The 56,208-nt window shown below is 36.5% G+C and carries 63 protein-coding genes (2 of these 63 running past the window's edge); 51 read left to right on the plus strand and 12 right to left on the minus strand.

Translation table 11 applies throughout. The features are described 5' to 3' along the window. From ACWPWS_RS23875 to ACWPWS_RS23890, 4 genes are all read left to right on the plus strand, one after another. Positions 1–1,494 carry the 3' portion of a TonB-dependent siderophore receptor gene (locus ACWPWS_RS23875; RefSeq protein WP_454048147.1) on the plus strand. The gene continues 678 nt to the left of window position 1, outside the view, so the window shows 1,494 of its 2,172 coding nt (coding positions 679–2,172); the start codon falls outside the window, past its left edge; its stop codon occupies positions 1,492–1,494. A gap of 14 nt (positions 1,495–1,508) precedes the next feature. After that, positions 1,509–1,796 carry a hypothetical protein gene (locus ACWPWS_RS23880; protein WP_454048148.1) on the plus strand — a complete coding sequence of 96 codons (288 nt, stop codon included), beginning with the start codon at positions 1,509–1,511 and terminating at the stop codon, positions 1,794–1,796. Positions 1,797–1,932: 136 nt separating this feature from the next. Then, positions 1,933–2,427 carry a low affinity iron permease family protein gene (locus tag ACWPWS_RS23885; RefSeq protein ID WP_454048149.1) on the plus strand — a complete coding sequence of 165 codons (495 nt, stop codon included), beginning with the start codon at positions 1,933–1,935 and terminating at the stop codon, positions 2,425–2,427. Positions 2,428–2,574: 147 nt separating this feature from the next. Further along, positions 2,575–4,827 (plus strand): reprolysin-like metallopeptidase, encoded by a 2,253-nt coding sequence (locus ACWPWS_RS23890; protein WP_454048150.1) that lies wholly within the window; start codon positions 2,575–2,577, stop codon positions 4,825–4,827. A gap of 60 nt (positions 4,828–4,887) precedes the next feature. Here the strand turns inward: ACWPWS_RS23890 and ACWPWS_RS23895 are convergent, their stop codons facing one another. The 7 genes from ACWPWS_RS23895 to ACWPWS_RS23925 all read right to left on the minus strand — a co-directional run bounded on the left by ACWPWS_RS23895 (position 4,888) and on the right by ACWPWS_RS23925 (position 14,202). Next, positions 4,888–7,608, minus strand: a complete 2,721-nt coding sequence (locus ACWPWS_RS23895) for a hypothetical protein (protein ID WP_454048151.1) — start codon at positions 7,606–7,608, stop codon at positions 4,888–4,890. A gap of 76 nt (positions 7,609–7,684) precedes the next feature. Beyond that, positions 7,685–8,662 carry a hypothetical protein gene (locus ACWPWS_RS23900; protein WP_454048152.1) on the minus strand — a complete coding sequence of 326 codons (978 nt, stop codon included), beginning with the start codon at positions 8,660–8,662 and terminating at the stop codon, positions 7,685–7,687. Positions 8,663–8,903: 241 nt separating this feature from the next. Next, positions 8,904–9,326, minus strand: coding sequence for a hypothetical protein (locus tag ACWPWS_RS23905; protein ID WP_454048153.1), 423 nt, complete (start codon positions 9,324–9,326; stop codon positions 8,904–8,906). 196 nt (positions 9,327–9,522) lie between these two features. Continuing rightward, positions 9,523–10,335 carry a hypothetical protein gene (locus tag ACWPWS_RS23910; RefSeq protein ID WP_454048154.1) on the minus strand — a complete coding sequence of 271 codons (813 nt, stop codon included), beginning with the start codon at positions 10,333–10,335 and terminating at the stop codon, positions 9,523–9,525. A gap of 3 nt (positions 10,336–10,338) precedes the next feature. After that, on the minus strand, positions 10,339–11,091 hold the full coding sequence (locus ACWPWS_RS23915; protein WP_454048211.1) for an MIP/aquaporin family protein: 753 nt from the start codon (positions 11,089–11,091) through the stop codon (positions 10,339–10,341). A 5-nt stretch (positions 11,092–11,096) separates the two neighbouring features. After that, positions 11,097–12,593 carry a glycerol kinase GlpK gene (gene glpK / locus ACWPWS_RS23920; protein WP_454048155.1) on the minus strand — a complete coding sequence of 499 codons (1,497 nt, stop codon included), beginning with the start codon at positions 12,591–12,593 and terminating at the stop codon, positions 11,097–11,099. A 10-nt stretch (positions 12,594–12,603) separates the two neighbouring features. After that, entirely contained in the window at positions 12,604–14,202 is a 1,599-nt protein-coding gene (locus tag ACWPWS_RS23925; RefSeq protein ID WP_209786165.1) for a glycerol-3-phosphate dehydrogenase/oxidase, read from the minus strand. 116 nt (positions 14,203–14,318) lie between these two features. Between ACWPWS_RS23925 and ACWPWS_RS23930 the strand changes: the two genes are divergently transcribed. From ACWPWS_RS23930 to rplQ, 29 genes are all read left to right on the plus strand, one after another. Continuing rightward, positions 14,319–15,083, plus strand: a complete 765-nt coding sequence (locus tag ACWPWS_RS23930; RefSeq protein WP_209789207.1) for a DeoR/GlpR family DNA-binding transcription regulator — start codon at positions 14,319–14,321, stop codon at positions 15,081–15,083. Positions 15,084–15,332: 249 nt separating this feature from the next. Continuing rightward, on the plus strand, positions 15,333–15,956 hold the full coding sequence (gene rplC / locus ACWPWS_RS23935) for a 50S ribosomal protein L3 (RefSeq protein WP_105683331.1): 624 nt from the start codon (positions 15,333–15,335) through the stop codon (positions 15,954–15,956). Beyond that, entirely contained in the window at positions 15,947–16,576 is a 630-nt protein-coding gene (gene rplD, locus ACWPWS_RS23940; RefSeq protein WP_105683332.1) for a 50S ribosomal protein L4, read from the plus strand. Before rplC ends, rplD begins: the two co-directional genes overlap by 10 nt. Positions 16,577–16,579: 3 nt before the next feature. Continuing rightward, a complete protein-coding gene (gene rplW / locus ACWPWS_RS23945) occupies positions 16,580–16,870 on the plus strand; it encodes a 50S ribosomal protein L23 (RefSeq protein WP_105683333.1) in 291 nt (96 codons plus the stop codon). 22 nt (positions 16,871–16,892) lie between these two features. Further along, entirely contained in the window at positions 16,893–17,714 is an 822-nt protein-coding gene (rplB, locus tag ACWPWS_RS23950) for a 50S ribosomal protein L2 (RefSeq protein ID WP_105683334.1), read from the plus strand. A gap of 2 nt (positions 17,715–17,716) precedes the next feature. Beyond that, positions 17,717–17,995: a 30S ribosomal protein S19 gene (rpsS, locus tag ACWPWS_RS23955; RefSeq protein ID WP_034702850.1), complete on the plus strand. Its 279-nt coding sequence runs from the start codon at positions 17,717–17,719 to the stop codon at positions 17,993–17,995. A gap of 2 nt (positions 17,996–17,997) precedes the next feature. Further along, on the plus strand, positions 17,998–18,396 hold the full coding sequence (gene rplV, locus ACWPWS_RS23960; RefSeq protein ID WP_047096818.1) for a 50S ribosomal protein L22: 399 nt from the start codon (positions 17,998–18,000) through the stop codon (positions 18,394–18,396). Between the two features lie 7 nt (positions 18,397–18,403). Continuing rightward, positions 18,404–19,153: a 30S ribosomal protein S3 gene (rpsC, locus tag ACWPWS_RS23965; protein ID WP_034694675.1), complete on the plus strand. Its 750-nt coding sequence runs from the start codon at positions 18,404–18,406 to the stop codon at positions 19,151–19,153. Positions 19,154–19,251: 98 nt separating this feature from the next. Continuing rightward, positions 19,252–19,677: a 50S ribosomal protein L16 gene (rplP, locus tag ACWPWS_RS23970; RefSeq protein ID WP_029297776.1), complete on the plus strand. Its 426-nt coding sequence runs from the start codon at positions 19,252–19,254 to the stop codon at positions 19,675–19,677. 12 nt (positions 19,678–19,689) lie between these two features. Further along, a complete protein-coding gene (gene rpmC / locus ACWPWS_RS23975; protein WP_034694678.1) occupies positions 19,690–19,875 on the plus strand; it encodes a 50S ribosomal protein L29 in 186 nt (61 codons plus the stop codon). Positions 19,876–19,887: 12 nt separating this feature from the next. Further along, the gene (rpsQ, locus tag ACWPWS_RS23980; protein WP_027371715.1) at positions 19,888–20,142 is read left to right on the plus strand and encodes a 30S ribosomal protein S17; all 255 of its coding nucleotides are present in this window, start codon (positions 19,888–19,890) and stop codon (positions 20,140–20,142) included. A 2-nt stretch (positions 20,143–20,144) separates the two neighbouring features. Beyond that, complete coding sequence (gene rplN, locus ACWPWS_RS23985; RefSeq protein WP_002983226.1) at positions 20,145–20,513, plus strand: 50S ribosomal protein L14; 369 nt, start codon at positions 20,145–20,147, stop codon at positions 20,511–20,513. Between the two features lie 21 nt (positions 20,514–20,534). Next, positions 20,535–20,861: a 50S ribosomal protein L24 gene (gene rplX / locus ACWPWS_RS23990; protein ID WP_105683335.1), complete on the plus strand. Its 327-nt coding sequence runs from the start codon at positions 20,535–20,537 to the stop codon at positions 20,859–20,861. Between the two features lie 11 nt (positions 20,862–20,872). Then, positions 20,873–21,424 carry a 50S ribosomal protein L5 gene (gene rplE, locus ACWPWS_RS23995; protein WP_105683336.1) on the plus strand — a complete coding sequence of 184 codons (552 nt, stop codon included), beginning with the start codon at positions 20,873–20,875 and terminating at the stop codon, positions 21,422–21,424. Positions 21,425–21,427: 3 nt separating this feature from the next. Then, a complete protein-coding gene (rpsN, locus tag ACWPWS_RS24000) occupies positions 21,428–21,697 on the plus strand; it encodes a 30S ribosomal protein S14 (RefSeq protein ID WP_002983233.1) in 270 nt (89 codons plus the stop codon). Positions 21,698–21,842: 145 nt separating this feature from the next. Next, on the plus strand, positions 21,843–22,241 hold the full coding sequence (gene rpsH, locus ACWPWS_RS24005) for a 30S ribosomal protein S8 (protein ID WP_047376575.1): 399 nt from the start codon (positions 21,843–21,845) through the stop codon (positions 22,239–22,241). A 17-nt stretch (positions 22,242–22,258) separates the two neighbouring features. Next, positions 22,259–22,804 (plus strand): 50S ribosomal protein L6, encoded by a 546-nt coding sequence (rplF, locus tag ACWPWS_RS24010; RefSeq protein WP_105683337.1) that lies wholly within the window; start codon positions 22,259–22,261, stop codon positions 22,802–22,804. A gap of 15 nt (positions 22,805–22,819) precedes the next feature. Continuing rightward, positions 22,820–23,173 (plus strand): 50S ribosomal protein L18, encoded by a 354-nt coding sequence (rplR, locus tag ACWPWS_RS24015; protein WP_034694689.1) that lies wholly within the window; start codon positions 22,820–22,822, stop codon positions 23,171–23,173. A 19-nt stretch (positions 23,174–23,192) separates the two neighbouring features. Further along, entirely contained in the window at positions 23,193–23,714 is a 522-nt protein-coding gene (gene rpsE, locus ACWPWS_RS24020) for a 30S ribosomal protein S5 (protein ID WP_045491132.1), read from the plus strand. Between the two features lie 10 nt (positions 23,715–23,724). Next, positions 23,725–23,901 (plus strand): 50S ribosomal protein L30, encoded by a 177-nt coding sequence (rpmD, locus tag ACWPWS_RS24025; RefSeq protein ID WP_027371710.1) that lies wholly within the window; start codon positions 23,725–23,727, stop codon positions 23,899–23,901. 21 nt (positions 23,902–23,922) lie between these two features. Next, the gene (gene rplO, locus ACWPWS_RS24030) at positions 23,923–24,372 is read left to right on the plus strand and encodes a 50S ribosomal protein L15 (RefSeq protein ID WP_089734597.1); all 450 of its coding nucleotides are present in this window, start codon (positions 23,923–23,925) and stop codon (positions 24,370–24,372) included. 9 nt (positions 24,373–24,381) lie between these two features. After that, positions 24,382–25,761 (plus strand): preprotein translocase subunit SecY, encoded by a 1,380-nt coding sequence (gene secY / locus ACWPWS_RS24035; RefSeq protein WP_105683339.1) that lies wholly within the window; start codon positions 24,382–24,384, stop codon positions 25,759–25,761. 3 nt (positions 25,762–25,764) lie between these two features. Then, complete coding sequence (infA, locus tag ACWPWS_RS24040) at positions 25,765–25,980, plus strand: translation initiation factor IF-1 (RefSeq protein ID WP_034684855.1); 216 nt, start codon at positions 25,765–25,767, stop codon at positions 25,978–25,980. 63 nt (positions 25,981–26,043) lie between these two features. Beyond that, positions 26,044–26,160 carry a 50S ribosomal protein L36 gene (gene rpmJ, locus ACWPWS_RS24045; protein WP_007839480.1) on the plus strand — a complete coding sequence of 39 codons (117 nt, stop codon included), beginning with the start codon at positions 26,044–26,046 and terminating at the stop codon, positions 26,158–26,160. Positions 26,161–26,167: 7 nt separating this feature from the next. Beyond that, positions 26,168–26,545 carry a 30S ribosomal protein S13 gene (rpsM, locus tag ACWPWS_RS24050; protein WP_034694696.1) on the plus strand — a complete coding sequence of 126 codons (378 nt, stop codon included), beginning with the start codon at positions 26,168–26,170 and terminating at the stop codon, positions 26,543–26,545. Positions 26,546–26,557: 12 nt separating this feature from the next. Next, positions 26,558–26,947 (plus strand): 30S ribosomal protein S11, encoded by a 390-nt coding sequence (gene rpsK, locus ACWPWS_RS24055; protein WP_034694697.1) that lies wholly within the window; start codon positions 26,558–26,560, stop codon positions 26,945–26,947. A gap of 19 nt (positions 26,948–26,966) precedes the next feature. Next, a complete protein-coding gene (rpsD, locus tag ACWPWS_RS24060; protein ID WP_047096812.1) occupies positions 26,967–27,575 on the plus strand; it encodes a 30S ribosomal protein S4 in 609 nt (202 codons plus the stop codon). Positions 27,576–27,608: 33 nt separating this feature from the next. Continuing rightward, complete coding sequence (locus tag ACWPWS_RS24065; protein WP_089734595.1) at positions 27,609–28,604, plus strand: DNA-directed RNA polymerase subunit alpha; 996 nt, start codon at positions 27,609–27,611, stop codon at positions 28,602–28,604. A gap of 6 nt (positions 28,605–28,610) precedes the next feature. Continuing rightward, entirely contained in the window at positions 28,611–29,132 is a 522-nt protein-coding gene (gene rplQ, locus ACWPWS_RS24070; protein WP_047422412.1) for a 50S ribosomal protein L17, read from the plus strand. A gap of 77 nt (positions 29,133–29,209) precedes the next feature. Here the strand turns inward: rplQ and ACWPWS_RS24075 are convergent, their stop codons facing one another. Then, positions 29,210–29,644, minus strand: a complete 435-nt coding sequence (locus ACWPWS_RS24075) for a hypothetical protein (protein WP_209786164.1) — start codon at positions 29,642–29,644, stop codon at positions 29,210–29,212. A gap of 123 nt (positions 29,645–29,767) precedes the next feature. On the opposite strand from ACWPWS_RS24075, the gene ACWPWS_RS24080 reads away from it, so the two are divergent. The 7 genes from ACWPWS_RS24080 to ACWPWS_RS24110 all read left to right on the plus strand — a co-directional run bounded on the left by ACWPWS_RS24080 (position 29,768) and on the right by ACWPWS_RS24110 (position 37,926). After that, entirely contained in the window at positions 29,768–31,564 is a 1,797-nt protein-coding gene (locus ACWPWS_RS24080; RefSeq protein WP_454048156.1) for a glycoside hydrolase family 35 protein, read from the plus strand. A gap of 216 nt (positions 31,565–31,780) precedes the next feature. Further along, complete coding sequence (locus ACWPWS_RS24085) at positions 31,781–32,413, plus strand: response regulator transcription factor (RefSeq protein WP_105683341.1); 633 nt, start codon at positions 31,781–31,783, stop codon at positions 32,411–32,413. Positions 32,414–32,418: 5 nt separating this feature from the next. After that, on the plus strand, positions 32,419–33,243 hold the full coding sequence (locus tag ACWPWS_RS24090; RefSeq protein ID WP_454048157.1) for a hypothetical protein: 825 nt from the start codon (positions 32,419–32,421) through the stop codon (positions 33,241–33,243). Between the two features lie 618 nt (positions 33,244–33,861). Continuing rightward, entirely contained in the window at positions 33,862–34,650 is a 789-nt protein-coding gene (locus tag ACWPWS_RS24095; protein WP_454048158.1) for a sensor histidine kinase, read from the plus strand. Positions 34,651–34,721: 71 nt separating this feature from the next. Further along, positions 34,722–35,051, plus strand: a complete 330-nt coding sequence (locus ACWPWS_RS24100; RefSeq protein WP_105683345.1) for a hypothetical protein — start codon at positions 34,722–34,724, stop codon at positions 35,049–35,051. Positions 35,052–35,258: 207 nt separating this feature from the next. Continuing rightward, positions 35,259–36,551, plus strand: a complete 1,293-nt coding sequence (gene eno / locus ACWPWS_RS24105) for a phosphopyruvate hydratase (RefSeq protein WP_105683346.1) — start codon at positions 35,259–35,261, stop codon at positions 36,549–36,551. A gap of 88 nt (positions 36,552–36,639) precedes the next feature. Then, the gene (locus ACWPWS_RS24110) at positions 36,640–37,926 is read left to right on the plus strand and encodes a citrate synthase (protein WP_105683347.1); all 1,287 of its coding nucleotides are present in this window, start codon (positions 36,640–36,642) and stop codon (positions 37,924–37,926) included. Positions 37,927–38,042: 116 nt separating this feature from the next. Here ACWPWS_RS24110 and ACWPWS_RS24115 read toward each other — a convergent pair whose 3' ends face one another. After that, the gene (locus ACWPWS_RS24115; RefSeq protein WP_156121335.1) at positions 38,043–38,207 is read right to left on the minus strand and encodes a hypothetical protein; all 165 of its coding nucleotides are present in this window, start codon (positions 38,205–38,207) and stop codon (positions 38,043–38,045) included. A gap of 290 nt (positions 38,208–38,497) precedes the next feature. On the opposite strand from ACWPWS_RS24115, the gene ACWPWS_RS24120 reads away from it, so the two are divergent. The 10 genes from ACWPWS_RS24120 to ACWPWS_RS24165 all read left to right on the plus strand — a co-directional run bounded on the left by ACWPWS_RS24120 (position 38,498) and on the right by ACWPWS_RS24165 (position 48,578). Continuing rightward, entirely contained in the window at positions 38,498–39,412 is a 915-nt protein-coding gene (locus tag ACWPWS_RS24120) for a dimethylarginine dimethylaminohydrolase family protein (RefSeq protein WP_034694718.1), read from the plus strand. 85 nt (positions 39,413–39,497) lie between these two features. Further along, positions 39,498–40,421, plus strand: a complete 924-nt coding sequence (ctlX, locus tag ACWPWS_RS24125; RefSeq protein WP_454048159.1) for a citrulline utilization hydrolase CtlX — start codon at positions 39,498–39,500, stop codon at positions 40,419–40,421. Positions 40,422–40,441: 20 nt separating this feature from the next. Continuing rightward, positions 40,442–40,801, plus strand: coding sequence for an S-adenosylmethionine decarboxylase family protein (locus tag ACWPWS_RS24130; protein ID WP_105683354.1), 360 nt, complete (start codon positions 40,442–40,444; stop codon positions 40,799–40,801). A gap of 129 nt (positions 40,802–40,930) precedes the next feature. Beyond that, a complete protein-coding gene (locus tag ACWPWS_RS24135; protein WP_454048160.1) occupies positions 40,931–42,265 on the plus strand; it encodes a DUF4178 domain-containing protein in 1,335 nt (444 codons plus the stop codon). Next, a complete protein-coding gene (locus ACWPWS_RS24140) occupies positions 42,262–42,462 on the plus strand; it encodes a hypothetical protein (protein ID WP_454048161.1) in 201 nt (66 codons plus the stop codon). Before ACWPWS_RS24135 ends, ACWPWS_RS24140 begins: the two co-directional genes overlap by 4 nt. 12 nt (positions 42,463–42,474) lie before the next feature. After that, complete coding sequence (locus ACWPWS_RS24145) at positions 42,475–42,690, plus strand: DUF350 domain-containing protein (RefSeq protein WP_045491052.1); 216 nt, start codon at positions 42,475–42,477, stop codon at positions 42,688–42,690. After that, positions 42,683–44,197, plus strand: coding sequence for a polyamine aminopropyltransferase (locus tag ACWPWS_RS24150; protein WP_454048162.1), 1,515 nt, complete (start codon positions 42,683–42,685; stop codon positions 44,195–44,197). The genes ACWPWS_RS24145 and ACWPWS_RS24150 overlap by 8 nt, the downstream gene beginning before the upstream one ends. Positions 44,198–44,234: 37 nt before the next feature. After that, complete coding sequence (locus ACWPWS_RS24155) at positions 44,235–45,761, plus strand: NAD(P)-binding protein (RefSeq protein WP_454048163.1); 1,527 nt, start codon at positions 44,235–44,237, stop codon at positions 45,759–45,761. A 9-nt stretch (positions 45,762–45,770) separates the two neighbouring features. Continuing rightward, positions 45,771–46,796 carry a hypothetical protein gene (locus ACWPWS_RS24160; RefSeq protein WP_454048164.1) on the plus strand — a complete coding sequence of 342 codons (1,026 nt, stop codon included), beginning with the start codon at positions 45,771–45,773 and terminating at the stop codon, positions 46,794–46,796. A 27-nt stretch (positions 46,797–46,823) separates the two neighbouring features. Continuing rightward, positions 46,824–48,578, plus strand: coding sequence for a discoidin domain-containing protein (locus ACWPWS_RS24165; RefSeq protein WP_454048165.1), 1,755 nt, complete (start codon positions 46,824–46,826; stop codon positions 48,576–48,578). A 49-nt stretch (positions 48,579–48,627) separates the two neighbouring features. Here the strand turns inward: ACWPWS_RS24165 and ACWPWS_RS24170 are convergent, their stop codons facing one another. The 3 genes from ACWPWS_RS24170 to ACWPWS_RS24180 all read right to left on the minus strand — a co-directional run bounded on the left by ACWPWS_RS24170 (position 48,628) and on the right by ACWPWS_RS24180 (position 54,144). Continuing rightward, entirely contained in the window at positions 48,628–49,488 is an 861-nt protein-coding gene (locus ACWPWS_RS24170) for an alpha/beta hydrolase fold domain-containing protein (RefSeq protein ID WP_454048166.1), read from the minus strand. Between the two features lie 81 nt (positions 49,489–49,569). Next, complete coding sequence (locus ACWPWS_RS24175) at positions 49,570–51,837, minus strand: TonB-dependent receptor domain-containing protein (protein ID WP_454048167.1); 2,268 nt, start codon at positions 51,835–51,837, stop codon at positions 49,570–49,572. Between the two features lie 45 nt (positions 51,838–51,882). Next, positions 51,883–54,144, minus strand: coding sequence for a TonB-dependent receptor domain-containing protein (locus ACWPWS_RS24180; protein WP_454048168.1), 2,262 nt, complete (start codon positions 54,142–54,144; stop codon positions 51,883–51,885). Between the two features lie 321 nt (positions 54,145–54,465). Here ACWPWS_RS24180 and ACWPWS_RS24185 point away from each other — a divergent pair, with 321 nt between their 5' ends. Beyond that, on the plus strand, positions 54,466–56,208 hold the 5' portion of the coding sequence (locus ACWPWS_RS24185; RefSeq protein WP_454048169.1) for a carboxypeptidase-like regulatory domain-containing protein. Its footprint extends 39 nt past the window's final position; the window shows 1,743 of its 1,782 coding nt (coding positions 1–1,743); it begins with the start codon at positions 54,466–54,468; the stop codon falls past the right edge of the window.

The raw sequence follows: 56,208 nt of genomic DNA on the forward strand, positions 1-56,208 counted from the left end.
CGTATTTACGTAAATCCATCCATTGCCATCCGCCCGGACGATAAAACTGAGATTGTGGTAGAAATGGATTATATGCATAATAATACAACACCGGATAGAGGAACTGTAAACCTTGCCAAAGGAGATACTGAGGCAATATACAAAATGCCGGGAAGAAAATTCCTTGGATTTTCTACAGATAAGGCAAAGACCGAAACATTCAACTTCTCAACAACGGTTACACGAAAGCTGACTGAGAAATTGAAATTAAGGGCGGCTTATATGAGCTCATCTTATCAGACTGAAATTGTAGGTGCAGCGCTCGCTCCTTTAAAGAGAGATAATCCCACAGAGTTCCGTAACAGAACATTAACTCGATCTGATAGAGAGGATTTAAATAAAGTATTTCAGTTCGATTTTATTGGAGCCGATGTCATGACAGGATTCATGAAACATACTTTTCAGGTAGGTTTTGACTGGAAAGAATCTAATGTTACAACCACTTCGTATAAAGCTAAAGATGTTGACCAGATCAATGTCCTGAATGAAATCAACAATATTCTTCCTGCAGGAGTTAATATAGACTTATCAACAGCTAATGCTATTAATACAGTAGCACCTACAATGGGGTTAATGGCACAGGATGTCATTACTTTTAATAAGTATATTAAAGCTCATTTAGGAGTTCGTTACAGCAGACTCATTGGCTCGGATAAAGAAAAAGACTACGCCTGGAATCCTTCATTGGGGATTATGATTTCTCCGATTGAAAATATGAACATATTTGGTTCCTATACAAGCACTACCGCGTTGAGAAGTTCCAATAATGTATTGTTTAGCGGAGGGACTGTAGGAGCATCTACTACAAAACAATGGGAGGCTGGAATTAAATCAGACTGGCTGAATGAAAGATTAAGATTTAATGTAACTCTTTTTGATATCAAGACAGATAATTTATCATATGAACTTCTTGATGGTGGAAATCCTACCGGAAAATATGCCCTTGCCGGTAACTTAAAAAGACAGGGTGTTGAAGTTGAATTGATAGGTAAAATTCTTCCCAACCTACAAGTGATGACGGGATGGGCTTATGTGGACGCACAATATGAAGACAGCCCTTCATTTGTGAATGGTTCAGCACCTATTAATACCCCTAAGCATTCTGCTAATGCATGGCTGAACTATAAATTCGATACAGGGATGTTAACAAGCCTTGACGTAGGAGCCGGAATCTATTTTGTTGGACAAAGACCAGTGGATGACTATAAACAACAATATACCAATACAGAAAATGGCCATGTGAATGGAACTCAGCCAGGAGAAAAACCTTTCTTCATGCCGCAATATACTACGGTAGATGCCCAGATAGGATATTCCTTCAAAAATGGATTAGGATTAAGAGGATTCTTTAATAACATCTTTGATTCAGTAGGATATAATTCTTATTTCAGAGGAGGATACATTGATCAGATTCAGCCTAGAAACTTTGCTGTACAGGTAAACTATAAATTCTAAATCAAAAAAATATAATGAAAATTACCAGAATAGTATTCTTAGTATTGATTGCCACAGCTGGTTTAGCTTCATGTTCCGAAGAACATTTGTCTGAAGAAGAACTGAAAACAGCAAGAGAAAATATTGAAAAACATTATAAAGACCCTACAAGTATGTATTCTTGGGGTAACATTTCACCCTGGAAGGAGCATTGGAATACTACATATTATCCAAAAGTTTTTTCACCTCCTCACATCGGTAAAAGCATGATAGCAGAAGAAAAACAAAACCTTGAAAATCGTTTTTCAGGAAAAATCAAATAATATATTTCAAACATTCATATCAATTTTAATTAGAAAACATTAAGACAGTAGTATTGTCTTAATGTTTTTGTTTGTATTTATGATTCCTGATTCCTGTTAATTTTATACATTTAATCACTCATATAAAATGACAATCATGGAAAAAAAGAACCATAGTTTTTTTGAAAAATTTTCAAACTGGGCTGTAAAATTTACAGGAAGTCCATATGCTTTTATGGGCGCTTTTCTTATTGTAGTAGTATGGGCAGTTTCCGGACCTTTTTTCGATTATTCTGAAACCTGGCAGCTTGTCATCAATACCGGAACAACAATCATTACCTTCCTGATGGTATTTCTGATTCAGAAAGCTCAGAACAAAGATTCCAAAGCCATACAGATCAAACTGAATGAACTCATTGCCGCTCATGAAAAAGCAAGCAACCGTATTGTAGATATTGAAGACCTTACAGAAGCAGAACTTGATCAGCTCCACATCTATTATGAAAAACTGGGGCAGCTTGCCAAAAAAGATGCCGATATTCATACATCTCATTCCATAGATGCGGCACAAAGAAACCAGGATTACAAATATGAATTCTTCAAAAGAAAACATGAAGAATGGCTGCAAAAGCGGGAACAAAAAAAGAATTGATTAAAAATTTTCTTAATATTTTAAATATTGTGGTTTATTTTTAATTTTTTAATGGGTGTTATGGTGGTTTTCGGGCTTGTTTTTGATTTTTCATCTGATTTTTAGTATTTTTTTTGATAAATATCTACATTTATTGAAAAAAAATATATGAAAACAAAATTATTTTGCTTGCCGGTATTATTGTTCGCAATATCAGCAAATGCACAATGGAGCAGAGGGTTGCCTCAACAGAAAATAATAAAAAAGAGTGATCGTTCTGTTTACTACCAGCTTGATATTGACCAGATAAGAACGCAGTTACTAAGAGCTCCTAAAGTGGGTGAAGGTTCTCCCATCACTATCAGTATTCCTACTCTTAATGGAAAAATAGAAAAATTTACAGTCAACAGTTTTCCGGTTATGGATGAAGCTTTGGCAAATAAATACCAGTTGGGCTCTTATGTAGGGATTGGAACTGATGATCCAACCAAATACATCCGGTTCAGCGTTGCTCCCAATGATTTCCAGTCTATGATTATTGGTGCCGACGGGCAATATGAATTTATAGAACCTGCAACGTCTGATAAGTCTTATTATTCCGTTCATGGGAAGACTAATAAGAACGGACATGCATTTGTGTGTAATACAAAAGAAGATAAAGAAGCTGTTGCCAGAATGCAGAAGCTTATGAGCTCCGGATCTACAGCAAAATCAAATAATAAAACATTCCATACTCTTAGACTGGCAATGTCCGTAACAGGGGAATATACTGCTTTCTTTGGAGGGGCAGCAGGTGCTCTTACCCAAATAAATGCTACCTTATCAAGAGTGAATGGTGTACTTGAAAAAGAATTTAATGTACATGTTAATGCGATTAATGCTCCCAACCTGATATTTACGGATGCTGCCAATGATCCTTATAGCGAGTCCAGTCTTATGTGCAAATGGAATAATGAATTGATGAATACATTACATGGAGGAGCATACGGTGTTACAGATGCAGATTTTGATATAGGACATTTATTTGGAGCAACAGGTGGCGGTGGAAGTGCCGGTTGCATCGGTTGTATCGGAAGTAATGATACCTCTACAAGTATTGATCCTAATTGTCAAAACTCACCTTCTCCAGGCAATTATAAAGGAAGTGGATATACTTCCCCTGGAATAGATTATTACGCTGGTGGAACATGGAACCAAAACAGTACCGCTCAATTACCACCAAGTGGAGACGCTTTTGATATTGATTTTGTAGCGCATGAAATAGGACACCAATTGGGAGATTCCCATACATACAGTTTCTACGAAAATTTTCTGAATCAGGAAGTAGAACCAGGTTCAGGGTCTACGATCATGGGATATGCAGGGATTACAGGTCCAAATACAGATGTACAAAAGCATTCCGATGTATATTTTCATAATGTAAGTATTGAGCAGGTACAGACCAATCTTGCTTCTGTAACGGCAGATATTGAAACTCCGATTACCAATAACCCACCTGTGGTTACAGCAATGCCTGCTACTTATACCATTCCGAAATCTACAGCATTTGTGTTAACAGCATCAGCTGCAGATCCGGATGGAGATGCAATGACCTATTGCTGGGAACAGGTAAATCCAAGTAGTTTAGGCAATGGAGTAACCAAAAATAACATTGGAAATACAAGTTCAGGAGCAAATTTCAGATCCTGGGCACCTACTGTAAGTCCTACAAGATATTTTCCAAAACTGGCTACCGTGCTTGGTGGTGCGGTAAAAAATACAACAGATTTTGAAGCTGCCAGTACAGTAGCAAGAACAACAAACTTCCGGGTAACGGTAAGAGATAATAAACCGGGAGGACAGGCTCAGACTGCTTATGCTACACAGACTGTCGTTGTAGGGAATGCGGCTGCGTTTACCGTTAATACAACATCACTGACTCCTAATGCAAACTCTACTATTGCATGGACGGTTTCCGGAACTACGGCTTCTCCGTATAATGTAGCGAATGTTAAAATTGATTATACAGAAGATGGTGGAGTAACCTGGAGTGATCTGGCGGCATCAGTACCAAATAACGGATCGGCAAGTGTTTTCATTCCTGCATCTTTAGCCGGAAAAACAATTCACCTGAGAGTTTCTGCAATCGGAAATGTTTTCTACGCAGCGAAGCAGGCTACCGTATCCAGTCTATTGGCTGTTTCTGAAGCTGGAAGTACCAAATCTGTTAAGATTTATCCGAACCCGGTAGAAGATGTATTGAATGTCATGAATGTTTCTTCAAACGCTTCTTATGAAATTTTCAATGCTCCGGGACAGGTGATTGCAAAAGGAACCATAGGAGAGGGTAAAATTAATGTAAGAACACTGGTTAAAGGAATCTACTTTATTACAATCAATAATAAAGAAGAGAAGAGCACCACTAAATTTGTGAAAAAATAATACGGTAAAAATACCAAAATAAAAACCTCTGATCACTCAGAGGTTTTTTTATGGAAGATATTATCTCATGAAATAACTGAAATAACTACAGCTGCCCATAAGGCTCTTCGTTGTTTCAGTGTCAGAATACTGAGCTTTCAGTTGAGCAAAGTAGGTTCTGTATTTCTGGTTTTTAAGTTGGTCCATTTCCTTTTGGCGGGCGTCTTCTTTTTCAGACCATTTCGGATCTGAATAATCAAAATCTTTTGGAGCTTTCGCTTCATACTGGTAATATTTACCCTGTTCAGCACTTGCCATCTGGAATAGGATTCTTGCTTTTTCTTCTTTATTATTGGAAAGCTTAAGTGCTTTTTGATAATAATTGATAGACAGATCAAAATTGTCAGGTTCAATATAAGAGGTATCAAGGAAGTTTTTATAATAATACTTATAAGGATTCTTTCTGTCCGTATTCCAGAAGTCGTATTTACCTCCGTTGCTGTTATCAATATCCATAACAAACAATTGACGGTAATAGCCTAAAATGGAGGTGTTGTACAATAAGTTTCCGATAAGCTGGTTGGCTTTTGCTGCTTTTTCATCCGTTCCGTTTCCAATCTTTTTAAGTTGAATCAGTGCGTCTGCCAGTTCAAGTTTATCCATACTTGTTTTGATGAAAGGGAAATCTGTATAGTTTTCGGCTTTCATACTTTCAGCATCAGGACTTCCGAAACTCTCCCAAACATTATGTCCGAATACCAGATTTGAAATGTTTTTAAATCCGTCATACTCTGCAGGTGCATATTGTTTTGGAGTGATGGTCTGACCATTCTTTTCTGTCCATTCATAATTCTGTCTTGGAATACCTGCAAAGCTTTTTGCTTTTCCATAATAAGCTTTTGCCTTTTCAAAATCGGCAAGCCTCATGGCTCTGTCTCCATAAATGGTACTGAAGAAGGCATCAATATTGCCTACGCTGTCCATGTTTTTGGCAATGATCTGTTGTTCAAACTGAGTTTTATTGGGCTTTCTGTAAAACTCTTCCACACTTTTCACTAAGTTGGAATTTGGATTGTACTGGAGATCAGAGAGCTTATTGTTCATCAGGAAAGATTTTCCGTCTTCTCCCTGAAGGAAGTAACGGTTAGCAATAACATCTTTAAGGAAGTCTGCAGTAGAAGGCACTTCACCATAATAATCGAAATTATCTGTAGCAGCGGTGTCTTTTTTTACTTTTTTCTCTACGAAATATTCCGCATAATCTTTCATCAGGTGATCTTCATATTCTGCATCAATTTTAGGCTGGGAAACAATATCATTCAGGACTTTCATTCTTTTGATTTCCTCCAGATATTCAGGGTTAGCTGTTTTGATGTCGTCCAGAATTTCAGAGCTTCCTTTGTAATCTTTCTTTAAAAATTTGAGATAAGCATCGGCAATCTGCCAGTATTCATCTTTGGATTTTTCTTTTGTTTTACCAGTGAATTTCTCCAGATCATCAAGGAAATCCTGTGTTTTTTCATCGTAATAATAACCTGTTCTGTTATAGAATGGAATTCGGTCAGGATTACTGAATAACTCATCATCACTTTGATCAGCTTTAGCACTATCACCTGTTTTTTCAGATTTCGAACCACCGAAAAGATTTTTAAAGAACCTTACAATTTTCTGCCAGAAAGAAAGTTTTTCTTCCTTTACTTCAGGTTTCGTTTGAGTTGTAGAATTGTTTTTTGCAGCATTGTCCGCAGAATTTTCTTTTGCCGATACCTTTTGAGCCTCCGAAGTATAGTAATACGTAGGCAGATAGCTTCTTTCAAGCTCATTGATACTTCTGGCAGCCATTACTTTCAGGATTTCAGAATCAGGATTGATTTCATACATCTTTTCCATCATCGGAATGGGATTGTTGAAGTCTTCATATCCTAAAAGGAAATAAGCCATATTCTTTTCTTCATTCGTATTGGCTCTTTTCATGATATTGCTGAAAGATGCCGTATCAGAAAGCTTCATAGAAACAAATGCAGATTCCTTACGGTCTTTACTATTCATGAATACCTGAAAGAAGTTCCAGTTGGCATCACTGTTCATTTCCAATCCTCTTTGGGCTCCTGCCAGTTGATCCAGAGACATAAAGTAAACCGATCCTTTTAATTTTATGGGAGCCACATAAGTTTTGAAAGCCTGTACTGCAGAATCATAGTTTCTTGTATAATGATTCAGACGAACCAGCTGATACCCGTAACGTTGTTTGATTTCGGGATTTCTTGCCGCATTGTACAAAGAAGTTAAGGCGGCAATAGTTTTATGATAATCAAGAGCTGTTGCATTTTTTCTGCTGGCATCTCTGTCGTAATAAAATGAATTCTCACTTTCAACATAATTGATGCTCATAAAAGGCTCAAGATATTTGGCTTCAATTAAATAATCAATAGCCTCTTTATATTTTGAATAAAATCCTGTACCCAGCTTTTGTAAAAGAGGATTTGTGGGATTTCCGTTCTTTAAAGCATTCAGGTCGTTCATGCTGATCTTATACACCAGATTCTGGGTTTCAGAATAACTGAGCTGATTATTAAAAAACTTTTTCCATGTTTCCACATTGTCATCAGGGATCAATGATGAGTTGTAACCTCCATAAAACCTGCTTGAATAGTTGTGCAGAAAAGGAAGATACGCTTTGTCCTTGATAATGGTTTGCGTAAAAAGGTTGAAGTAATCATAATCAGGATCTGACCACGCGCAGGCATCAGATTGTGTATAGAAAAGTGATACAACCGCAAGTGAAAGAATATACTTTTTCATAGGGTGTGTAGTGTTTTTAGTTTTAATATTGTATGGTTTGGTTCTGGCCGTTGGCAGGTCTCTGTCTCAGGGAGATTTAAAATTTCCGATCTAACACAAATTTACTATCTAATTGATAATAAATAATAGTAAAGTGTGGAATTTTTTTCTCCAAAAACGAAACTACTTCTTCAAGCTGTTCTTTAGCTATTTCTTCTACCTTTATTTTGAAGCCTTTGTTTAAATAACTTCCAAAGTAGAATCCGTCTTTCAGAACCTCAATTTCAGAGTCGGATATCTTTTTGAAATTCGGATTTTCCAGATCTCTTTTGGATAAAGCATTGATGAGTTTATGTTTTTCCAAATGGTTGGTGACAATTCCCCATGAATAAATAGGAAGGGCGACTTCAATTTTTTTGATAGGATACTCTTCAATTTTTGAAAGATAGCTTTTTAAGATATTCACATCCAGAATAGAATTCTTATCAGACTTTTCCAATGGCGAAGAAGTAGAGTAGCACATCAGATATACTTTTTCCACAGGAGGAATCCCGGTTTGTTTCTTATCCTTCACCTGATGAAGACGAAGTGTGCAGGTAATTTCTTTTCCGGAAACTCTCTTCAGTTCCTTCAGAAATTTAAAATAATCGTTCCGTGTTCCGGCAGTCCAGTCACAGTCGATTTGAATTTCAGGATAAGTTTTCAGTTGATATTCTTCTGTTTTCTTTTGAACCAATAAATGAATGCTTTCTGCCAGGAATTTGATCTCTTCCGCAGAAATGCCCAGTAACGTCTGATTGGTAATGAAAACTGTAGGAACAATCTGCTTGTCTGTCTGAAAACTTTGGTCTTTGGTAATCACTGCCACCGGCTGAAATTTTCCGTTTACTTTATCTACATCAAAGAATCTGGTATATAAATAAGGAATTGAGGCTTTATCCAACGCTTTCTTTTCTGCATTGTCAAGCTTCAGTTTGGTTTTCCAGTAATAAAATGTGTAAGAATGATGCTCTTTCCTGTTGCATGATACAGTAAGAAAGAGAAGAAGTAGAAATAAAATTTTAAAATGTTTCATTGGTGTAAATCACCCTTCAAAATTAAAGATATTTTGGCAGAATATAAACCGTAAAATCCCGGTGATTAAAGGTAAGAAGCAAAAGAATATCGTATTTACGTACTATGACTTGTTCCAATGCAGTAGATTGTATAACTATTCCCCTCCTCCGGAGGGGTGGCAAATTTATAATTTGACGGGGTGGTTCCCAACAACAAGAAAACCATCCCAAATGGAATGGCTTTCTCTATATATTATTATACTACTTGAAAAATTCGCTTTCGCAGGTACAAGTTTCTTTTTTGATGCTATCAGAAGATGAGCAGCAGCCTTCAAGATTCTTAACATTTCCTTGTTCATCGGTAAGGTAAATTTTTTCTTTATCGAATTTCAAGAAAAATGTTTCCTCATATTTTTTAAAAACCACTTTCATTACCTTATTCGGAGCATATTTTCCTGCATTGATCTCCTCCGTTGTTTCTTCTCCGCTAGCCTGATTCACCTGGACATATCCAAAATGGACATCCCCATTATTTTTTACATCCAGATAATAGTGAGGAGTGCCAGTGCCACTATATCCCTTCATAATATCAAAAGCTCTGTATCCAATAAAAGGAACTTCTGTCTGCTGTGCCCATGTAAAAATACTGATGCACAGAATCATTACACTGAAAAACTTTTTCATAGATATTTTTTTTCAAAAGTAAAGATATTTAAGCAAAACATCGACCGTAAAAATACGGTTATTGTAAACTGTAAAAGATATACCGTACAGATTGGTTATTTTGAAGAGGCAAATCTAATCCGTTGATAGGGAGATTCTTTGAAAAATAAAACCACTCCTAAACGAAGTGGCTTTCTATAATTTAGTTAAAGTCAAATTAAAAAACGGTTGCTGCAAGCTGAATTCTTGCATACTTATTGGATGGATTCCACATAGCCATCATTGATACAGGAAGGCTGTAATGATCAGTGATCTTCACCACTTTTCCAGCCTTTAGACCTACATTTACAATGTCGAAACTGTTTTTACCATTGCCATACAGGAATGTTTTGTCGTTGAGAGCAAATCCTGCTCCTACAAATGCATCCAGATTTACTTTCTGCCCTTTAATAACAGGATAACTTGCCTGAATGTAAGTAGAATATCTGTTTTTCTTATAGCTTCCGTCGGCTTCAAGGATAACTTCTCCTGCATTAGCTCCTCCATAGAGCATAATATCAGCTTCAATATTAATCGGGAATGAAGGTCCGAAAGTGTAGTTTGTTCTTAAGTCAATGATATGAGCCGTTCTTCTCTGCGAATAACTGAAGATATCATCAGCGGCCACTGCGGTATTGATATTCCTGGAATTATAAAGATCCCATAATCCAATATAAAAACGTCCGTCAGAATATTGAACATAATAATTGATCTCTTTATAATGGGTATTGTCTTTATCATCCGCTAATGCAGAAGCTCCCCAGATTCCTACTTTCCATTTCTTTTCTGCGTCTAAGGCATAAGAAAGATTACCCATTACCACCGGTTTATCGGTAATAATAAGGCCTCTCCATAGGTGATTGTTCTGAATGTTGGCCGTAAAATCAAGCCTCCCTTCTTTGGTTTCCTTGATTTCGCCATTTTCCTGTGAAAATAACCTTCCTGTGCCTATAGCAAGAAGGAAGATTCCTTGTAAGACTTTTCTCATCATCTGTTACAATTTTAGAAATCCATATAAAAAGGCTGCGATAATAGCTCCTGTAACAGGACCTACTACAGGAATCCATGCATATCCCCAATCACTGCTTCCTTTTACAGGTAAAATGGCGTGCATGATTCTTGGAGCAAGATCTCTTGCCGGATTGATAGCATATCCTGTAGTGCCTCCCAGAGATAAACCGATGGCCCAAACTACAAACGTGACGGGAATGGCTCCGATAGAACCCAATCCTACTTTAGCAGTTGGATCTGCCTGTAAAGAAATGCTTGGATCTGCAAAATAAAAGACACAGAATACCAGTACAAATGTTCCGATAATTTCGCTGATAAGGTTAGACGATGTTTTTCTGATGGCTGGAGTGGTACTGAAACAAGCCAGTTTCGCGCCTTCATCTTCTGTAATAGCAAAGTGATCTTTATGAAACAGCCATACCAGAAAAGCTCCCAGCATTCCTCCAATCATTTGGGCTGCGATATAAGAAGGAACCAGATCCCATGAAAATTTCCCTGCAGCTGCAAGACCAATCGTTACAGCCGGATTCAGATGGGCCCCACTTATTGGCCCTGCAACGGTTACTCCCACAAATACGGCTAATGCCCATGCGGTAGTAATCACAATCCATCCGGAATTATTTCCTTTCGTATCTTTTAAGACAACATTGGCTACAACACCGTTGCCTAACAATATAAGAAGCATCGTACCGATAACTTCTGCAATAAATGGGGTCATATAAGTTTTTTTTGATATGTGAGTTAATCTTCTATCCAGCTTTGAGCGCTTTTTACCGCTTTCTTCCAGAAGTGGGTCATTTTATCCACTTTTTCTCTGTCTAATTGAGGGTGGAAGTCTTTGTCTACAATCCACTGTTCCTGGATTTCGTCTATACTTTTCCAGTATCCTACTGCAAGTCCGGCAAGATAGGCAGCTCCAAGTGCAGTGGTTTCCAATGTTTTTGGCCTTGTGATTTTAAATCCGAAAAGGTCAGACTGTATCTGCATTAGAAGATCGCTGGCAGAGGCGCCGCCATCTACTCTTAATTCAAGACTGGCTGTTCCGGAATCGGCTTCCATAGCTTTTACAATATCATAAACCTGAAATGCAATTCCTTCCAGTGTGGCTCTTGCAATATGTGCATCAGTGGTACCTCGGGTAATTCCTACAATTGTTCCACGGGCATACTGATCCCAGTAAGGAGCGCCGAGACCAGTCAGTGCAGGTACAAAATAAACTCCGCCATTATCTGGTACAGAAGCAGCCAGTTTGTTTACTTCCTCAGAAGAACGGATAAGCTTAAGACCGTCTCTTAGCCATTGAATAGCTGCACCTCCTACAAATACACTTCCTTCCAGTGCATAGTTGACTTCTCCATTGATTTTCCAGGCTACTGTTGTAAGAAGATTGTTTTTAGAAGAAACAGCTTCTGCTCCTGTGTTCATTAATAAGAAGCATCCTGTTCCATAGGTATTTTTTACCATTCCCGGAGTAGTGCACATCTGTCCGAATAAGGCAGCCTGCTGGTCTCCGGCAATTCCGGCAATAGGAATTTTGGTAGAGAATAGAGTAGTAGCAGTTTCTCCATATATTTCACTGCTTTGTTTTACTTCAGGAAGAATGTTTCTAGGAATGTCGAATAATTCTAATAAATCATTATCCCATTCTAGTGTATGAATGTTTAAAAGCATTGTTCTGCTGGCATTGGAAACATCCGTAATAAACATTTTTCCACGGGTAAGCTTCCATACAAGCCATGTGTCAACGGTTCCGAAACATAATTTGCCTTCTTCAGCTTTTTGTCTTGCTCCTTCTACATGATCAAGAATCCATTTTAATTTGGTTGCTGAAAAGTAGGCATCCAGAACAAGTCCTGTTTTTTCTTTGATCGTTTCTGCATGTCCCTGCTCTTTCAGTTCATCACAATATTTTGAAGTTCTGCGGTCCTGCCATACAATTGCATTGTAGATGGGCTCACCGGTTTCCTTATCCCAAACGATTGTTGTTTCACGTTGATTGGTAATTCCGATAGCTGCAACTTCAAGTCCGGAGATTCCTGCTTTCGCGATAATTTCTGCTGCTACGGAGATTTGTGAAGACCAAATTTCATTGGGATCGTGTTCTACCCAACCCGGAGTAGGAAATATTTGTCTGAAATCTTTTTGAGATACATATTCTATTTCTCCACTGTGATTGAAGAGAATCGCTCTGGAGGAAGTTGTTCCCTGGTCAAGAGCGAGAATTAGTTTTTCATTCATGTATATAATGCTAATTTAGGTTGATAACTTTAGGTGAGTAAGGAGTTAATAAATACCCTTTTGCTAATTCAATGAACTCATTTTCCTGCTGCTGTGCCCATTCTTCAGAATATCCTTTTTCTTCAGCAATGATTCTTGCTACATTATGAGCACTGTCTATTGCTGCTCTTGCATCCAGAAACAGTAAACGGACTCTTCTTGCCAGAATATCTTCGATGGTTTCTGCCATTTCAGCTCTTACGGCCCATACCACTTCCGCTACAGTAAAAGGATGATCAGGGTGGATTTTTTGAGCATAACGCGAATTGCTTTCCTGCAATGCTTTGATAGCCGGAATATCAGATCCGTAAACATAGAGATGATTCGTTCGGTCTACCTGTTCCGGTTTTACATTTCCATGAATAGACATGTGTTCTGTTTTAGAAGTACTATTACCAAGCTTGTGAACTTCCATTGCTTTATCAATGGTATCTTCAGCCATTTTACGGTAAGTAGTCCATTTTCCACCAATGATGGAAATTAATCCGGTGTCAGATGCAATAACCTTATGGCTTCGGGAAACTTCTTTTGTGCTTTTGCTTCCGTCTTTAGGAGCAGCAAGCGGACGAAGACCTGCGAAAACAGATTTTACATCTTCACGCGTTGGTTTTTTAGCCAGATATTGTCTTGCGGTATTTAAAACAAAGTTGATTTCTTCTTCCAGGGCACGCGGTTCAAAACTTTCATCTTTTAAAAGCGTATCTGTAGTTCCTACCAAAGCTCTGTCATGCCATGGAACAACAAATAAAACCCTGCCGTCTGATGTTTTCGGAATCATGATGGCATCATCACTTTTCAGGAAGGATTTATCCAATACAAGGTGAATTCCCTGGCTTGGTACTACCAGTTTACCATGTTTAGGATTATTCATATTAAGAATATCATTGGTAAATACCCCTGTAGCATTGATGACTACTTTACCATGAATCTGATATTGCTCTTTGGAAAACTGATCTTCTGCAACCACACCGATGACTTTATCAGAAGCATCTTTCAGAAGGTTAACTACTTTTACATAATTAACGGCACTTCCGCCTTTTTCAATAATAGTCTGGGTAAGATTGATCGCAAGTCGGGCATCATCAAATTGTCCATCCTGATAAACAACACCACTCATCAAATGGTTTTGTTCAATAGTAGGAAGCTTTTCAACAGTTTTTGATTTGCTGATGTATTTTGTTTTACCTAAACTCAGTTTTCCGGCAAGAAAATCATAAATTGATAATCCTATCTTATAATAGATTCCTCCCCACCATGTATAGTTGGGAATAATAAAAGACTGATTTTTTACAATATGTGCTGCATTTTTTGCCAAGAGTCCTCTTTCTTTCAATGCTTCTTTTACCAATCCGACATCTCCCTGGGCAAGATATCTAACTCCACCGTGTACCAATTTGGTACTTCTGCTGGATGTTGCTTTTGCAAAGTCATGAGATTCAAGCAATAATGTTTTGAATCCTCTGCTTACAGCATCTAATGCTGAACCTAAACCACTGGCTCCTCCTCCTATGACAATAAAGTCCCATTCTTTTACATGGGTTAACTTACTAAGTTCTTCGTTTCGTTTCATAAATGTTTCGTTTATGTTTCGTTTTCAAATATATAAATTAAAAATGAAAGCAAAAAGAAAATAAATGAAATTTTAAGATGTCGAAAAAAAACGGTATTTTTGATGAAACGAATAAAATGGAAAAGCTATTACCAAGGCAGGATCAAATACTTAAGGAGCTGGATGAGAAAGGGCATGTACTTGTGCAGGATTTGTGTGAAAAGCTCAATGTATCTTCAGTTACGATCCGAAAGGATTTGAACTATCTCGAAAGTCTGGGGCTTCTTTTCAGAAATCATGGAGGAGCGAGTAAGCAGGTAAGATATGCTTATGAAAAAAATGTTGGGGAAAAAGAAAATATCAATGTAGAGGCCAAGCAGGTTATTGCAAAAGCTGCACTGTCATTGATTCAGGAAAACGACTGTATTATTCTGGCATCCGGAACAACCATGCATTATCTTGCCAGGATGTTGATGAACTTTGGGCCGCTTACTGTATTGACATCTTCTTTACGGGTAGCCATTGAACTTTGTAATAATCCTAATATTAATATTATACAATTAGGAGGAGAAGTACGAAAGAGCTCTACTTCTATAGTAGGATCTATTTCCGAAGGAATCCTCAAACAGTTTTCGTGTAATAAACTTTTTATGGGAGTGGACGGGATTGATCCTGAATTTGGAATCAGTACTTCCAATGCTGCAGAAGCTCATTTGAATCAGATTATGATGGAATGTGCGGATCAGACGGTTATTCTCGCGGATTCCTCAAAATTGAATAAAAAAGGATTTGGAAAGATTGCGGATTTGGATCAGGTGGATTATCTGATTACCGATGATGGTATCTGTGCTGAAGACAGGGTTAAACTGGAAGAAGCAGGAGTGAAAGTAATTGCCCGGTAACGTCTTCATCTTAATTTCTTTTTAAAAATCAAAATAAATCTTGGAGAAATTTGTTCTGAATTTTTTTAAAATCATCTAATTGATTAAAAATCAAAATATTTTAGTCAAAATATTTGTCAGTTACAAAATTATTCATACATTTGCACACTCATTTTAGGGGCGTAGTATGCCTATATCAAAAGTAGAAATTACTTCAGACTTCCGAAAAATGGGGATAAATAAAGGATAAATTTTATTATAATATAAACAATGTCAGGTATTATTGGTAAAAAAATCGGTATGACATCTTTGTTTAACGAAGAAGGAAAAAACATTCCTTGTACAGTTATTCAAGCAGGTCCATGCTCGGTTTTACAGGTCAGAACCTTAGAAAACGACGGTTATACAGCTGTGCAGTTAGGTTTCGATGACAAGAGTGAGAAGAACGTTGGTAAAGCGTTAGCTGGCCATTTTAAAAAGGCTGGTTCTGCTCCTAAAGCTAAATTAGTAGAATTCCACAATGGATTCGCTGATGTGAAAGTAGGAGAAGAAGTAAAAGTTGATTTATTCATCGAAGGTGAATATGTTGACGTAACAGGAACTTCAAAAGGTAAAGGCTTCCAGGGTGTTGTTAAAAGACACGGATTTGGAGGTGTAATGCAGGCAACTCATGGTCAGCACAACAGACTTAGAGCTCCAGGTTCTATCGGTGCTGGTTCAGACCCTTCAAGAGTATTCAAAGGGATGAGAATGGCTGGAAGAATGGGAGGTGAGCAGGTAACTGTTCAAAACCTTCAAGTGTTAAAAGTTGATCAAGAACAAAATCTTTTAGTAGTAAAAGGTGCTGTTCCGGGAGCTAAAAATTCTTATGTAATTATCAGAAAATGGAACTAGTAGTATTAAATACATCAGGAAAAGAGACCGGAAGAAAAGTAACTCTAGACGAAACAGTATTCGGAATTGAGCCAAATCAGCACGCGGTTTACTTAGAAGTTAAACAGTACCTTGCTGCACAAAGACAAGGAACTCATAAAGCAAAAGAAAGAAGCGAAATTACTGCTTCTACTAAAAAGCTTAAGAAGCAAAAAGGATCAGGATCTGCTAGATATGGTGATATCAAATCTCCAACTTTCAGAGGTGGAGGTAGAGTATTCGGACCAAAACCAAGAGACTACAGATTCAAATTGAACAAAGCTCTTAAGAGATTGGCTAAGAAATCTGTTTTATCTCAGAAAATGAGAGACAACAGCATTAAAGTTTTAGAAGATGTGAGCTTTGATGCTCCTAAGACTAAAGATTTCATCAATGTATTAAATGCATTGGAACTTAACGGTAAAAAATCTTTATTCGTTCTTCCTGAAGCTAACAAGAATGTGTATTTATCTTCAAGAAACTTACCTAAAACTAAAGTAATGAACTTCAACGAAATCAGTTCTTACGATTTAGTAAATGCTGGTGAGATCATTTTCTTCGAAGGTGCAGTTGAAAAATTCCAGGAAAATTTAAAGAAATAAGTCATGTCAGTTATTATTAAACCAGTTATTTCAGAAAAGGCTAACTACCTTACAGATTTAAGAGGTACTTATTCTTTCTTAGTTAACCCTAAGTCGAATAAGATCCAGATTAAAAAGGCTGTTGAAGCAGCTTACGGTGTAAAAGTAGCAGACGTTAACACAATGATTTATGCTCCGAAGGTTTCTTCAAAATACACTAAAAAAGGTCTTCAAGTAGGAAAGACAAACAAATTGAAAAAAGCGGTAATCAAACTTGCTGAAGGTGAGGTTATCGATATTTTTGCTGTAAATTAATTATTAATTATATATAATAGTAATGTCTGTTAGAAAATTAAAACCTATCACCCCGGGACAGAGATTCAGAATTGTTAACAATTTTGAAGAAATTACTACCAACAAACCAGAGAAATCTCTAACAGTTGGTATTAGTAAGTCAGGTGGACGTAACCAAACTGGTAAAATGACCATGCGTTACACCGGAGGTGGACACAAAAAGAAATACAGAATTATTGACTTCAAAAGAAACAAAGCAAACGTTGAAGCAACTGTAAAAACTGTAGAGTATGATCCAAACAGAACTGCATTTATCGCTTTACTAGAGTATGCTGATGGAGAGAAGAGATATATCATCGCTCCAAACGGTATCAAAGTTGATCAGAAAGTAATTTCTGGTGAAAGCGTAGAACCAAATGTAGGGAACGCAATGAAGTTGAAAAACATTCCATTAGGTACTGTGATTTCTTGTGTTGAAATGAAGCCTGGCCAAGGTGCTATTTTAGCAAGAAGTGCTGGTTCTTCAGCTCAATTAACTTCAAGAGACGGAAAATATGCAATCATCAAGTTACCTTCAGGAGAATCTAGAATGATCCTTACTGAATGTATGGCAATGATTGGATCTGTTTCTAACTCTGACCACCAGTTAACTGTATCAGGTAAGGCTGGTAGAAGCAGATGGTTAGGTAGAAGACCAAGAACAAGAGCGGTTGTAATGAACCCAGTAGATCACCCAATGGGAGGTGGTGAAGGGCGTTCTTCAGGAGGTCACCCAAGATCTAGAAATGGTATGCCTGCTAAAGGTTACAAAACCAGAAAGAAAAATAAAGCGTCTAACCGTCATATCATATCTAAACGTAAATAATTATGGCAAGATCACTTAAAAAAGGACCATTCATTCATCATACTTTAGATAAGAAGGTTCAGACAAACATAGAGTCTGGTAAGAAGACAGTTATTAAAACTTGGTCTAGAGCATCGATGATCTCTCCGGACTTCGTAGGACAAACTATTGCTGTACACAACGGGAAATCTTTTATCCCTGTTTATGTTACAGAAAACATGGTTGGTCACAAGTTAGGCGAATTTTCTCCAACAAGATCTTTCAGAGGTCATGGTGGTAACAAAAACAAAGGAAGCAGATAATCATGGGATCAAGAAAACAAGATAGTTCAATCGCAAGAAAAGAAGCTAACAAAGACGTTGTAAAAGCTTCATTAAATAATTGCCCGTCTTCTCCAAGAAAAATGAGATTAGTTGCTGATATCATTAGAGGAGAGCAGGTAGATAAAGCTCTTTATATCCTAAAATATTCTAAGAAGGATGCTTCTAACAAGTTAGAAAAATTACTTCTTTCTGCTATGGCAAACTGGCAGACTAAAAACGAAGGTGCGGATATTGAAGAAGCTAACCTTATCGTTAAAGAAATCTTCGTGGATAGCGCAAGACAATTGAAGAGACTAAGACCAGCTCCACAAGGTAGAGGGTATAGAATCAGAAAAAGATCTAACCACGTTACATTAATCTTAGGTAATAAAGAAAATTAATCAAGGTATGGGACAGAAGACAAATCCAATTGGTAATAGATTAGGTATCATCAGAGGATGGGATTCTAACTGGTTTGGTGGAAACGATTATGGAGACAGAATCGCTGAAGACTACAAAATCAGAAGATACCTTGAGGCTAGATTATCTAAAGGTGGTATTTCAAAAATCTATATTGAAAGAACACTTAAATTAGTAACAGTTACAATCACTACTGCTAGACCGGGACTTATCATCGGTAAAGGAGGTCAGGAAGTTGATAAATTGAAAGAAGAATTGAAGAAACTTACAGGTAAGGATATTCAAATCAATATTTTCGAAATCAAAAGACCTGAATTAGATGCTGTACTAGTTGCTGATAGTATTTCTAAGCAAATTGAAAACAGAATTTCTTACAGAAGAGCTGTTAAAATGGCAATGGCAAGTACTATGAGAATGGGTGCTGAAGGTATCAAAGTTCAAATCTCTGGTAGATTGAACGGAGCTGAAATGGCAAGATCAGAATCTTTCAAAGAAGGAAGAATTCCATTGTCAACTTTCAGAGCTGATATCGATTACCACTGGGCAGAAGCTCACACTACTTACGGTAGATTAGGAGTAAAAGTTTGGATCATGAAAGGTGAAGTTTACGGTAAAAGAGAACTTTCTCCACTAGTGGGACAACAGAAAAAAGGAGGTCAGTCAGACAGAGGAAACAGAGGAGGAGACAGAGACAACAGAAGACCTAGAAAAAACAACAACAATAACAATAATAATTAAAATTTTAGATTAGAAATTTTGAATTTTAAATTACCGTTACTTTTTTAAAATTAAAAAAAATCTAAAATCTAAAATCTAAAATCTAAAATTTAGAAATTATGTTACAACCAAAAAGAACCAAATTCCGTAGAGTTCACAAGATGAAGATGAAGGGGAATGCCCAAAGAGGTAGTCAACTTGCTTACGGAACTTTTGGGATCAAAGCAACGGAAGGAGCTTGGATCACTGCGAGACAAATTGAAGCAGCTCGTATCGCTGCAACAAGATACATGAAGAGAGAAGGTCAACTATGGATCAAAATCTTCCCAGATAAGCCAATTACTAAAAAACCAGCGGAAGTACGTATGGGTAAAGGTAAGGGTGCTGTTGAATATTGGGTAGCTGTAGTAAAACCAGGTAAAATTATGTTCGAAATCGGAGGAGTACCTTACGATATCGCTAAGGAAGCTTTAAGACTTGCTGCACAAAAATTACCAGTAGTTACTAAATTCATCGTTGCTAACGATTTTGTTAAACCTCTATAATCTTTGAATACAATGAAAAATGCTGATATTAAAAATTTAAGCGCGGGTGATATTCAAGCTCAATTAACTGAAGCAAAAGCTCAATATTCTAAATTGAAATTAGCTCATGCAATCAGCCCAATTGAAAACCCGATTCAAATCAGAGATTTGAGAAAAACAATCGCAAGACTAAACACTGAGTTAACTAACAAACAATAATTTCATTTTACAATGGATAGAAATTTAAGAAAAGAAAGAATCGGAGTGGTTTCCAGCAATAAAATGGAAAAAACTATTGTTGTTAGTGAAACTACAAGAGTAAAGCACCCGATGTACGGTAAATTCGTTTTGAAAACGAAAAAATATACTGCACACGACGAGAACAACGAATGCACAGAAGGTGATACAGTTCTTATCCAAGAAACTAGACCTTTGAGCAAGAGCAAGAGATGGAGATTAGTAAGAATCATTGAAAAAGCTAAGTAATAATGTTACAAACAGAATCAAGATTAAAAGTTGCTGATAACACAGGTGCTAAAGAAGTACTAGTTATTAGAGTTCTGGGAGGAACCAGAAGAAGATATGCTTCAGTTGGTGATAAAATCGTTGTTACTATCAAGGATTCTACACCATCAGGAAACGCTAAAAAAGGTCAGGTATCTAAAGCTGTAGTAGTAAGAACTAAGAAAGCAGTAAGAAGAAAAGATGGTTCATACATCAAATTCGACGACAATGCTTGTGTATTACTAAACGCAGCGGGAGAAATGAGAGGAACGCGTGTTTTCGGACCAGTTGCTCGTGAGTTGAGAGACAAAGAATATATGAAAATCATTTCATTAGCTCCTGAAGTACTTTAATTTTTAAAATTTTTTAAAGAAATGTCAAAGTTAAAAATAAAAAGAGGAGATAACGTAATCATTACTACTGGTAAGAAAGATATCAAAGGTAAGACTGGTGAAGTTATTGAAGTGATCAAGAAAGAAGGAAAAGACCCTAGAGTAATCGTTGCAGGACTTAACATCGTTAAAAAACACGTTAAGCCTTCAGCTTCAAATCCTCAAGGAGGAATTACTGAAAAGGAAGCTTCTATTCATATCTCAAACGTAGCTTTAGTTGGTAAAGACGGAAAAGCTATCAAAATCGGTTATAAAATCGAAGGAGATAAGAAAGTGAGAGTTAACAAAGCAACGGGTGAAACTTTATAATTTGAATTAACATGGAATTTATAGCAAGACCCAAAAAAATATACAAAGAGCAAATTGTTCCTGCAATGATGGAAGAATTTGGGTACAAGTCAATCATGCAAGTACCTAGATTAGAGAAAATCGTTGTATCACAAGGTTTAGGAGATGCTACTGCAGATAAGAAAATTATTGATTATGCTGTAGAAGAATTGACAAACATTACAGGTCAGAAAGCAGTAGGAACAATCTCTAAGAAAGATGAGGCTGCATTCAAACTTAGAAAAGGTATGCCTGTAGGTGCAAAAGTAACGTTGAGAGCTCACAGAATGTATGAGTTCTTAGACAGACTTACTGCTTCTGCTTTACCTCGTATCAGAGATTTCTCTGGAATCAAAGCTGACGGTTTTGATGGTAGAGGTAACTACAACTTAGGTATTACTGAGCAGATTATCTTCCCTGAAATCGTGATTGACAAAGTGAAAAAAATCCAAGGGATGGACATCACTTTCGTTACTACTGCGAAAACAGATAAAGAAGCTAAAGCATTACTAACTCACTTCGGTTTACCATTTAAAAAGAACTAAGAAATGGCTAAAGAATCAATGAAAGCGCGTGAGCGCAAAAGAGAAGCACTAGTTGCTAAATACGCTGCTAAAAGACAAGCTCTTAAAGAAGCTGGTGATTACGAAGGACTTCAAAAATTACCTAAAAATGCTTCTCCTGTAAGATTACACAACAGATGTAAACTAACAGGTAGACCAAGAGGATACATGAGAACGTTTGGTATTTCCAGAGTAACTTTCAGAGAAATGGCAAACAACGGTCTTATCCCTGGTGTAAGAAAAGCTAGTTGGTAATAATTACTAATTAAAAATCGGGACAATTAAGTTGTCAAGATACTAAAGAATAAATATCAGACCGAAGTTTTCTGAAGTCTGATATTTTTCTCTTCAAGTCTTTTCAATACTGATTGTTCTTTAACCAATAATTTATAAAAGAAAAATGGTAACAGATCCAATTTCAGATTTCCTAACTAGAGTAAGGAACGCACAAAGCGCAGGCCACAAAGTGGTGGAAATTCCTGCATCGAAAATCAAAAAGGAGATTACTAAGATCCTATTTGATCAAGGGTATATCTTAAACTTCAAGTTTGAAGATAACGCTGTTCAAGGAGTGATCAAAATCGCTTTAAAGTACGATAAGCAAACTAACAAACCTGCTATTAAGTCTATTCAAAGAGCTTCTAGACCAGGTTTGAGACAGTACAAAGGTTCTACTGAACTTCCAAGAGTACTAAACGGTTTGGGTATTTCTATCATCTCTACTTCTAAAGGAGTAATGACTGACAAGAAAGCTAGAGAAGAGAAAGTAGGCGGTGAAGTAATCTGCTATGTTTATTAATTTTTAATCAGAGGAAAATGTCAAGAATTGGTAAAGCAATTATAACAATTCCAGCAGGAGTTACAATCACTGAAAACAACGGTGTAGTAACTGTAAAAGGAGCTAAAGGAGAACTTTCTCAAGAGCTTACAGCAGGAATTACTGTAGAACAAAAAGATGGCGAACTGAATGTAAACAGACCATCTGATACTAAACAACACAAAGCGCTTCACGGTTTATACAGAGCGTTAATCAACAACATGATTGTTGGTGTAAATACAGGTTTCGAAAAGAAACTAGAACTAGTAGGGGTAGGATATAGAGCTTCACACGCAGGTCAAAAACTTGAGTTAGCTTTAGGATTCTCTCACGGTATCGTATTAGAACTTCCAAGTGAAGTAAAAGTTGATACATTGACTGAAAAAGGTAAAAACCCAATTATTACTTTAACGTCTCACGACAACCAACTTCTAGGAATGGTAGCTGCAAAGATCCGTTCTTTCAGAAAGCCTGAGCCATACAAAGGAAAAGGTGTAAGATTCGTAGGAGAAATTGTTAGACGTAAAGCTGGTAAATCTGCTTAATAAATTATAAGTATTATGGCATTAAGTAAATTAGAAAAAAGAATAAGAATCAAAAGAAGAGTAAGAGGGAAAATCTCTGGATCTTCTGAATTGCCAAGATTATCTGTATACAAAAGTAATAAGGAAATTTACGCTCAGTTAATCGACGATAAAAATGGTAAAACTTTAGCATCAGCTTCTTCTAGAGAGAAAGGTGTAGACGCTAAAGGTACTAAGACTGAAGTTTCTGCTGCTGTTGGTAAAGCTATCGCTGCTAAAGCTATCGCTGCAGGAATCGAAAGTATTGTATTTGACAGAAACGGTTTCGTATATCACGGTAGAGTAAAAGCTCTAGCTGATGGTGCGAGAGAAGGAGGACTTAAATTCTAATCATTAAATTTCGGAAAATATGTTAGGACTAGATAATATAGAAAGAGTAAAACCGGGAGGATTAGAATTAAAAGATCGTCTCGTAGCTGTTAACAGAGTAACAAAAGTAACTAAAGGGGGTAGAGCTTTCGGATTTTCTGCTATTGTTGTAGTAGGAAATGAAGAAGGTATTATCGGTTTCGGTTTAGGAAAATCTAAAGAGGTTGCTTCTGCAATTGCTAAAGCAGTTGAAGACGCTAAGAAAAACCTTGTGAAAGTTCCTGTAATGAACCATACTATTCCTCACCAAACTACTGCTAGATACGGTGGTGCAGATATCTTCTTAAGACCTGCTTCTCACGGTACAGGACTTATCGCCGGTGGTGCGGTAAGAGCGGTATTGGAATCAGCTGGTATTCACGATATCCTTTCAAAATCTAAAGGATCTTCTAACCCTCACAACGTGGTGAAAGCTACTTTCAAAGCGTTATTGGATATCAGAAGACCTGAAGAGATCGCTAGAATGAGAGGAGTTTCTCTAAGTAAAGTGTTTAACGGTTAATAATAAAACAATGGCAACAATTAAAGTAAAGCAAGTAAGAAGCGCTATTGGTAGAACAAAAACCCAAAAGAGAACGCTTGAAGCATTAGGATTAAAAAAACTTCACCAAGTTGTAGAGCATGAAGCTACTCCTTCTATCTTAGGAATGATAGCTGCTGTAGGTCACTTACTAGAAGTTCAAAAATAATTTTATAAAAGAGAAATTAAAATGAATTTAAATAACATACAACCTGCTGCAGGATCTACTTTCAACTCAAAAAGAATTGGTAGAGGTCAAGGTACAGGAAAAGGAGGTACTTCAACAAAAGGACACAAAGGTCAGAAAGCTAGAGCTGGTTATTCTCAGAAGATCGGTTTCGAAGGTGGACAGATGCCTTTACAAAGAAGATTACCTAAATTCGGATTCAAAAACGTAAACAGAAAAGAGTTTAGAGGTGTTAACCTTGATACTATCCAAACTTTAATCGAGAACAAATCCATCACTGGAGAGATCACGAAAGAAGTTTTAGTAGCAAACGGGATCGTTTCTAAAAACGAATTAGTGAAAATTATGGGTAGAGGAGAATTGAAATCTGCGGTTTCAATCTCTGCTGATAAATTCACGAAATCTGCTGAAGAGCTTATTGCTAAGGCAGGTGGAAAAGCAATTACCTTATAATACTTACTAATGAAAGAATTTATACAAACACTTAAAAATATTTGGAGTCTTAAAGAATTGAGAGATAAAATTCTCTTCACTTTAGGTATTATCCTTGTGTATAGATTCGCATCTTATATCTCACTTCCTGCAATTAACCTTGCAGAGGTGGGAGATCTCTTAGAGCATTATAAAAATCAAGGCGGTAACAAGCAAGGAGCAGGTCTCCTTGGCTTGCTTTCGTCGTTTACGGGGGGAGCTTTCAGCCACGCTTCCGTAATGGCGTTAGGGATCATGCCTTATATTTCTGCTTCTATTATTGTTCAGTTGATGGGGATGGCTATTCCTTATCTTCAGAAGCTTCAGAAAGATGGAGAGTCAGGTAGAAATACATTGAACCAAATTACAAGATGGTTAACGATTGGAGTTTGTCTGGTACAGGCACCTTCTTACTTAACTTCTATTACTCAATTATTCTTACCATATGCTCAGTTCCAGTCTGCATACTATGTAGAGCCAAATTCAATCATGTTCTGGTTACCAAGTATCGTTATTTTGGTTGCCGGTTCAGTATTTGCAATGTGGCTAGGTGAAAAGATTACCGATAAAGGTATCGGAAATGGTATTTCTATCCTTATTATGGTGGGAATCCTTTCAAGATTACCTGAGGCATTCGTACAGGAGATGGCCGTGCAGAACGGTAAAGGAGGAATGGGATCTATCATGATCCTTATTGAAGTATTATTCTGGATGGTGGTAGTTCTTCTCGCAGTAATCTTATCGGTTGCTGTTAGAAAAATTCCAATTCAGTATGTAAGCAGAGCTCAAGCAAGAGGAGGTGTAAACAAAAATCTTATGCAGGGAGCAAGACAATGGATTCCATTGAAAGTAAATGCTGCTGGTGTAATGCCGATTATCTTTGCTCAGGCATTGATGTTCGTACCAGGATTATTAACAAAATTCGATGAGTCTAACACTTTTCTTGCAGGTTTCAAGAATGTTTTTAGCTGGCAGTACAATGTATTGTTTGCGCTATTAATTATTATCTTCTCGTTTTTCTATACTGCAATTACAATTCCGGTAAACCAGATGGCTGATGATTTGAAGAGAAATGGAGGTTTAGTACCGAAAGTAAGACCCGGTAAAGAGACAGCAGATTACTTAGATGATATTTTATCAAAAATTACCTTGCCAGGTGCAATTTTTTTATCTATCTTTGCAGTCCTTCCAGCAATTGTGCATGGAAGCTTTGTTCAGACAGATGCGTTTGCCCTATTTTTCGGGGGAACGTCCCTATTAATTATGGTAGGTGTAATTTTAGATACAGTTCAACAGATTAATACTTATCTGCTGAATCATCATTATGATGGTTTAATGCAGTCTAAACTGTCTAGAACGACTGGATATTAATTTATGGCAAAACAAAAACATATTGAACAAGACGGCGTTATAACGGAAGCACTTTCGAACGCTCAGTTCCGTGTAGAACTTGAAAATGGGCATATTCTTATTGCTCATATTTCTGGTAAAATGAGAATGCATTATATTAAACTTTTACCTGGTGATAAGGTAAAACTAGAAATGTCTCCCTATGATTTAACGAAAGGGAGGATCACATTTAGATATTAAAAACATTTAGCCAAATGGAATTCTCATTCCATTTGGCATTTGTAAAAAATAAATACTATCAAAATGAAAGTAAGAGCATCAATTAAAAAAAGAAGCGCTGATTGCAAAATCGTACGCAGAAAAGGTGTACTGTTCGTAATCAACAAGAAGAACCCAAAATTTAAACAAAGACAAGGTTAATTAAATTATGGCGAGAATTGCAGGTATTGATTTACCAAAAAACAAAAGAGGAGTTATCGGTTTAACTTACATCTACGGAGTTGGAAGAAGTACTTCTTCTGAAATCCTTAAAGCTGCCGGTATCAGCGAAGACAAAAAAGTCAACGAATGGAATGACGATGAATTGGCTGCCATCAGAACTTATATCTTAGAAAACGTAAAAGTTGAAGGAGAATTAAGATCTGAAGTGCAATTGAACATCAAGAGATTGATGGACATAGGATGCCAACGAGGAATACGTCACAGACTTGGATTACCTTTAAGAGGCCAGAGAACGAAAAACAACTCTAGAACCCGAAAAGGAAAGAGAAAAACTGTTGCTAACAAGAAAAAAGCTAGTAAATAATCGTTAGGAATTATGGCAAAACAAACTAAAGTAGTTAAGAAGAGAAAAGTAAAAGTTGAAGCTATTGGTGAAGCGCATATTCAGGCTTCTTTCAATAACATCATCATTTCTTTAACAAATAAAAACGGAGAGGTTATCTCTTGGGCTTCTGCCGGTAAAATGGGTTTCAGAGGTTCTAAAAAGAATACTCCATTTGCTGCTCAGATGGCAGCTGAAAATTGCTCTGCTGTAGCTCACGAAGCTGGTTTAAGAAGAGTAAAGGTGTTTGTGAAAGGTCCAGGTGCAGGTAGAGAATCTGCTATCAGATCTATCCACAATTCAGGGATTGAAGTTTCAGAAATCGTTGACGTGACTCCTATGCCACACAACGGATGTAGACCACCAAAAAGAAGAAGAGTTTAATTTTTAGAATTTACCCATTATGGCAAGATATATTGGACCTAAAACTAAGATTGCTAGAAAGTTTGGTGCTGCAATCTACGGAGATGATAAAAACTTCGAAAAAAGAAAAAACCAACCGCCAGGACAACACGGTCCTAACAAAAGAAGAGGTGCTAAAAAATCAGAATACGCAGTTCAGTTGGCTGAAAAACAAAAAGCTAAATATACTTACGGTATCTTAGAAAGACAGTTTGCTAACTTATTTGAAAAAGCACACAGAAGCAAAGGAGTAACAGGTGAAGTTCTATTACAACTTTGTGAATCAAGATTGGATAACGTTGTATACAGATTAGGGTTTGCTAAAACTAGATCTGGTGCAAGACAATTAGTTTCTCACAGACACATCACTGTGAACGGAGAAATTCTTAATATCCCTTCTTACTTGGTAAAAGCTGGTGATGTAATCACTGTAAGAGAAAAGTCTAAGTCTCTTGAAGTTGTTACCAATGCATTGGCTTCTAAGTCAAACTATGAGTGGTTACAATTCAACGATGAGAAGAAAGAAGGTACCTTCATTTCTGCTCCAGAAAGAATCCAAATTCCGGAGGACATTAAGGAGAACCTTATCGTCGAACTTTACTCTAAATAATTTTTTAATCAAATTTTTGCTCAACCCAATAATATGGCAATTTTACAATTCATAAAACCCGATAAAGTAATTTTACTTAACTCTGATGAATTTAAAGGTCAATTTGAATTCAGACCTTTAGAACCAGGTTTCGGGCTTACAATCGGTAATGCTTTGAGAAGAGTGTTGCTTTCTTCTCTGGAAGGATACGCTATTTCATCTATCAAAATAGAAGGTGTAGAGCACGAATTTTCAACTATTCCAGGAGTAATCGAAGACGTTACCGAAATTATTCTTAACCTTAAGCAGGTAAGATTAAAAGCTTCAGCAGAAGGCCAGGCTAACGAGCAGGTTGTTGCTAAAGTTTCAGGTCAAACGATCATTACTGCTGGTGATTTAGGAAAATCGATCAACGGATTCGAGGTATTAAACCCGGATTTAATGATTTGTAACCTAAATACTGATGTAACTTTCGAAATTACTTTCAATATTGAAAAAGGTAGAGGATATGTTCCTTCAGAACAAAATAAGTCAAACAATGCTCCTGTAGGAACTATTGCCATTGACTCTATTTTCACGCCGATCAAGAAAGTACAATACAGCATTGAAAATTATCGTGTAGAGCAAAAAACAGACTACGAAAAACTTGTATTAGATATAGAAACTGACGGGTCTATCAGCCCTCAGAATGCTTTAACTGAAGCTTCTAAGATATTAATTTATCACTTCATGTTATTCTCTGATGAGAGAATCACGCTTGAAACAGAAGCTGTAAAAGCATCTATCCAGTACGATGAAGAAACTCTTCACACAAGACAACTTCTTAAGTCTAAATTAGCAGATATGGATCTTTCTGTAAGAGCCCTTAACTGTCTGAAAGCAGCTGAAGTAGAAACTCTTGGAGAATTGGTTTCTTACAGTAAGTCTGATTTGATGAAATTCAGAAATTTTGGTAAAAAATCTTTGACAGAACTAGAAGAATTAGTGCATTCAAAAGGTCTTAACTTCGGTTTCGACGTTGCAAAATATAAGTTAGACGCTGATAAATAATTAATAATGAGACACGGTAAAAAATTCAATCACTTAGGAAGAACAGCTTCTCACAGAAGTGCTTTACTTTCTAATATGGCTTGTTCTCTAATTGAGCATAAAAGAATCAACACTACTGTAGCTAAAGCTAAAGCTTTAAGAGTATATGTTGAGCCTCTATTAACAAAAGCAAAAGAAGATACTACACATAACAGAAGAGTAGTATTCTCTTACCTTCAAAATAAATTTGCGGTTGCTGAATTATTCAGAACTGTAGCTCCTAAAATCGCTGAAAGAAACGGTGGTTATACAAGAATCATTAAGACAGGTTTCAGACCAGGTGATGCTGCTGATATGGCTCTTATCGAATTAGTAGATTTCAACGAGCTTTACAACCCTAATGCTGAAGAGAAAAAAGCTACAAGAAGAAGCAGAAGATCAACTGCTGCACCTAAAAAAGCTGAAGCAGTAGTTGCTGAAGCTCCTGCAGTAGAAGAGAAAGTAGAAGAAGCTAAAGCTGATACTACTGAAGAAAAAACTGAAGAATAATATTCATTCAGATATAAATAAAAACCATCCGGATTCCGGATGGTTTTTTTGTTTTATAATCAAAGAACAAGATCTTATTAGATTTTTGTTCTTTTCAGCTCAATAATATTATTACCCTGTTCAAGGTGAAGGCTGTCTCCTTTTACGTGTGCAGTCATATCATCTTTCTTGTAAATTGTTTCATCACCCTTTGTTTCTGTTTTTGGCAGCGTGAACGTTTTCTTATTGCTGGTAATAGCTACTGTACTTTCTTTCGGATCGTTTTTGAAAACAACCTTTACCAGAGTACCATCTGTAGCTTTATAAACAAAATCTGTTTTTTCAATTTTTTTACCATTTACATCTACTGTTGATGAACTTTGAGTCACAGAATCTATTTTTCCGTTGCTATCTGTAATTACAGTTTCTGAACTGTCTGTTTTGATAATGCTTTTGTTTCCGCTTTCACTTTTTTTACAGCTCACTACAGCCAATGCAAGTACAGCACCTAATGCTAAAAGACTTTTTTTCATGATTATATTATTTGATATTCAATATGATTTTTATACTTTAATTTTACAAAAATCATGCCTTACAATATGAGAAATTTTAACCGTTATTTATGCATATTTCTTTTATTTTTCTCCTTGAATACTATGTTTTCACAAAAAGGGAATTTTGAAATCAAAGATGGACATTTCTTCTTAAATGGAAAGTCTTTCACAATTTATTCCGGAGAAATGCATTATCCCAGAGTTCCGTCAGAATACTGGAAGCATCGTATGCAGATGATGAAAGCCATGGGTTTGAATACAGTGACCACTTATGTTTTTTGGAATTATCATGAAGAAGCTCCGGGGAAATGGAATTTTTCAGGAGAGAAAAACTTGCAGAAGTTTATAAAAACAGCCCAGGAAGTAGGTTTATATGTTATCATCCGTCCGGGACCTTATGTTTGTGCAGAGTGGGAATTTGGCGGATATCCATGGTGGCTGCAAAAGAATAAAGACCTTGAAATAAGAAGAGATAATCAATCCTTTTTAGAAGAATGTAATAAATACATCCATCAGTTGGCAAAACAGATTGTACCGATGCAGATTAATAATGGAGGCCCTGTGATTATGGTACAGGCAGAAAATGAATTTGGATCATATGCAGCTCAGAGAAAAGACATTCCTCTTGAAGAGCACAGGAAATACAGCCATAAGATCAAAGAAATGCTATTGAAAAACGGAGTTTCAGTGCCGTTATTTACTTCAGACGGGAGTTCACTTTTTAAAGGAGGTTCTATTGAAGGTGCTTTACCCACAGCAAATGGAGAGAGCGATATTGATGTTTTAAAGAAAAGCATCAATGAATATAATGGAGGGAAAGGTCCTTACATGGTGGCAGAATATTACCCGGGTTGGCTGGATCATTGGGCAGAACCATTTGTTAAGGTTTCAACAGAAGAAGTCGTAAAGCAAACAAAGCTGTATATAGAAAATGGTATTTCTTTTAATTATTATATGATTCATGGAGGAACCAACTTTGGATTTACGAGCGGTGCCAATTACGATAAAGATCATGACATCCAGCCGGATCTTACCAGCTATGATTATGATGCTCCCATCAGTGAAGCAGGATGGGCTACCTCTAAATACAGTGCTTTGAGAGAAATTTTTCAAAAAATAAACAAGCATAAACTTCCTGACGTTCCAAAGCCAGTCAAAGTAATTACGATTCCTGCAATTGAATTTTCAAAAGTAAACTGTCTTTTTGATCTTACCGATCATCAGAAACCCGTTATAAGTGACAAGCCGCTCACATTTGAAGATATGAATCTTGGAAACGGATATATGCTCTACAGAAGAAAGTTTGATAAAGATCAGAAAGGAAAACTGGAGATAAAAGGGTTGCGGGATTATGCGAATATCTACATCAATGGAAAATGGAAAGGAGAGATGAACAGGATACATAAAAAGTATGATCTCGATCTTGAAATAAAATCAGGAGACCGACTGGAAATTCTGGTGGAAAATATGGGTAGGATTAATTACGGAGCAGAGATTGTTCATAATCTAAAAGGAATTATAAGCCCTGTGAAAGTGAACGGGATTGAGATGGTTGGAAACTGGGAAATGCTTCCTTTACCATTTGATACTTTTCCTAAACATCATTTTAAAAATAAAGATATTCCAGACCATTCACCCGTGATTCAGGAAGCTGAATTTACCCTTGATGAAACGGGAGATACTTTTCTTGATATGAGAAATTTTGGAAAAGGAATTGTTTTCATCAACGGGAAGAATGCTGGAAGATACTGGAGTACTGCAGGGCCGCAACAAACACTTTACATTCCTGGAGTATGGCTGAAAAAAGGTAAAAACCTCATTCAAATCTTTGAACAGATTGAGTTTCATCCTACTATAAGCAGTATTGATCATCCTATTCTTGATCAACTTATGAAATAGCGATTGATTTTATGATATGTATTAATATTTAATTGTTTTTGTTTTAATTTATTATGAAATAATTGGTTTTATATTGTTTCTAAGTGGAAAATTGATTAAATTTAGTAAAACTAAAAGACTGAAACCATCACGGCAAACTCAAACACTAATATTACACAAAGGTGTAATTGATTTCAAATTGTTTTCTGTTGAAATTTGCTTCAAACAAACAAAATCATGAGCATTTCCATAGCCATAGTAGAAGACGAAAAAAACTACAACAATGCGTTGAAGAAGGTCATCAATTATCAGAAGGATATGAAAGTAATTGCTCAGTTCTTTGATGGGAATGATGCCATGATGAATCTCCCTGATATTTCCCCTGATGTCGTAATGATGGATATCCAGCTACAGGATATGCTCGGAATCGAAATCATAGAAAAACTCCGAAAAGAAATGCCCAATACACAGTTTATCATGTGTACCAGTTTTGATGATGATGAAAAAATCTTTAATTCTTTAAAAGCTGGCGCAATGGGATACCTGGTAAAAGGAGAAAGTATGGATAAGATTCTTTCGTCTATACGGGATGTATACCATGGAGGGGCTCCTATGAGTTTCTCTATTGCAAGAAGAGTGTTGATGCATTTCGAAAAAAAACTTCCGGAAATAAAAGGCTTTGATGAACTTACGGAACGCGAAAAAGAAATTCTTGAACTTCTTTCACAAGGACTGCTCTACAAAGAGATTGCAGATCAGAAATTCATCAGCATTGATACCGTAAAAAAACATGTAGGAAATATTTACAGAAAACTTCACGTAAACAACAAAGTGGAGGCCGTTAATAAATTTAATCAATCAAAAAACTAAAAACTATGGAAAAAGAATTGTATGATTTTAAATGTGCACTGGAAGCAACCATCATTGCAATGCAGAAAGCCGGAACAATTAAAGCTTTCTATGAAATGGCTGAGTTTACTGAAAGGGAACAGTGGATAAAGGAATATATTACAAAGAATGGGATCATCTTTTTTGTAACACATCCTATAGGGGATGAAGAATTTCGGGTAAACAGTGATGTATTCCAGCAGCGAGCTCCCAACCTTTCACAAGAGCTGTATATTGACTTCCGTTTATTTGAAACCCTTGTCAGAAACCATTTGAATGATGGTTATACCAAAATGAAGATCTCTTTTAGAGAAATTACAGATAGTACCGTCGGTGAATTTTCTAGAATGCTCCCTGCCAATCAATTATTTTTGAAAAATATGAAAGGATATTTATATGCAACCCTTTCCTTCCACAGTGAGCCTGAAAATGCCAGACCCGAGAAACATTATTTTGTCTTTAATCTGGAAACCTATTATGAAGTTAATGTATCAGGTTTTGGTGATTTTGATAGAACACCCTTAGGCGGAACCCTCAGTGGAGCATCAAGTGATCGGTATGTAGCCAACTCTATATGCTATGATTTGATTCTTGTTAAACAATACATCGATAGAATCCATATGTATCTGGAAGGCTGTCTTCAAAAAACGGTTACCAGGATTGATTTTATACCGTGTATTGGCAGAAAAAAGACGTTAAGTTCCGCAACCGAAAAAGAATCAGTATATCTGGCTGCTATGCCGGCAGACAACAATAAACAATTATTTAGCAGAGAATTTCCATATTACGATCAGGGAAGTCTGGAGCCATAAAATGCTTATTACAGTTTACTATATAATTTCTTTTATTGTTGTAATAAAAGGTATAATAGTTTTGAGAGGAAGAAAATTATCCTCTCAAGACTATTTTTTGTTGTATTTAATCGTAAATTTTGTTGTAGATTTCTTTTCAGAGACTAATATTATTTCAACGAAATCAATTCAGTATAACTATCTGAATGTCTTCAATAGTTTTTATTTTATCATCTTTTATTTTCGATATACCAGCAATAAGAAGATTGCAGCTGCCATATCTGCCATTGTTTTAATCGCAATATTATGGAATATTGAACTTTTTTATGTGGATAAATACAATTTGAATATGGCGATCACGTATTGTGTAATCAATATACTTCAGGTATTGTATTGGTGCAGTTATAAATTAAATAATATCACTAAATCGAAAATTACAGAAGATCCCGTATTTTGGATCTCAACCTCGGTACTTTTATGGAGTTGTTTTTTCCTTTTCAGAATTATTCCAATGTATCTGCTGAATGAAATTGATAAACCGTTTCTAAAACTGCTGAAACAAATATTAAATATAATCAATATCGTATGCTGTGGCTTATTTTACATTGCCTTACATAAATATAAACTGATGAATAAAAAATGAAGTCTTTGCCATCAGAAATAAAGCTTATTTTTTTAATAGCATTACTTTTGGTTGTGCTGTTGGTTGCTTTTACAATTTTCGTTGTATTGATGTACAACAGAAAGCAGCTTTTATACCTAAAAGAACAACAGCTCAAAGAATCCGAACACCAGAACCAGCTCCTTCAAAAAGAACTCGAAAAACAGAAAGTGCTGGAACAGGAACGGGAACGTATTTCCCACGATATGCATGATGATCTTGGAGCAGGAATTTCGGCATTGAAACTTCAGGCAGAATTTCTGAAACAGAAAGCTGAGGATGATGATCTGCAAAGTGATATTGATGAGCTCTTGAAAACTTCTGAGGAAATGAATATCTCCATGCGGGAAATGCTCTGGAGTCTGAACTCAGGAAATGATACATTAGGAAGCTTTGTTGATTATGCTGTCCTTTATACCGGAAATTTTCTAAAGAAAACAAAAATCGTGGTATACTCGGAATATGAAAATATTATTGCAGAAACATCCATCTCCACTGAAATGAGGCGTAATCTTTTTCTCTGTTTAAAAGAAGCCGTTAATAATGTTTATAAACACAGCCATGCAAGTACTTTGAAACTTTCATTTTTGCAGGAAGAAAATACCTTTTCCATAAAAATTTCTGATAACGGAACCGGGATTTCGGAGCATCAGAAAGAAGGAAATGGTCTCCGGAATATGAAAAGAAGAATGAGTGAATTGTCTGGCGAATGCAATATCGTTTCTGACAACTCCGGAACTTATCTGGTTTTTAAAATAATAGTATAAATAAATTACCCTTTTGTGTACTTGACAGGTACATTTTTTAGAGGGAAATTTGATATATAAAATTAAAAGCCATGAAAACTCTCATTAACGACAGTATTGGAGATTTAGAAGCTGCTTTAAAAAACAACAGTGATCTTCAGGAGAAGTTCAAAACAAATCCTATAGAAGCGATTAAAAATGTAGAAATAAGAAATCCTAAAGATACAGACTATTGGATCTACAGGATTATTGTACTGATGCTTGGGCTGGCAGTCATTGCTATTATTGCAGGACTTATTCTCATTGCTTACTGGAATGACGGATCCTCCAAAGATAATCAGCTGGTCACCATCTTTGCCACCATTTCATCAGGAGCAATAGGTGCTCTGGCTGGCCTTCTCTCTCCTTCACCCAGAAAATAATAAATAGCTTATCATAATTGTATAAAGAAGCTCACTTTTTAAGGTGAGTTTTTTTAGTGTTCCTCTATTTTTAAGATCCAGAAAATGTGGAATTATCATAATATAAATTAACTAAAATTTAACTTCGATTTATTTCAAAAAAATCCCGTGAAATACCCCTAAAAGTTAAATTTTGATTAAATTTGTCTAAACTAAAAAAAATAAAAAATGAGTGCAATTTCTTACATAGAAGCAAGACAGATTTTAGATTCCAGAGGAAATCCTACCATTGAAGTAGATGTATTTACAGAAAGCGGGGCAATGGGCCGTGCAGCTGTACCTTCAGGAGCGTCTACAGGAGAACACGAGGCGGTAGAATTACGTGACGGTGGTTCAGAATATCAGGGGAAAGGAGTTCTGAAAGCTGTTGAAAATGTTAAAGAAGTAATTGCAGAGAATTTAGTGGGCCAGCCGGTTTTTGAACAAAACTATATCGATCAGATTATGATTGATCTTGACGGAACGCCTAACAAAGGAAATCTTGGTGCTAACGCAATTCTTGGAGTTTCTTTGGCTGTAGCCAGAGCTGCCGCTGCAGAATTGGGAATGCCTCTTTATAAATATGTTGGAGGAGTAAATGCCAATACACTTCCTGTTCCAATGATGAATGTAATCAATGGTGGATCTCACTCAGATGCTCCTATCGCATTCCAGGAATTCATGATCATGCCGGTAAAAGCAGATTCTTTCTCTCACGCATTGAGAAAAGGAACTGAAATTTTCCACAACCTTAAATCTATTCTTCATTCAAGAGGATTATCTACTGCAGTAGGTGACGAAGGTGGTTTTGCACCTACTTTCAAAGGAACTGAAGATGCTTTGGATACTTTACTTCAAGCTATTGAAAAAGCAGGTTATAAACCAGGTGACGACATTATGTTGGCGCTAGACTGTGCAGCTTCTGAATTCTACAAAGACGGAATTTATGATTACAGAAAATTCCAGACTCCGGATGCGGCTCAGTTTTCAAGCAGCGAGCAGGTTTCTTACTTAGCGGAACTGGCTGCAAAATATCCAATCATTTCTATCGAAGATGGTATGCAGGAAAACGACTGGGAAGGTTGGAAAATGTTAACCGATAAAATCGGTGACAGAGTACAGCTGGTAGGAGATGACTTATTCGTAACCAACGTAGAAAGACTATCCAGAGGAGTAAAAGAAAATATTGCCAACTCAATCCTTGTAAAAGTAAACCAGATCGGTTCTCTTTCTGAAACAATGGCTGCTGTACAAATGGCTCAGAACAACAAGTTCACTTCAGTAATGTCTCACAGATCAGGAGAAACTGAAGATTCTACAATCGCTGATTTAGCAGTAGCAATGAACTGTGGACAGATCAAAACAGGTTCTGCTTCAAGATCAGACAGAATGGCAAAATACAACCAGTTATTGAGAATTGAGGAAGCTTTAGGCGAAACTGCAATTTTCCCAGGATTGGAAGCATTTAAAATCAAAAGATAATTAATCGAATTTATAAATAACGGCAAGCGAAATTTTTAGTTTGCCGTATTTTATGGAAAGTGGTATATTTAAAAAAAATAAATAAATAATGTCAGACAACAAAGTAATATTGAATTACGACGGTAATTCATATGAATATCCTATCGTGGATAGTACTATCGGAGACAGAGGGATTGATATTTCAAAATTAAGAGACCAGACAGGTTTGATCACTCTGGATTTAGGTTACAAAAATACAGGAGCTACTATTAGCGACATCACTTACTTAGACGGAGATAAAGGAGAATTATTCTACAGAGGTTATCCAATCGAGCAGATTGCTGAAAAATCTAACTTCACTGAAGTAATGTATCTTTTATTACATGGAGAATTACCTACTCAGGATCAGTTTACTTCATTCGACAACAATATTAAAAAATATAACTTCATCGCAGACGAAATGAAAAAGATCATTGATGTTTTTCCTCGTTCTGCTCACCCTATGGGAGTTTTATCTTCTATGACTTCTGCATTGACCGCTTTCAACCCAAAGGCAGTTAACGTAAACTCTAAAGAAGAAATGGATCACGCTGCAGAGCTGATGATCGCTAAGTTCTCTCACCTTTGTGCCTGGACTTACAGAAAAACTCAAGGTTTACCATTAAACCACGGGGATAACAACCTAAACTACGTAGAGAACTTCTACAAAATGGCATTCAGATTACCAAATGCTGATTTCGAAATCGATCCGGTAGTTGTAGGTGCTTTAGATAAATTATTAATTCTTCACGCAGACCACGAACAAAACTGTTCTACTTCTACAGTAAGAATGGTAGGTTCTGCTCACACAGGTCTTTTCGCTTCAATCTCTGCAGGGGTTTCTGCACTTTGGGGACCACTTCACGGTGGAGCTAACCAGGCAGTAATCGAAATGCTTGAATTGATCGAAAAAGATGGAGGTGACGTATCTAAATATGTTGCTAAAGCGAAAGATAAGAGTGATAACTTCCGTCTAATGGGATTCGGACACAGAGTTTACAAAAACTTCGACCCAAGAGCGAAAATTATCAAGAAAGCTGCTGATGATATCCTTACCGCATTAGGAATCCAGGATAAAGCTCTTGACATTGCTATGCAGTTAGAAAGAGTAGCACTTGAAGACGAATACTTCGTAGAAAGAAAGCTATATCCAAACGTAGATTTCTATTCAGGAATCATCTACAGAGCGTTAGGAATTCCTACAGAAATGTTTACTGTAATGTTTGCATTAGGAAGACTTCCAGGATGGATTTCTCAGTGGAAAGAAATGAGACTGAAAGGAGACCCAATCGGAAGACCAAGACAGGTTTACCAAGGTGCTCAGGAAAGAAACTACATCGATATTGCAAGCAGATAATATTTGCTTATACCATAAAAAGAATCCCAAAGCTTGCTTTGGGATTCTTTGTTTATAATTTATATAACTAAACCGAATAAGAAAGCCTGCTTTTTCAAGCAGGCTTTCGTTTTTTATTATGGGCATTGGCATCTGTCACATGTCCAGATATAGCAGTTTCCTGCATCATCCCATTCGCAGCATCTTCTGCCTGTTGAGATTGGAGCACCTCCCATTACCGATTTTTGTTGATCTCTTCCTAATTTTTGTGCATTTTTCAGCACTGGATTGTTCTTGTTCATGACTTTGATTTTTGGTGTTAATAGTTACGTTTTATTGTTTATAATTTCGCGAAAATTATATCACTAATATAGGAAATTAAATAATATAAATATCTGTTTTTTGCTTCTTATGTAGATGGAAAATAGCAAGTTGTAGATGTTTTTGGAACTATTCACTGCCGTTGGCGGAACAGACAAGGAAATTTTATGGAAGGGTGCTGGTTTTGTAAGCCAAATTTAATACATAAAATAATGCAAAAGTTTTACAGATAGAGACCTTTACTTATATTTGTAGTATTGCATAAATCTTTATGAGACTAAACATTAAAAACGAAACGGGGAGGCTGAAGTCAGTAGTTCTAGGCCAGCCTAATTCATTGGGAGCAGTTCCCACACTAGAGGAAAGTTATGACGCAAAGTCATATTACTCAATCGAACACAATATTTATCCTAAAGAAGAGGATATTATCAATGAAATGAATGCTTTTGAAGCAGTGTTAAAAAAGTATGACGTTGAAGTACTGCGTCCAAGTATCATCAAAGACTACAACCAGGTTTTTTCCAGAGATGTAGCCTTTGTAATTGATGACAAAATGATCATTTCCAATGTGATTGCAGACAGAGCAGACGAGCAGGAAGCATACAAAAGCGTTTTTGAAAAAGTAGCATGGAGAAAGATCATTAACCTTCCGGAAACAGCACACATTGAAGGAGGAGACGTAATTGTGTGGAATGATTTTATTTTTATCGGAACCTGCTTCAGCGAGGACTACAGAAACTATAAAACGGCAAGAACCAACGAGTATGCCATTGAAATCTTAAAAGAATATTTTCCAAAGAAAAGAATCATTGATCTGGAACTGAAGAAAAACGATAAAGTTCCGTTTGAAGGTATTCTGCATTTGGACTGCACATTTAATCCGGTAGGAGAAGACAAATGTATCATTTATAAAAACGGGTTTGTGGATGAAAGCGATTACCGTTTAATCATCGATATTTTCGGAGAAGAAAACTGTTTCCACATCAATGATGAAGAAATGTTTGAAATGTTCCCGAATATTTTCTCCATTTCACCCGATGTCGTAGTTTCAGACAAAGCATTCACCCGAATGAATGATCACCTGAGAAACGAATGGGGAATGACCGTTGAAGAAATTCCTTACAGAGAAATCTCTAAAATGGGAGGCTTGTTGAGATGCTCTACAATGCCGCTTGTTAGAGAATAATTGAGTGGGAATGTTTTAGGGTTTGAGAGTGAGAGAGTTTTTACTCTTTCAATCTTTTAATTTTTCAATCTTTTAATCAAAAAAAATGCAAACAACAGATACAGTATTAATGATAGAACCGATTGCATTCGGTTATAACGCTGAAACAGCGAAAAACAATTACTTTCAGGTAGAACAAACGGGTTCTGATATCCAGTCGAAAGCTTTGGCTGAGTTCAACACCTTTGTTGGAAAACTGAGAGGAAAAGGAATCAATGTAATCACGATAAAAGATACGTTAGATCCTCATACTCCGGATTCTATTTTCCCAAACAACTGGGTAAGTTTCCATAAAGACGGGAAAGTAGTTTTATATCCGATGTTCGCTTCCAACAGAAGAGTGGAAAGGAGAGAAGATATTATTGAAAGTATCAAAGATCAGGGCTTTGAAGTTGCTGAAATTGATGACTGGTCTTTTCCTGAAACTCAGGGACATTTCCTGGAAGGGACAGGAAGTATGATTTTCGATCACGATAATAAAATTGCTTACGGTTCCGTTTCTTTGAGGCTGGATGAAAAACTGTTCAGAGAATTCTGTGCGAAATTCGGATTCACTCCGGTTGTTTTTCACTCATTTCAGACGGTAGGAACAGAAAGACTTCCGATCTACCACACCAATGTCATGATGTGTGTGGCAGATAAATTTGTGGTAATCTGCCTGGACTGTATTGATGATGAGCTGGAAAGAGAAAAAGTAGTGGAAACCATTAAAGGTTCCGGAAAAGAAATCATCGAAATTTCAGAAGATCAAATGCAGCAGTTTGCAGGAAATATGCTTCAGGTTCAAAATAAAGACGGTGAGAAATTCCTGGTAATGAGCCAGACTGCTTACCAGTCTTTAGCTGCAGATCAGGTGGCAGCTATTGAAAAATACTGCGAAATTATCTATTCAGACCTGAATACCATTGAAGTAAATGGAGGAGGAAGTGCAAGATGTATGCTTGCTGAGGTTTTTCTTCCAAAAAAATAATATATTTACGAAAAAATTAATTGAACCCATTATCAAGTAAAGGTTTACATATTCTTCTGACTTTGGAAACAGAGTCAGAAGATTTGTTATTAGACAGCAAAGGTTTTCTCGAGTTTACAGAAGAAATTCTGAAAACCAAAGAGGTGGAAATTGTAGGAGTGACCAATCATATTTTTGAAAATGAAAGCTTTACTTCCGCAGTAATCCTTAAAGAATCTCACCTTTGTATTCACACGTGGCCGGAGTTTAAACAGCTTACTTTTGATGTTTTCCTTTGCAATTATTCACAGGACAATACCACAAAAGTAGAGCAGATTGCAGATGAGGTGGTTCAGTATTTTAAAGCTAATACCATTCAGAAACACAAAATTTACAGATAACAAATGCACTATGTCTGCCCAGCATGCGAATCAGAAAATAAATTAGACCTCACTTTTCCTGTTGAAGAATATGTTTGTAATACCTGTTCTCATCTCATTGATGTAGCTGAAAACAAAAAAATTAAACATTTGAAAGTCCCTACAGAAAACGTTGCGTTGGATGTCGGGCAAAAAGGAAAAATAGGAGAGGAAGAATATACTGTTGTTGCCATTATTGTCAAGCGGTATGGTTCCAGTATTTTCTGGCGCGAATATTATCTCAAAGACAGCAAAGGAAATGATGCTTTCCTGAGCGAAAGTGATGGGCATTGGGTTTTCCTGATTCCAATGCATCCTGACGATTTTAAAAGTAAAAACTCGAAATTACCAACCTATGCCGGACGAACATATCGCTGGTATGAGAATTCTCAATGCAGTATTGAGGCCGCCGCCGGTTTTTTTGATGAACATCTGGATTTCAGCATTGCTACCTATAAAGAATACGTCAACGGAACACGCATGATCTCTCAGGAGAAGAGCAGCAAAAAAAGTCAGTATTTTTATGGGGTGCATATTTCAAAATATGAGGTTAAAAGAGCTTTTAAAATAGCTAATATGCCCTATTATACAGGAGTTGGGATCGTTCAGCCTTATTATTTCGATATGAAACAGGCTTTAAACATCTTTTGTGTAGCAGCATTAATGATATGTCTGCTTCAGTTGTATGTTTATATCTCAAGAACAAACGAAACTGTTTTTGAGCAGTCGATCAACTTCGGTGATGTAAAAGATAAAGAGCTTGTCAGTAAAAGCTTTACTCTTTCAGGCGGCTCAGCACCATTAAAAGTCAATGCTTTTTCAGCGGTTGATAATTCATGGGCGAATATTCAGCTGAGTCTTGTGAATGAGAATACTAACGAGGTTGTATATACTTCAAAAGATATTGAACAATACCACGGTTATGAAGATGGCGAAAGCTGGTCGGAAGGAAATCAGTCGGAAGAATTCAACCTTTGTGGGGTAAGCTCCGGAAAATATCATTTTCTTATTTCAGCTGAAAAAGAAGGATCATTATTACCTGCATTTTCCGGTTTTCAGTCGCCAGATTCGAAAGTATTGATCTCCAGGGATAAATCCGGGGTTCTGGATGTTACTGATCTCTATACAGCACAATCTACCACTTTCATAGACGGAAAAACCCTTGAAAAAGATACCACAGAATTGGGTAAACTGGTGAAAGCATCCTTTGGAACTTCAAAAATAGATTCCCTGATCAATGCTGAAGGACTAAAGCTTACAACGGATATTGTTGCCTCAAACAATGATGTTAAGATCAAAGCAACCTGGCTTCCTGTCTCATTCTGGAATTTCGGAGTTATTTTATTCATAATGATTATTCTGTTTGTAGCGATGCTTATTGGAAAACATTCCTTTAATGTGAAGAAATGGAAGAACAGTTCAAACACCCCTTATTCTACATCATGATGACCAATATTTTAAGCTACATAAGACAAAACCTGATGCTCTGCCTGATTGGAGGATTTTTCATAACCCTGTTTGTATACCTTACCTACCAGGGAAATCAGGTCTGTGACTGTGCCAAAACAGAAACATACCGCGACGGAACTACAAAAAGCCACTCCAGAGGAGGAGTTGGATTCTACAGATACTATCACAAATAAAAATATAAAACTATGGACAATATCAATTTCTTACCCATATTAAACTCGGTGCTTTACTCATTTCTGGGAATCGCTATTCTGCTGGTATGCTATTTCATTATTGAAAAACTTACCCCGGAAAAAACATGGCATGAGATCGCTCAGAACAAAAATATAGCACTGGCTATTGTTTTCGGAGCATTTATCATCGGAATTTCAATGATTATAAGCGCTGCAATTCATGGATAAGAAGAGGATTCCTCTTGAGCTGCTTTTATTGTTTTCAGTATTCGTCATTGCTACATGTGGATTGATTTATGAATTGGTGGCCGGAGCCCTGGCGAGCTATCTTTTAGGAGACTCTGTAAAGCAGTTTTCTTTCATTATCGGGGTGTATCTATTTTCAATGGGAGTAGGTTCTTACTTTGCGAAATTCATCAAGGGAAATCTTATTGATAAATTCGTTGAAATCGAAATCCTTGTAGGAATAGTGGGCGGAATCAGTTCTGTTGTACTGTTTATTTTGTTCAATACCCTTGCCCATTTTGAAAGCGTTCTCTATCTTTTTGTCTTTTTCACAGGATGCCTCGTCGGCGTGGAAATTCCGCTTTTGATGAACATTCTGAAAGACAGAGTGCAGTTTAAGGATTTAGTTTCAAATGTCTTTGCATTCGATTATATCGGAGCTTTACTGGCTTCGATTCTTTTTCCATTGGTGTTAATTCCGAAGCTGGGAATTGTAAAAACGCCTTTGTTTTTCGGATTGATTAATATCTCTATTGCAATATTTCTATGTTACTACCTTAAAAAAGAATTGTCGAAACCATTCTCCTTAAAAGTAAAGTCTATTGCAGCCTTTGTTTTTCTGCTGGGACTTTTCATTTTCTCAGATACTATTTTGTCTTATTCCGAAGAAAAATTATATGGTGAAAATGTAGTGTATACCAAAAGCTCACCCTATCAGAGAATTGTGCTGACGAGAAATACGCATGAGTTTCGTCTCTATTTAAATAACAACTTACAGTTTTCATCCACTGATGAATACCGTTATCATGAAGCCCTGGTACATCCTTCGATGTCTATGGCAAAAAATATTGATCACGTTCTGATTCTGGGAGGAGGAGATGGTTTTGCGGCAAGAGAAGTATTGAAATATAAAGACGTTAAAAAAATAACGCTTGTGGATTTGGATGGTGAAATGACTCAGTTTTTTAAGACCAATGAAACCATGCGCAGACTGAACCAAAGTTCTTTTTCCAATCCTAAAGTGGAAGTCATCAACAAAGATGCCTACATTTGGGTTAAAGAGAACAAAAAAAAGTTTGATGTCATTATCATCGACTTTCCCGATCCATCCAATTACAGCTTGGGAAAACTCTATTCCCTGCAGTTTTATAAAGAACTGGAAAGACTGACGACTCTTGATACCAAAATTGTGGTTCAGACCACCTCTCCGTATTTTGCTCCGAAATCTTTCTGGTGTATAGAAAAAACAATTAATCAGATTTTTCCTTTCACAGCAGCATACCATACCTATGTTCCTTCTTTTGGAGAATGGGGATTTTCTATGGCTTCGTTTGAACCGGTCAACAACAGGATCTACAGAAAAATTCCTGGGTTAAAATATTATGATTACAACTTTTCACAGATGTCCTATTTTAATAAAGATATGAAAGTGAAAGACGTAGAAGTTAACCGTCTGGACAACCAGATATTAGTTCGTTATTTTGATGAAGAGTGGGGAAAAGTACAGTAGAAAGGATTTTCTTAAAACTATATTTTTAGGTAGTCTTATGCTTCCCTTTCTCCAGTATTGTGGAAAGAAGGTAAAGTCATTATTACTGAAGATAACAGGTACAAATCATGTTCTCGGGCATCGATTATGGGCAAAAGATTTTCCACAGTTTTCTGAAGTTATCCACACAAAATATCTCATCGTTGGCGGTGGGATTTCCGGGCTTTCGGCATGTCGCTTTTTCAGTCTGAATAACGAAAATGATTACCTTCTCCTTGAAATGGAAAACCATCTGGGAGGAAATTCTTCAAACGGACAAAATTCATTTTCTAAATTTCCTTTAGGTGCGCATTACCTGCCTTTACCCAATAAAGAGAACATAGAAATCATAGAATTTCTTAAAGAATGCGGAATCTGTCTTGGAAGTGATGAGAACGGAGAACCCATTCTTGATGAATACCAAATGACTTTTCCACAACAGGAAAGACTGTTTTATAAAAACTCATGGCAAAACGATATCGTTCCCCAAAGAGGTATTTCCCCCGAAACACAGCAAGAGCTCAGCCGCTTTTTTAAACTGATGGATGAACTGCGTGTAAAGAAAGATACACAGGGGAAATATTGGTTTGCTATTCCGGTACATGATTCAAGCAGAGATGATGAGGCTGTAAACCTTGAAAAGCTCATTTTCAAAGACTGGCTCAAAGAAAATAACTATTACTCCGAAGAACTTCTCTGGCTGTTAGACTATTCCTGCAGAGACGATTTCGGATTAGGAATAGAGTATGTCTCGGCATGGGCTGGAATTCATTATTTCGCCGGAAGAAAAAATAACTGGAGCACCCAATACAAAGATCAGGTATTTACATGGCCGGAAGGCAATGCAAGGCTGGCAAAACATTTCTCAAAATATACTGAGGGAAAGCACTTGTCCGGTAATCTTGTCTTTGAGGTAAAACTTAATGATAAAGTTGAGGTACTGAGTTTTGACAATACGCAAAAGAAAACCCAAAAGATCATTGCTGATAAAGTACTGTTTGCATCACCTCAGTTTGTCAATGAAAGAATTTTAAATCATAAAAAGGCATCGTCATTCAATTATGTACCCTGGCTTTTAACAACCATTACTTTGAAGAATGAATTCGGAGGAGATGAAGAGTTGGCCTGGGATAACGTAATCTACGGATCTTCCGGATTGGGGTATATCTTTGATCAGCATCAGAATCTTAACCAGATTATGGGTGAAAAAGTAATTACCCACTATAAGAGTTTTTCAACTGGAGACTGCAGAAAAGCAAGGAAAAAGCTGTATGCCATGAAAGACGCTGAACTGAAAGATTTAGTTTTAAATGATCTGAAGAAAGCACACCCTCTGATAGAAGATTTTATTCTGGAAATGCAGTTCCATAAAATAGGACATGCTATGATAGCGCCTGTTCCTAAACAGATTTTTGGAGAAGAAACCCGAACAGCAAAAGAACCTATTGAAGATAAAATTTTCTTTGCCCATTCTGATCTTTCAGGAATATCTATTTTTGAAGAAGCCTTTTATCAGGGAATCCGGACTGCGGGCCAAATGATATAAAATGATACGATGAAACAACCCTGGATACATAACGCAAAAACAGACTGGTGGTTTATTTTATCACCGCCTTTCGTGGTGCTGCTGATTATTTTTCTTTTTCAGAAACAGATTCAGGGGCTGGAAAACCATTACTCTTTTTACACATGGCTCTTTCTGATTGTTTTTGTGGATGTGGCACACGTATATTCCACCCTGTTCAAAACGTATTTTGTAAAAGGTGAAATTCAGAAAAATAAACTGCTTTATCTGGGAATTCCCTTTGTGAGCTGGATATTGGGAATTATTCTGTTTCAATTGGGAAGCCTGACATTCTGGTCAGTCCTTGCATTGGTAGCTGTTTTTCATTTTATACGCCAGCAATATGGTTTTATGAGAATCTACGCCCGTTTTGAACCGAATAACTGGAGTAAGAAAATAGATGAGGTGGCTGTTTATTCTGCTACCATTTATCCCATGCTGTATTGGTTTAAAACACCACGTGCCTTTACATGGTTTGTCAGCAATGAGTTTGACTGGCTTAAAAATCTTCCGGATTATGTCCCTTTGATGACCATAATATATTTCACAATTCTTACCATTTGGATCATCAAAACTGCTTTTGAAGCTTTTAAAACAAAGAATATTAATATTCCTAAAACAGCATTGATCATCGGAACTTTCCTTTCCTGGTATTTTGGGATTGTTTACTTTAACAATGATCTTCTTTTTACTTTTCTCAATGTTGTCTCCCACGGAATTCCCTATGTCGCATTGATTTATATCCGGGAAATCAAACAAAAAGAAAATCCCCAGCTGAGCTGGATATCTATTTTTAAATCCGCTTCAGGAATATTTTTGTTTGTAGGAGTTATTTTAGGTTTTGCCTTTTTGGAAGAACTTTTATGGGAAACTTTAGTATGGAATGAACATTTTTCCCTCAATATAATGGTGTCAGAAAAATTATTTCAGTTTCTCATTCCATTGCTGGTCGTTCCACAACTTACTCATTATCTCCTGGATGGCTTTATTTGGAGAAAACCCAAAAAAGTTAGCTAACTTTGCGATAATCTTTAAAATCTAAAAATGAGACAATATTTTCTGGCATTAGCAATTTTTCTTGGAATTATTGTAGGAGCCCAGCAGAAAACGTTCTGTAATCCTATTAACATTGATTATGGTTATACTCCTTTCGAAGTTTTTTCAAAACAGGGAAAACACCGTGCTACAGCAGATCCGGTAATTGTTAATTTTAAGAATAAACTGTTTCTTTTTTCTACAAACCAGGAAGGATACTGGTATAGCGATGATATGCTGGACTGGAAATTTGTAAAAAGGAAATTCCTCAGAGATAATAAATATATCCATGATCTTAATGCGCCGGCTGTCTGGGCAATGAAAGATACTCTGTATGTCTACGGTTCCACGTGGGAACAGGACTTTCCCATCTGGAAAAGTACAAACCCAACCAAAGATGACTGGAAAATTGCAGTGGATACACTAAAAGTAGGAGCGTGGGATCCGGCATTCCATTATGATGAAGATAAAAATAAATTATACCTCTACTGGGGCTCAAGCAACGAATGGCCATTATTAGGAACAGAGGTAAAAGTGAAAAATCTTCAGTCAGAAGGTTTTGTAAAACCCATTCTTAAACTGAAACCTGAAGACCATGGCTGGGAACGTTTCGGGGAATACAATGACAATGTCTTTCTTCAGCCTTTTGTAGAAGGGGCGTGGATGACGAAGCATAACGGGAAATATTATATGCAGTATGGTGCTCCCGCAACAGAATTCAGTGGATATTCCGATGGAGTATACGTAAGTAAAAATCCTTTGGAAGGTTTCGAATACCAACAGCATAATCCGTTTTCCTATAAACCGGGTGGTTTTGCCAGAGGAGCAGGCCATGGAGCTACTTTTGAAGACAATTATAAAAACTGGTGGCATATTTCAACCATCTTTATTTCCACCAAAAATAATTTTGAAAGAAGGCTGGGAATCTGGCCGGCAGGTTTTGATAAAGACGATGTAATGTACTGTAATACGGCTTATGGAGATTATCCAACTTATCTTCCACAGTATGCTCAGGGAAAAGATTTTACAAAAGGTCTTTTTACCGGATGGATGTTGCTGAATTATAATAAACCGGTGCAGGTTTCATCTACTTTAGGAGGATATCAGTCCAATTATGCTGTGGATGAAGATATCAAGACCTATTGGAGTGCTAAAACAGGAAATTCAGGAGAATGGTTCCAGACTGATCTTGGTGAAGTTTCTACTATTAATGCCATTCAGATCAATTATGCAGATCAGGATGCAGAGTTTATGGGGAAAACTTTGGGAAAAATGCATCAGTATAAAATCTATGGATCTAATGACGGGAAGAAATGGAATATGATTGTGGATAAAAGCAAGAATACGAAAGATGTTCCGCACGACTATGTTGAATTGGAGCAACCCGCAAAAGCCCGTTTCCTTAAAATGGAAAACCTTAAAATGCCTACCGGGAAATTTGCATTAAGCGGTTTCAGAGTATTTGGAAAAGGAGCCGGAAAGCAGCCTGCCAAAGTAGAGGGTTTCGTACCTTTAAGAGCCGATCCTAAAAAATATGGGGAAAGAAGAAGTATCTGGATGAAATGGCAGCAGAATCCTGAAGCAGACGGCTATGTAATCTATTTTGGAAAGACTCCGGATAAATTGTACGGAAGCATTATGGTCTACGGAAAGAATGAATATTTCTTCACGGGTGCAGACAGAACAGATGCTTACTATTTCCAGATTGAAGCTTTCAACGCCAATGGTGTTTCCGAAAGAACAGCTGTGGCAAAATCTGAATAAATCAATTTGAAAGATAAAAAAATGACACGTTTTGAAATATCAGAACGTGTTATTTTTTGCCTGCTTTTTTAAGAAAAGATTCAATTTTATCTATAAGAAATTGATCATTGGGCTGTTTATCCCAATCCAGATGTCCGCCATTGAATTGATAGGATTCATGGATAACTTGATTTTTATTTAAAGTTGAATCTAAGATCTTTTCTTGAGTAGAAGGAATCACACGATCCGAATTGCCGTAATAAGATAGAGTAGGAGGAGAATTTTTATTTATCCATTTAACAGGACTGGCAAAATCTATTCTGGATATTCCAAGTCCTGATACATTAGGGTCTACCAATCTTCTTTCCACAAAAGAATATTCCTGATAATTTTTGAAACCTGGATCTGAAAGGTCAGCAGGGCCAACAATATTAACAACTGCTTTTATCCTTTTATCTGTGTCAAATTTATAAGCATATAGCATGGATAAATGCCCTCCGGCACTGTTTCCTAATAATATGAATTTAGGATTGTACCTGAGTTTTTTTTCTAAGAAAGCAGAAACCTCTTTAATATCATTCATTTGATTAGGCAGACCATAATTGGTTTCTGAAACCAGTCTGTAGTTCATATTAACAAAAACATGATCAGGAAACTTCTGCATTAGAGAAAGGGTGAAGAAGGTGAGCTGTGATTTATTTCCACTACGCCAGCCTCCACCATGAATAATAATGAACACCTCTTTTTTACCCTGAGATTTTTTGGCGGGAATATAGAGGTCCATAATCTGTTCCGGGCTGTTTCCATAATGAATATTTTCCTCTTTATCAAAGTGGATATCTTTGCCCAGTTCTATCTTTTTTTCTTTACAGCCATTCCATGTAAAAAGTAAGACTAGGCAAATCAAAATAATAGGTACATCTTTTTTCATAACTATTAAATATAAAAAATCCGCTGAAAAGAATCAGCGGATACTGTAAGAATAATTGAATATGAAGAAAGAAATTTCTTTTTATCTTGTTCTGCTTTTGATAGCATCTGAAGCTCCCTCGATGTCTCTTACCTTTTTTACTTTCTGATTTCCGAAATTGTAGGTAAGGCTTACTGTTAAACTTCTGTTGTAACGGTTTTGATGGATGTAATTATAATTTCCATTTTCCTGAAAGTCTTCAATTTTAACGATGTTGGTATTAAGAACATCATTTACATTCACTGCAAAAGTCCAGTCGTTCCACATTTTCTTAAGGCTGAGGTCTAAACTCATTAAATTTTTCAAAGAACCAAGCTCAATCTGCTGCTTGTCTACGAAGAAGTAATTAAGTCCGAAGAACCATGTTTTCTTTTTATCAAGACGGATGGTATTGTTGGTCTGGATCAGAAGGCTGGTAGAATTGGTTTTATTGGTATAGGTAATAAATTTCCCTTCAGGTCCTTTGTCATCTTTGAAGCGGTCTCCGGTAGTAGGGTCAGTATCAAGACTTCCATTGTTAATATTATGCTGCACCCCAATATTAAAGTTGGTCGTCCAGTATTGTTTGAAAAACGATTTCTGAATACCTACCATTGCGGACATTTCCTGCTTATTCCCAAAATTGGTTCTGATATACCTTAAAGCAGGATTTTCTCCTATTTTACCTTCAGGTGATACAGGATAACCTTGCAGCGGAACCTGTGTGATCGCATCCTGAATATAAGAATGGTTTAAAATCAGGAAATATGAATTTTTGTACATATAAGTAAGCTCCTGATTATAGGTGGAAGAGGCCTTTACAAATGGGTCATTCTGAGTATAATTATCATCTGTCAGGATGTTTCTTACCGGATTAAGTTCCCAGAAACTTGGTCTTCTCATTCTGCTAGAGAAGGAATAAGAAATATTGTTTTTATCATTAATTGCATAATTCAGACTTAGATAGGGAAGAAGGTTTTTGTAATTTCTTTCAATTCTTCTAAGAGCCTCTGTGGGAGCGTTGTCAGAAGTTCCCAAACTGTTTGTGATTTCGTATCGGGCTCCTACTTTTCCAGAAAGTTTGTCGGAAATTTTTTTCTCAACGGTAATATACATTCCGTAGATATTTTCATCATAGATAAAATGGTTAGGTCTTGAATCCGGATCTTTTACGGGATTAAAAGAATAAGTAGTGTTTTTAGAATCGTTATCTGTTTTGGTTTTGTTGTAATTTCCGCCTATAGATACTGTCAGATCATTTTTAAACTTTTGATTATAATCCACCATTCCGGAGAAGTTATTAATGATCTGTGGAAGATCCTGAATAACTTGTCTTGTTCTTGTCCCTACAACTCTGTCAATATCCGAAGCGAAAGTTTGGTTATCTGTGAACTGAAATCTTCTGTAGTTAAGATAAGCTGCATTTACATTCAGTTTACTGCCTAATGAATCCGTTTTTAATTCATAATTTAAATTTACAGAATTGTTATAAGATCGCGCATCTTCTTTGTTTTTGGACCACGTATATTCTGGTTCTTTTGCACTTTCTTTTTTTATGGTATTAAACAAAGCTACTGTTGAATTGTAACTTTTATTAGCCCAGGTATTCCATGATAAAGCCAGATTGCTTTTGTCGTTCAGCTGGTAATCAATATTCAGATAACCCCCGATGTTTTTGTTCGGATCATCAATATCTCCTGTAGATTCGTTAGAAGTCTTGGCTGTTCCGTTTCTTAACGTGTAAGTTTGTGCCTCAATATTTTCACCACCACTAAGACTGGCGCTTACTCCCAGTTTGTTTTTTCTGTAGTTGGCTGAGAAGCTTGCCTGGCTCCCGTTATATTTATTGGTAGTATTAGACATTCTCATGTTTCCGTTGAGGCCATCACTCATTTTTTTCTTTAAAACGATATTGATGATCCCATCAGATGATTCTACCTGATACTCACTTCCGGGTACTGTAATCACTTCAATTTTCTGGATGTTTTCAGCCGGAGTATTTTTCAGGAACTGAGCCAGAGACTCAGAATCCATATTGCTTTTTCTTCCGTTGATATAGATCAGAGCATTATTTTTTCCTGCAATTTTCAATGTTTTATCATCTGTGGAAGATAATAACGGAGTCTGTTTAAGGAGATCAAAAGTGGTATTTCCTTTAGCTACAGGAGATGCTGCTACATCATATACAAAACGGTCACTTTGCTTTTTAAAAACCTGTTTTGTGATGGTAACTCCTTCTATATTTTTTGTTTTTGCCGTATCAGATTTCTTTTCCTGAGCAAATGCGCAAGTACCAAATACGATGGCCATTGACAAAATTATACGTTTCATGTTGTTTTTATTTAAGAGTGGATTTAGTGGTATACGTTGTATAGATTAGGTTCTTGATTTTACAGCATCATTCGCTGATTTCATTTCCCTTGCTTTTTTCAGTTTCTGATTTCCGAAATTGTAGGTAACACCGATGCTCATGAGCCTTGGATAATTGAAGTTGGTGATATTATTAAACTTTCCGTTAGGCTGTACTCCTCTTACTCTGTAGAAGCTTTGATTAAATAAGTCACTCACTTCCGCTACAATCGTCCAGTCCCCTGCAATTTTTTTCAGACTGAAATCAAAGCTTTGTCTGGCGCCTATCATACCTCCTTCCATAGCGGTCTGGCTTGCAAAGAAGTAATTAACTCCTAAGAACCAGTCTTTTTTAGATGAAAGTCTGATGACGTTATTGATCGTTGCAGACATATTGTAGTTTTTTACATCAATGATATAAGGATCCAGTGACTCGGATTCGTACTGACCCAGTTGAGAAGTTGGATCTTCCCATACTCCGCCTTTGTAGGTAACATAGCCCAAATTGACAGAATAGTTGGTTGTCCATATGTCTTTGAACCATGATTTGTTCATTCCCAGCGTAAGAGCGAGCTCTCTGTTTTTACCGTAATTGGTTCTTATATATCTTAAAAATCTTGTTGTTTTCATGATCATATTTCCGTCTGGGCCATAGACTATATTTCCATTTTTATCCCTTTCTGGAGTGGTTAAAGTTCCCTGTAACGGAAGCATGTCAGAAGCAGATGCATCTTCTACCATATTAAAGCTAAGATTGGCATAGAATGCATTTTTGTACATATAGTTCAGCTCCTGATTATAAAATTTTGAAGCAAGAACAAATGGATTGTTCTGTGTATAATTCGTAGGAGTGAAATAGGTTCTGGACGGGTTGAGTTCCCAAAATCTTGGTCTTCGGATTCTGCTTGAGAAAGTATAACTCAGATTGTGATCAGAATTGATGGCATAGTTTAAATTCAGATAAGGTAAAAGATTGTTGTAGTTTCTTTCGAATCCTGTTTTTTCCAGAATCTCTCCGGTACTTCTGGTCATCTCGTAGCGGGCTCCTATTTTTCCAGATATTTTTTCAGTCAGTTTACGTTCATAGTTCAGGTAAATACCCAGTATATTTTCTTTATAAATGAAGTGATTGGTTTGTTTAGGATCTATCACAAAATCACCACCTATTAATTTGTCTTGTTTGGTATCATTATCCGTGTTCGTATGATTATAGCTGATTCCCATTAACCAAGTTGCACCTTTAGCCGTTTTTTTCAGGTAGTCGATATTAGCGGCATAATTGTTAATAATCTGAGGTACTGATTGATGAAGCGCTGAATACTTGTTGATCGTGTCATTTGTTAAGGGAAAACTTTCATTGAAACTTACCTTATCCCTGTTGAACCATAAATAAGAAACGTTTGAGGTAAGCTTACTTCCCAGAGAATCTGTTTTCATCTCATAATTCAAATTGAAAGAATGATTTCTGGTTTGTGCATCCTCGTTGTTGACAGTTCTGTTATTTAATACGCCGTTTTGCCAGTTCGTAATATCCAGTACAGAATTGAAACTTTTATTATATCTCATATTGTAAGAGAATCCGAAACTGTGTTTTTTATTAATCTCATAATCAACATTGAAGCCTCCTCCAAAATTTTTATTGGGATCATCATTAAATCCAAAAGATTCATTTTTGAATGTAGAATCTCCGTTTGACAACGTATATCTCTGTCTGTCTGTCCAGCTTCCCATTCTGAAATTAGAATTCCCAGACCATTTTCCTTGTCTGAAATTAAATGAAGCTCCAGCATTGGGATTATTGTAATAAGCTTGCTCATTCTGCATTTTCAACGTTCCGTTGTAACCGTTGTTCTTGCTTTTTTTCATTACAATATTGATTACCCCTTCCTTAGACTCAACCTGAAATTCACTTCCCGGAACTGTAATCACCTCAATTTTCTGGATATCCTCAGATGGAGTAGATTTCAGCATTTCAATCAATGCCTCAGCATCCATATTGGTTTTCTTATTGTTGATATAGATGATCGCATCATTTTTTCCCAGGATCTTCAACGTTTTTCCATCAATACTGGAAATCATCGGAGTTTGTTTTAAAAGAGTAAAGGTGTTTGTTCCTTTGGCAATAGATGAAGAAGCTACATCATATACCAAACGGTCTCCTTGTTTTTTGAAAACCTGCTTCTTGATATTCACTGCATCAATAGCATTTACTTTCATACTGTCTTTTTTCTGCTGGGCAGTGATAAGTCCACCGAAAAATAGTGCTGCAATAAGAATTTGAGTCTTCATGATTATTCTTTTTTAATTAATAGCTTGTATGGTTAGTTATTTAACATTGCAAAGATATATAATAAATCTAGTATCATGCAATACAAAGTACTTAGAAATGTTTTTGAATAATTATAATTAATTGATTATCAGTTAATAAAAATTACATTAAAAATATTGCTTGCCTGACCTTTCTGTATAATAAGACAAATAACTGATGTTAATTGTTACATCAAACCAAAAAATTAATGAATATTTTTTTTAAAAATGAAGAAAAATAATAAAATAGATAGGTGATGGTATTTTATTATTAATTTAGTGAAAACTAAAAATTAATGCCATATGAGAAAATTTTACCTTTTATTTTTATTCTTTATCTTATTATTTTCATGTAAAAGTGAATCTTTCGTAGAAATAGATGAAAACCCATCAGATTCTCCATCTAATTATAATTTTGGGAATACAGCACAAAAGAATTTTCAGGGTGTCGTTCTTGATACAAGCGGAAATCCGGTTTCCGGAGCAACAGTTACCATTGGAGCTAACACGGCAACAACCAACCTTAAAGGCCTTTTTACCTTGAAGAATGCTTCGGTAAAAGAAAATTTTGCCCATGTAAAAGTAACAAAAGCAGGCTTTGTAAATGCATCACGGGTTTTAGTTCCTACCAACGGAATAAATAGAGTGAATATCATGATGATTCGTGTAACCACAACAGCTACAATTGCCACAGGCTCTATCTCTACCGTTTCATTACCGAACGGAACTAAAGTAAAATTCGATGGAAGTTTTAAAGATGCCAACGGAAATGCCTATTCAGGAAATGTGAGCGTGGGAGTTTTTCACCTGGCACCATCCAACCTATATCTTAATGAATTAATGCCAGGATCTTTCTTGGCAACCAACTCAGCAGGAAATGCCAGAGTGATGGAAACTTTTGGGATGCTCCATGTACAATTAACAGGAAGTTCCGGGCAAAATCTTCAGATTGCAAACGGCCATAACGCAGAAATTACTGTTCCGGTAGATGCTGCACAAACATCCAGCTCACCAGCCACAATACCACTATGGTCCTATAATGAAGACACCGGAATGTGGAAAGAAGAAGGTTCTGCAACAAAGATGGGAAATACCTATGTAGGAACAGTAAGTCATTTTTCCTGGTGGAATTGTGATGCACAGTTTCCACAGGCAACCTTGAAAGTAACAATAAAAAATGCAGCAGGGCAGGTTTTGCCCAATGTTAAGGTAGCTTTAATGAGAATTTCTCAAGCATATGAAACTTACGGGATGACAGATAATGCAGGAATGGTCTATGGAATTGTTCCGGCAGGTGAGGTTCTTAGCTTAAAAGTTTATGATGTTTGTAACAATGTAATTTATGCATCAAACGTAGGTCCGTTTCCAACTGGAGTCATAACGACTATTTCAGATATTGTTGTAAACCCTTCTACATCTACCAACTATACCATTCAGGGAGTTCTGAAAACATGTGCCAATGCCAATGTGAGTGATGGTTATGTAGAATTGAAACCAACAGTAAGTACAAATTATTTCCAGTATATGTCAGTCCCGGTAGATAATAACGGAGGTTTTACATTCAATACTTATTCATGTACACCAAATCCACAGTTTAGATATGAAGGATTTGATAATGTTAATTTATTGAGTACCAATGATGTTACTTTCACGGCTACATCTACGACAGTAAATTTGGGGAATATCATGGCTTGTAATTCTGTGAATGAATTTATAAATTATAAAATTGATAATCAGCCTGTTATTAATTTGTCAGGACCGTTCAATGCGCAATGGACAGGGCTTACTTCTACATCACCTAATCTGCCAGCTAAACAATTAAGAATAATTTCTATAAATCCAATTGGCCCCACTTTCTTTATGACCCAAAACAATATGACGGGAGTCGCAGCAAGCTTTACTTCATATTACGGGTTCGAATTTTCTGGAGGTTCTATTACATCAAATAATGGAAATTTGGTTGTCGATATAACTTCTTTTGGAGCTTTAGGAGACTACATTGATTTTACCGTTAATGGAACATACACCGATAATTCAGGAAATCAT

The sequence above is a fragment of the Chryseobacterium sp. Marseille-Q8038 genome, from assembly GCF_965111995.1.

Excerpts from the sequence above, each read along its gene's own strand:
- glpK (WP_454048155.1), bottom strand. The coding sequence starts at position 12,593 with ATGAATGAAAAACTAATTCTCGCTCTTGACCAGGGAACAACTTCCTCC.
- ACWPWS_RS24065 (WP_089734595.1), top strand. The coding sequence starts at position 27,609 with ATGGCAATTTTACAATTCATAAAACCCGATAAAGTAATTTTACTTAAC.
- ACWPWS_RS24115 (WP_156121335.1), bottom strand. The coding sequence starts at position 38,207 with ATGAACAAGAACAATCCAGTGCTGAAAAATGCACAAAAATTAGGAAGA.
- rpmC (WP_034694678.1), top strand. The coding sequence starts at position 19,690 with ATGAAAAATGCTGATATTAAAAATTTAAGCGCGGGTGATATTCAAGCT.
- ACWPWS_RS23900 (WP_454048152.1), bottom strand. The coding sequence starts at position 8,662 with ATGAAACATTTTAAAATTTTATTTCTACTTCTTCTCTTTCTTACTGTA.
- ACWPWS_RS24170 (WP_454048166.1), bottom strand. The coding sequence starts at position 49,488 with ATGAAAAAAGATGTACCTATTATTTTGATTTGCCTAGTCTTACTTTTT.
- ACWPWS_RS24100 (WP_105683345.1), top strand. The coding sequence starts at position 34,722 with ATGAAAACTCTCATTAACGACAGTATTGGAGATTTAGAAGCTGCTTTA.
- rplC (WP_105683331.1), top strand. The coding sequence starts at position 15,333 with ATGTCAGGTATTATTGGTAAAAAAATCGGTATGACATCTTTGTTTAAC.
- ACWPWS_RS24155 (WP_454048163.1), top strand. The coding sequence starts at position 44,235 with ATGCTTCCCTTTCTCCAGTATTGTGGAAAGAAGGTAAAGTCATTATTA.
- ACWPWS_RS24090 (WP_454048157.1), top strand. The coding sequence starts at position 32,419 with ATGGAAAAAGAATTGTATGATTTTAAATGTGCACTGGAAGCAACCATC.
- ACWPWS_RS23925 (WP_209786165.1), bottom strand. The coding sequence starts at position 14,202 with ATGAAACGAAACGAAGAACTTAGTAAGTTAACCCATGTAAAAGAATGG.
- ctlX (WP_454048159.1), top strand. The coding sequence starts at position 39,498 with ATGCAAACAACAGATACAGTATTAATGATAGAACCGATTGCATTCGGT.
- ACWPWS_RS24085 (WP_105683341.1), top strand. The coding sequence starts at position 31,781 with ATGAGCATTTCCATAGCCATAGTAGAAGACGAAAAAAACTACAACAAT.
- rplX (WP_105683335.1), top strand. The coding sequence starts at position 20,535 with ATGTCAAAGTTAAAAATAAAAAGAGGAGATAACGTAATCATTACTACT.
- ACWPWS_RS24080 (WP_454048156.1), top strand. The coding sequence starts at position 29,768 with ATGTTTTCACAAAAAGGGAATTTTGAAATCAAAGATGGACATTTCTTC.
- ACWPWS_RS24140 (WP_454048161.1), top strand. The coding sequence starts at position 42,262 with ATGATGACCAATATTTTAAGCTACATAAGACAAAACCTGATGCTCTGC.
- rpsC (WP_034694675.1), top strand. The coding sequence starts at position 18,404 with ATGGGACAGAAGACAAATCCAATTGGTAATAGATTAGGTATCATCAGA.
- rplR (WP_034694689.1), top strand. The coding sequence starts at position 22,820 with ATGGCATTAAGTAAATTAGAAAAAAGAATAAGAATCAAAAGAAGAGTA.
- rplO (WP_089734597.1), top strand. The coding sequence starts at position 23,923 with ATGAATTTAAATAACATACAACCTGCTGCAGGATCTACTTTCAACTCA.
- rpsD (WP_047096812.1), top strand. The coding sequence starts at position 26,967 with ATGGCAAGATATATTGGACCTAAAACTAAGATTGCTAGAAAGTTTGGT.
- ACWPWS_RS24075 (WP_209786164.1), bottom strand. The coding sequence starts at position 29,644 with ATGAAAAAAAGTCTTTTAGCATTAGGTGCTGTACTTGCATTGGCTGTA.
- rpsQ (WP_027371715.1), top strand. The coding sequence starts at position 19,888 with ATGGATAGAAATTTAAGAAAAGAAAGAATCGGAGTGGTTTCCAGCAAT.
- rplP (WP_029297776.1), top strand. The coding sequence starts at position 19,252 with ATGTTACAACCAAAAAGAACCAAATTCCGTAGAGTTCACAAGATGAAG.
- ACWPWS_RS24095 (WP_454048158.1), top strand. The coding sequence starts at position 33,862 with ATGAAGTCTTTGCCATCAGAAATAAAGCTTATTTTTTTAATAGCATTA.
- ACWPWS_RS24165 (WP_454048165.1), top strand. The coding sequence starts at position 46,824 with ATGAGACAATATTTTCTGGCATTAGCAATTTTTCTTGGAATTATTGTA.
- rplD (WP_105683332.1), top strand. The coding sequence starts at position 15,947 with ATGGAACTAGTAGTATTAAATACATCAGGAAAAGAGACCGGAAGAAAA.
- rpmJ (WP_007839480.1), top strand. The coding sequence starts at position 26,044 with ATGAAAGTAAGAGCATCAATTAAAAAAAGAAGCGCTGATTGCAAAATC.
- rpsE (WP_045491132.1), top strand. The coding sequence starts at position 23,193 with ATGTTAGGACTAGATAATATAGAAAGAGTAAAACCGGGAGGATTAGAA.
- rpsN (WP_002983233.1), top strand. The coding sequence starts at position 21,428 with ATGGCTAAAGAATCAATGAAAGCGCGTGAGCGCAAAAGAGAAGCACTA.
- rpsS (WP_034702850.1), top strand. The coding sequence starts at position 17,717 with ATGGCAAGATCACTTAAAAAAGGACCATTCATTCATCATACTTTAGAT.
- ACWPWS_RS24150 (WP_454048162.1), top strand. The coding sequence starts at position 42,683 with ATGGATAAGAAGAGGATTCCTCTTGAGCTGCTTTTATTGTTTTCAGTA.
- ACWPWS_RS24180 (WP_454048168.1), bottom strand. The coding sequence starts at position 54,144 with ATGAAGACTCAAATTCTTATTGCAGCACTATTTTTCGGTGGACTTATC.
- rplE (WP_105683336.1), top strand. The coding sequence starts at position 20,873 with ATGGAATTTATAGCAAGACCCAAAAAAATATACAAAGAGCAAATTGTT.
- ACWPWS_RS24160 (WP_454048164.1), top strand. The coding sequence starts at position 45,771 with ATGAAACAACCCTGGATACATAACGCAAAAACAGACTGGTGGTTTATT.
- infA (WP_034684855.1), top strand. The coding sequence starts at position 25,765 with ATGGCAAAACAAAAACATATTGAACAAGACGGCGTTATAACGGAAGCA.
- rplN (WP_002983226.1), top strand. The coding sequence starts at position 20,145 with ATGTTACAAACAGAATCAAGATTAAAAGTTGCTGATAACACAGGTGCT.
- ACWPWS_RS23890 (WP_454048150.1), top strand. The coding sequence starts at position 2,575 with ATGAAAACAAAATTATTTTGCTTGCCGGTATTATTGTTCGCAATATCA.
- rpsM (WP_034694696.1), top strand. The coding sequence starts at position 26,168 with ATGGCGAGAATTGCAGGTATTGATTTACCAAAAAACAAAAGAGGAGTT.
- rplQ (WP_047422412.1), top strand. The coding sequence starts at position 28,611 with ATGAGACACGGTAAAAAATTCAATCACTTAGGAAGAACAGCTTCTCAC.
- ACWPWS_RS23930 (WP_209789207.1), top strand. The coding sequence starts at position 14,319 with ATGGAAAAGCTATTACCAAGGCAGGATCAAATACTTAAGGAGCTGGAT.
- ACWPWS_RS24110 (WP_105683347.1), top strand. The coding sequence starts at position 36,640 with ATGTCAGACAACAAAGTAATATTGAATTACGACGGTAATTCATATGAA.
- rplB (WP_105683334.1), top strand. The coding sequence starts at position 16,893 with ATGTCTGTTAGAAAATTAAAACCTATCACCCCGGGACAGAGATTCAGA.
- ACWPWS_RS24120 (WP_034694718.1), top strand. The coding sequence starts at position 38,498 with ATGAGACTAAACATTAAAAACGAAACGGGGAGGCTGAAGTCAGTAGTT.
- rplV (WP_047096818.1), top strand. The coding sequence starts at position 17,998 with ATGGGATCAAGAAAACAAGATAGTTCAATCGCAAGAAAAGAAGCTAAC.
- ACWPWS_RS23885 (WP_454048149.1), top strand. The coding sequence starts at position 1,933 with ATGGAAAAAAAGAACCATAGTTTTTTTGAAAAATTTTCAAACTGGGCT.
- rplF (WP_105683337.1), top strand. The coding sequence starts at position 22,259 with ATGTCAAGAATTGGTAAAGCAATTATAACAATTCCAGCAGGAGTTACA.
- rpsK (WP_034694697.1), top strand. The coding sequence starts at position 26,558 with ATGGCAAAACAAACTAAAGTAGTTAAGAAGAGAAAAGTAAAAGTTGAA.
- ACWPWS_RS24145 (WP_045491052.1), top strand. The coding sequence starts at position 42,475 with ATGGACAATATCAATTTCTTACCCATATTAAACTCGGTGCTTTACTCA.
- ACWPWS_RS23910 (WP_454048154.1), bottom strand. The coding sequence starts at position 10,335 with ATGATGAGAAAAGTCTTACAAGGAATCTTCCTTCTTGCTATAGGCACA.
- rpsH (WP_047376575.1), top strand. The coding sequence starts at position 21,843 with ATGGTAACAGATCCAATTTCAGATTTCCTAACTAGAGTAAGGAACGCA.
- ACWPWS_RS23905 (WP_454048153.1), bottom strand. The coding sequence starts at position 9,326 with ATGAAAAAGTTTTTCAGTGTAATGATTCTGTGCATCAGTATTTTTACA.
- rpmD (WP_027371710.1), top strand. The coding sequence starts at position 23,725 with ATGGCAACAATTAAAGTAAAGCAAGTAAGAAGCGCTATTGGTAGAACA.
- ACWPWS_RS23895 (WP_454048151.1), bottom strand. The coding sequence starts at position 7,608 with ATGAAAAAGTATATTCTTTCACTTGCGGTTGTATCACTTTTCTATACA.
- rplW (WP_105683333.1), top strand. The coding sequence starts at position 16,580 with ATGTCAGTTATTATTAAACCAGTTATTTCAGAAAAGGCTAACTACCTT.
- ACWPWS_RS23880 (WP_454048148.1), top strand. The coding sequence starts at position 1,509 with ATGAAAATTACCAGAATAGTATTCTTAGTATTGATTGCCACAGCTGGT.
- ACWPWS_RS24175 (WP_454048167.1), bottom strand. The coding sequence starts at position 51,837 with ATGAAACGTATAATTTTGTCAATGGCCATCGTATTTGGTACTTGCGCA.
- eno (WP_105683346.1), top strand. The coding sequence starts at position 35,259 with ATGAGTGCAATTTCTTACATAGAAGCAAGACAGATTTTAGATTCCAGA.
- secY (WP_105683339.1), top strand. The coding sequence starts at position 24,382 with ATGAAAGAATTTATACAAACACTTAAAAATATTTGGAGTCTTAAAGAA.